The organism is Streptomyces sp. NPDC051662, from assembly GCF_040681655.1.
Classification (GTDB): Bacteria; Actinomycetota; Actinomycetes; order Streptomycetales; family Streptomycetaceae; genus Streptomyces.
This window is the reverse complement of sequence record NZ_JBFAZD010000027.1, coordinates 57,332-115,002: the sequence shown is the minus strand read 5'-3', so window position 1 is coordinate 115,002 and position 57,671 is coordinate 57,332. Positions and strand designations below refer to the sequence as shown.

46 protein-coding genes and 2 pseudogenes (1 of these 48 cut by a window edge) are annotated in these 57,671 nt (G+C 71.0%); 26 read left to right on the top strand and 22 right to left on the bottom strand.

Annotated elements, in window-relative coordinates:
- The 7 genes from AB0M67_RS33200 to AB0M67_RS33170 form a co-directional block, all read left to right on the top strand.
- Positions 1 to 4,526, top strand: the 3' portion of a protein-coding gene (locus AB0M67_RS33200; RefSeq protein ID WP_365751277.1) for an amino acid adenylation domain-containing protein. It extends 3,349 nt beyond the left edge of the window; the window shows 4,526 of its 7,875 coding nt (coding positions 3,350-7,875); its start codon lies off the left edge, out of view; it ends in the stop codon at positions 4,524 to 4,526.
- A 70-nt stretch (positions 4,527 to 4,596) separates the two neighbouring features.
- Positions 4,597 to 4,806: an MbtH family protein gene (locus AB0M67_RS33195; protein WP_365751276.1), complete on the top strand. Its 210-nt coding sequence runs from the start codon at positions 4,597 to 4,599 to the stop codon at positions 4,804 to 4,806.
- A 68-nt stretch (positions 4,807 to 4,874) separates the two neighbouring features.
- Positions 4,875 to 5,249, top strand: a complete 375-nt coding sequence (locus AB0M67_RS33190) for a nuclear transport factor 2 family protein (RefSeq protein WP_365751275.1) — start codon at positions 4,875 to 4,877, stop codon at positions 5,247 to 5,249.
- 129 nt (positions 5,250 to 5,378) lie between these two features.
- Positions 5,379 to 6,539 (top strand): branched-chain amino acid aminotransferase, encoded by a 1,161-nt coding sequence (locus tag AB0M67_RS33185; RefSeq protein WP_365751274.1) that lies wholly within the window; start codon positions 5,379 to 5,381, stop codon positions 6,537 to 6,539.
- Entirely contained in the window at positions 6,536 to 7,039 is a 504-nt protein-coding gene (locus AB0M67_RS33180) for a YbaK/EbsC family protein (protein ID WP_365751273.1), read from the top strand. Before AB0M67_RS33185 ends, AB0M67_RS33180 begins: the two co-directional genes overlap by 4 nt.
- Before the next feature lie 69 nt (positions 7,040 to 7,108).
- Complete coding sequence (gene trpC, locus AB0M67_RS33175) at positions 7,109 to 7,921, top strand: indole-3-glycerol phosphate synthase TrpC (RefSeq protein ID WP_365751272.1); 813 nt, start codon at positions 7,109 to 7,111, stop codon at positions 7,919 to 7,921.
- 1,038 nt (positions 7,922 to 8,959) lie between these two features.
- Positions 8,960 to 9,757, top strand: coding sequence for a winged helix-turn-helix domain-containing protein (locus tag AB0M67_RS33170; protein ID WP_365751271.1), 798 nt, complete (start codon positions 8,960 to 8,962; stop codon positions 9,755 to 9,757).
- 79 nt (positions 9,758 to 9,836) lie between these two features.
- On the opposite strand, the gene AB0M67_RS33165 is transcribed toward AB0M67_RS33170, so the two are convergent.
- The 3 genes from AB0M67_RS33165 to AB0M67_RS33155 are packed head-to-tail and all read right to left on the bottom strand — an operon-like array spanning position 9,837 to position 12,483.
- The gene (locus AB0M67_RS33165) at positions 9,837 to 10,553 is read right to left on the bottom strand and encodes an HAD family phosphatase (RefSeq protein ID WP_365751270.1); all 717 of its coding nucleotides are present in this window, start codon (positions 10,551 to 10,553) and stop codon (positions 9,837 to 9,839) included.
- 25 nt (positions 10,554 to 10,578) lie between these two features.
- Positions 10,579 to 11,061 (bottom strand): Lrp/AsnC family transcriptional regulator, encoded by a 483-nt coding sequence (locus AB0M67_RS33160; RefSeq protein WP_365751269.1) that lies wholly within the window; start codon positions 11,059 to 11,061, stop codon positions 10,579 to 10,581.
- Between the two features lie 57 nt (positions 11,062 to 11,118).
- On the bottom strand, positions 11,119 to 12,483 hold the full coding sequence (locus tag AB0M67_RS33155; RefSeq protein ID WP_365751268.1) for a collagen-like protein: 1,365 nt from the start codon (positions 12,481 to 12,483) through the stop codon (positions 11,119 to 11,121).
- A gap of 303 nt (positions 12,484 to 12,786) precedes the next feature.
- On the opposite strand from AB0M67_RS33155, the gene AB0M67_RS33150 reads away from it, so the two are divergent.
- Entirely contained in the window at positions 12,787 to 16,530 is a 3,744-nt protein-coding gene (locus tag AB0M67_RS33150; protein ID WP_365751267.1) for a S8 family serine peptidase, read from the top strand.
- 176 nt (positions 16,531 to 16,706) lie between these two features.
- On the opposite strand, the gene AB0M67_RS33145 is transcribed toward AB0M67_RS33150, so the two are convergent.
- A complete protein-coding gene (locus tag AB0M67_RS33145; RefSeq protein WP_365751266.1) occupies positions 16,707 to 17,585 on the bottom strand; it encodes an alpha/beta hydrolase in 879 nt (292 codons plus the stop codon).
- Positions 17,586 to 17,820: 235 nt separating this feature from the next.
- On the opposite strand from AB0M67_RS33145, the gene AB0M67_RS33140 reads away from it, so the two are divergent.
- The 3 genes from AB0M67_RS33140 to AB0M67_RS33130 all read left to right on the top strand — a co-directional run bounded on the left by AB0M67_RS33140 (position 17,821) and on the right by AB0M67_RS33130 (position 22,818).
- Positions 17,821 to 19,875, top strand: coding sequence for a BTAD domain-containing putative transcriptional regulator (locus AB0M67_RS33140; RefSeq protein WP_365751265.1), 2,055 nt, complete (start codon positions 17,821 to 17,823; stop codon positions 19,873 to 19,875).
- 213 nt (positions 19,876 to 20,088) lie between these two features.
- Positions 20,089 to 21,603: an FUSC family protein gene (locus AB0M67_RS33135; protein ID WP_365751281.1), complete on the top strand. Its 1,515-nt coding sequence runs from the start codon at positions 20,089 to 20,091 to the stop codon at positions 21,601 to 21,603.
- A 156-nt stretch (positions 21,604 to 21,759) separates the two neighbouring features.
- On the top strand, positions 21,760 to 22,818 hold the full coding sequence (locus AB0M67_RS33130; protein ID WP_365751264.1) for a lactonase family protein: 1,059 nt from the start codon (positions 21,760 to 21,762) through the stop codon (positions 22,816 to 22,818).
- A 180-nt stretch (positions 22,819 to 22,998) separates the two neighbouring features.
- On the opposite strand, the gene AB0M67_RS33125 is transcribed toward AB0M67_RS33130, so the two are convergent.
- From AB0M67_RS33125 to AB0M67_RS33105, 5 genes are all read right to left on the bottom strand, one after another.
- On the bottom strand, positions 22,999 to 23,919 hold the full coding sequence (locus AB0M67_RS33125) for a hypothetical protein (protein WP_365751263.1): 921 nt from the start codon (positions 23,917 to 23,919) through the stop codon (positions 22,999 to 23,001).
- A 95-nt stretch (positions 23,920 to 24,014) separates the two neighbouring features.
- Positions 24,015 to 25,049, bottom strand: coding sequence for a BadF/BadG/BcrA/BcrD ATPase family protein (locus AB0M67_RS33120; protein WP_365751262.1), 1,035 nt, complete (start codon positions 25,047 to 25,049; stop codon positions 24,015 to 24,017).
- A 63-nt stretch (positions 25,050 to 25,112) separates the two neighbouring features.
- Positions 25,113 to 25,790: a uracil-DNA glycosylase gene (locus AB0M67_RS33115; protein ID WP_365751261.1), complete on the bottom strand. Its 678-nt coding sequence runs from the start codon at positions 25,788 to 25,790 to the stop codon at positions 25,113 to 25,115.
- Positions 25,791 to 25,871: 81 nt separating this feature from the next.
- On the bottom strand, positions 25,872 to 26,960 hold the full coding sequence (locus tag AB0M67_RS33110) for an exo-alpha-sialidase (RefSeq protein ID WP_365751260.1): 1,089 nt from the start codon (positions 26,958 to 26,960) through the stop codon (positions 25,872 to 25,874).
- A 167-nt stretch (positions 26,961 to 27,127) separates the two neighbouring features.
- The gene (locus tag AB0M67_RS33105) at positions 27,128 to 28,207 is read right to left on the bottom strand and encodes an NADH:flavin oxidoreductase/NADH oxidase (RefSeq protein WP_365751259.1); all 1,080 of its coding nucleotides are present in this window, start codon (positions 28,205 to 28,207) and stop codon (positions 27,128 to 27,130) included.
- Between the two features lie 168 nt (positions 28,208 to 28,375).
- Between AB0M67_RS33105 and AB0M67_RS33100 the strand changes: the two genes are divergently transcribed.
- The 3 genes and pseudogenes from AB0M67_RS33100 to AB0M67_RS33090 all read left to right on the top strand — a co-directional run.
- Positions 28,376 to 28,750 (top strand): helix-turn-helix domain-containing protein, encoded by a 375-nt coding sequence (locus AB0M67_RS33100; protein WP_365751280.1) that lies wholly within the window; start codon positions 28,376 to 28,378, stop codon positions 28,748 to 28,750.
- A gap of 190 nt (positions 28,751 to 28,940) precedes the next feature.
- Positions 28,941 to 29,219: pseudogene (locus tag AB0M67_RS33095) on the top strand (DUF6214 family protein); the annotation flags it as partial.
- 327 nt (positions 29,220 to 29,546) lie between these two features.
- A pseudogene (locus AB0M67_RS33090) lies at positions 29,547 to 29,777 on the top strand (DUF6214 family protein); the annotation flags it as partial.
- A gap of 117 nt (positions 29,778 to 29,894) precedes the next feature.
- Here the strand turns inward: AB0M67_RS33090 and AB0M67_RS33085 are convergent.
- Positions 29,895 to 30,563: a DUF305 domain-containing protein gene (locus AB0M67_RS33085; RefSeq protein ID WP_365751258.1), complete on the bottom strand. Its 669-nt coding sequence runs from the start codon at positions 30,561 to 30,563 to the stop codon at positions 29,895 to 29,897.
- Positions 30,564 to 30,740: 177 nt separating this feature from the next.
- On the opposite strand from AB0M67_RS33085, the gene AB0M67_RS33080 reads away from it, so the two are divergent.
- Positions 30,741 to 32,237 (top strand): hypothetical protein, encoded by a 1,497-nt coding sequence (locus AB0M67_RS33080; RefSeq protein ID WP_365751257.1) that lies wholly within the window; start codon positions 30,741 to 30,743, stop codon positions 32,235 to 32,237.
- Here AB0M67_RS33080 and AB0M67_RS33075 read toward each other — a convergent pair.
- From AB0M67_RS33075 to AB0M67_RS33055, 5 genes are all read right to left on the bottom strand, one after another.
- Positions 32,213 to 32,866, bottom strand: a complete 654-nt coding sequence (locus tag AB0M67_RS33075) for a helix-turn-helix domain-containing protein (protein ID WP_365751256.1) — start codon at positions 32,864 to 32,866, stop codon at positions 32,213 to 32,215. The two genes, AB0M67_RS33080 and AB0M67_RS33075, sit on opposite strands and share 25 nt — an antisense overlap.
- Positions 32,867 to 33,071: 205 nt before the next feature.
- Complete coding sequence (locus tag AB0M67_RS33070; protein ID WP_365751255.1) at positions 33,072 to 33,782, bottom strand: HAD-IA family hydrolase; 711 nt, start codon at positions 33,780 to 33,782, stop codon at positions 33,072 to 33,074.
- A gap of 19 nt (positions 33,783 to 33,801) precedes the next feature.
- Positions 33,802 to 34,503 (bottom strand): phosphatase PAP2 family protein, encoded by a 702-nt coding sequence (locus tag AB0M67_RS33065; protein WP_365751254.1) that lies wholly within the window; start codon positions 34,501 to 34,503, stop codon positions 33,802 to 33,804.
- A gap of 33 nt (positions 34,504 to 34,536) precedes the next feature.
- Positions 34,537 to 35,472, bottom strand: coding sequence for a M56 family metallopeptidase (locus AB0M67_RS33060; protein ID WP_365751253.1), 936 nt, complete (start codon positions 35,470 to 35,472; stop codon positions 34,537 to 34,539).
- Between the two features lie 109 nt (positions 35,473 to 35,581).
- Entirely contained in the window at positions 35,582 to 36,166 is a 585-nt protein-coding gene (locus tag AB0M67_RS33055; RefSeq protein WP_365751252.1) for a DUF5134 domain-containing protein, read from the bottom strand.
- 350 nt (positions 36,167 to 36,516) lie between these two features.
- Between AB0M67_RS33055 and AB0M67_RS33050 the strand changes: the two genes are divergently transcribed.
- Positions 36,517 to 37,791, top strand: coding sequence for a glycoside hydrolase family 71/99-like protein (locus tag AB0M67_RS33050; RefSeq protein ID WP_365751251.1), 1,275 nt, complete (start codon positions 36,517 to 36,519; stop codon positions 37,789 to 37,791).
- 72 nt (positions 37,792 to 37,863) lie between these two features.
- Here AB0M67_RS33050 and AB0M67_RS33045 read toward each other — a convergent pair whose 3' ends face one another.
- The 5 genes from AB0M67_RS33045 to AB0M67_RS33025 form a co-directional block, all read right to left on the bottom strand.
- Positions 37,864 to 40,137: an ROK family protein gene (locus AB0M67_RS33045; RefSeq protein WP_365751250.1), complete on the bottom strand. Its 2,274-nt coding sequence runs from the start codon at positions 40,135 to 40,137 to the stop codon at positions 37,864 to 37,866.
- A complete protein-coding gene (locus tag AB0M67_RS33040; RefSeq protein ID WP_365751249.1) occupies positions 40,130 to 43,342 on the bottom strand; it encodes a glycoside hydrolase family 38 C-terminal domain-containing protein in 3,213 nt (1,070 codons plus the stop codon). The genes AB0M67_RS33045 and AB0M67_RS33040 overlap by 8 nt, the downstream gene beginning before the upstream one ends.
- 195 nt (positions 43,343 to 43,537) lie before the next feature.
- Positions 43,538 to 44,617, bottom strand: a complete 1,080-nt coding sequence (locus AB0M67_RS33035) for a Gfo/Idh/MocA family oxidoreductase (protein ID WP_365751248.1) — start codon at positions 44,615 to 44,617, stop codon at positions 43,538 to 43,540.
- Positions 44,602 to 45,270 carry a ThuA domain-containing protein gene (locus AB0M67_RS33030; RefSeq protein WP_365751247.1) on the bottom strand — a complete coding sequence of 223 codons (669 nt, stop codon included), beginning with the start codon at positions 45,268 to 45,270 and terminating at the stop codon, positions 44,602 to 44,604. Before AB0M67_RS33030 ends, AB0M67_RS33035 begins: the two co-directional genes overlap by 16 nt.
- Before the next feature lie 144 nt (positions 45,271 to 45,414).
- Positions 45,415 to 46,200 carry an IclR family transcriptional regulator gene (locus AB0M67_RS33025; protein WP_365751246.1) on the bottom strand — a complete coding sequence of 262 codons (786 nt, stop codon included), beginning with the start codon at positions 46,198 to 46,200 and terminating at the stop codon, positions 45,415 to 45,417.
- Between the two features lie 169 nt (positions 46,201 to 46,369).
- Here AB0M67_RS33025 and AB0M67_RS33020 point away from each other — a divergent pair, with 169 nt between their 5' ends.
- From AB0M67_RS33020 to AB0M67_RS33005, 4 genes are all read left to right on the top strand, one after another.
- The gene (locus AB0M67_RS33020; RefSeq protein ID WP_365751245.1) at positions 46,370 to 47,746 is read left to right on the top strand and encodes an extracellular solute-binding protein; all 1,377 of its coding nucleotides are present in this window, start codon (positions 46,370 to 46,372) and stop codon (positions 47,744 to 47,746) included.
- Positions 47,743 to 48,663, top strand: coding sequence for a sugar ABC transporter permease (locus AB0M67_RS33015; protein ID WP_365751244.1), 921 nt, complete (start codon positions 47,743 to 47,745; stop codon positions 48,661 to 48,663). The genes AB0M67_RS33020 and AB0M67_RS33015 overlap by 4 nt, the downstream gene beginning before the upstream one ends.
- Positions 48,660 to 49,556: a carbohydrate ABC transporter permease gene (locus AB0M67_RS33010; protein ID WP_365751242.1), complete on the top strand. Its 897-nt coding sequence runs from the start codon at positions 48,660 to 48,662 to the stop codon at positions 49,554 to 49,556. Before AB0M67_RS33015 ends, AB0M67_RS33010 begins: the two co-directional genes overlap by 4 nt.
- A gap of 153 nt (positions 49,557 to 49,709) precedes the next feature.
- Positions 49,710 to 50,273 (top strand): GNAT family N-acetyltransferase, encoded by a 564-nt coding sequence (locus tag AB0M67_RS33005; RefSeq protein WP_365751241.1) that lies wholly within the window; start codon positions 49,710 to 49,712, stop codon positions 50,271 to 50,273.
- Positions 50,274 to 50,340: 67 nt separating this feature from the next.
- Here the strand turns inward: AB0M67_RS33005 and AB0M67_RS33000 are convergent, their stop codons facing one another.
- A complete protein-coding gene (locus tag AB0M67_RS33000; protein WP_365751240.1) occupies positions 50,341 to 50,991 on the bottom strand; it encodes a glycerophosphodiester phosphodiesterase family protein in 651 nt (216 codons plus the stop codon).
- Between the two features lie 302 nt (positions 50,992 to 51,293).
- Between AB0M67_RS33000 and AB0M67_RS32995 the strand changes: the two genes are divergently transcribed.
- The 5 genes from AB0M67_RS32995 to AB0M67_RS32975 all read left to right on the top strand — a co-directional run bounded on the left by AB0M67_RS32995 (position 51,294) and on the right by AB0M67_RS32975 (position 55,957).
- Complete coding sequence (locus AB0M67_RS32995) at positions 51,294 to 52,700, top strand: DUF6421 family protein (RefSeq protein ID WP_365751239.1); 1,407 nt, start codon at positions 51,294 to 51,296, stop codon at positions 52,698 to 52,700.
- A gap of 26 nt (positions 52,701 to 52,726) precedes the next feature.
- Positions 52,727 to 53,488: an SDR family NAD(P)-dependent oxidoreductase gene (locus tag AB0M67_RS32990; RefSeq protein WP_365751238.1), complete on the top strand. Its 762-nt coding sequence runs from the start codon at positions 52,727 to 52,729 to the stop codon at positions 53,486 to 53,488.
- On the top strand, positions 53,467 to 54,555 hold the full coding sequence (locus AB0M67_RS32985) for a low specificity L-threonine aldolase (protein WP_365751237.1): 1,089 nt from the start codon (positions 53,467 to 53,469) through the stop codon (positions 54,553 to 54,555). Before AB0M67_RS32990 ends, AB0M67_RS32985 begins: the two co-directional genes overlap by 22 nt.
- A gap of 75 nt (positions 54,556 to 54,630) precedes the next feature.
- Complete coding sequence (locus tag AB0M67_RS32980) at positions 54,631 to 55,230, top strand: transglutaminase domain-containing protein (RefSeq protein WP_365751236.1); 600 nt, start codon at positions 54,631 to 54,633, stop codon at positions 55,228 to 55,230.
- Positions 55,231 to 55,264: 34 nt separating this feature from the next.
- Positions 55,265 to 55,957 (top strand): phenylalanine--tRNA ligase beta subunit-related protein, encoded by a 693-nt coding sequence (locus AB0M67_RS32975; protein ID WP_365751235.1) that lies wholly within the window; start codon positions 55,265 to 55,267, stop codon positions 55,955 to 55,957.
- Between the two features lie 130 nt (positions 55,958 to 56,087).
- Here AB0M67_RS32975 and AB0M67_RS32970 read toward each other — a convergent pair whose 3' ends face one another.
- Positions 56,088 to 56,816 carry a lysophospholipid acyltransferase family protein gene (locus AB0M67_RS32970; protein WP_365751234.1) on the bottom strand — a complete coding sequence of 243 codons (729 nt, stop codon included), beginning with the start codon at positions 56,814 to 56,816 and terminating at the stop codon, positions 56,088 to 56,090.
- A 410-nt stretch (positions 56,817 to 57,226) separates the two neighbouring features.
- Between AB0M67_RS32970 and AB0M67_RS32965 the strand changes: the two genes are divergently transcribed.
- Positions 57,227 to 57,553 (top strand): thioredoxin family protein, encoded by a 327-nt coding sequence (locus tag AB0M67_RS32965; protein ID WP_365751233.1) that lies wholly within the window; start codon positions 57,227 to 57,229, stop codon positions 57,551 to 57,553.
- Positions 57,554 to 57,671 lie beyond the last annotated feature (118 nt).

The window sequence follows — 57,671 nt, the reverse complement described above, 5'->3', positions numbered from 1 at the left end:
ACACCGCGCGGATCACCCCGGCGGGCCGCGATCGCGGCCTGCCGCTGTCATTCGCGCAACAACGCCTGTGGTTCCTGGACGAGTTCGAGTCGGGCAACCCGGCCTACAACGCGGGCGGGGTACTGCGGCTCACCGGACCGCTGGACATCTCCGCGCTCTCCGCCGCGCTGTCGGCCCTGGTCGTACGGCACGAATCGCTCCGTACCACCTTCGACGCGGTCGACGGCCGCGCCGTACAGCTGATCGGTGATCCCTACGAGGTCCCCGTCCCGGTCACCGAGCCCACCGCGACCGGTCCGGGCGAGCGTGAGCGGGAGCTACAAGCCACCCTGGCCGCCCAGTTCGCCCTGCCGATGGACCTGCGGAACGGTCCGCTGCTGCGCGCCCTGCTGGTCCGCGCGGCGCCGGACGACCACGCGCTCGCCGTGACGATCCATCACATCGTCACGGACGGCTGGTCGATGGGCGTGGTCTCGCGCGAGCTCGGCGCTCTCTACAACGCCGCCCTCGAAACCGGCTCGCGCGACGCCGCCCAGCTGCTGCGGCACAGCACCCTGCCCCCGCTCCCCGTGCAGTACGCGGACTACGCCGTATGGCAGCGCGAACATCTCACCGAGCGGGAACTCGACACCCGACTCGACTTCTGGCGACGGAAGCTGGCCGGGGTCCAGCCCCTGGAACTGCCCGCCGACCGGCCCCGTCCCCCCATTCTCGGCTACTCCGGGGCGCTGCACACCTTCCGGCTCTCCGCCCGTGCCACCGACGCACTGACCCGCGCGGCCCAGGAACACGGCGCGTCCCTCTTCATGGCCACCACGGCGCTCACCTCCCTGCTGCTCGCCCGCTGGTCCGGTCGTCGGGACATCGCGCTCGGCACGCTCAGCTCCGGACGCGACCGAGCCGAGGTCGAGGGGCTGATCGGCTTCTTCGTCAACACCCTGGTGCTGCGGTCGGACGTGGACGAGCTGCGTACGTTCGGGGAGTTCCTCGACTCCGTACGGGAAACGGTGCTGGAGGCGTTCGCGCATGGCGACGCGCCGTTCTCCCGGGTGGTCGACGCGGTCGTCACCGAACGCGATCTGAGCCGTCCGCCACTGGTGCAGGCGCTGATCGCCTTCCAGAACACACCCGCCGCCCCGATGCGGCTGCATGGCGTGGAACTCTCCGAGCAGCCGCTCTCCCGTGATTTCTCGCTCTTCGATCTGACCTTCACCTACGGGGAGGAGGGCGGGGAGCTACGGGGTTCGGTCGAATACAGCACGGATCTGTTCGACGCGTCCACGATCGAGCGGCTGACCGGTCATCTGGTGACGCTCGCCGAGGCGCTGGCCGCCCCGGGTGGTTCGGAGCGTCCGATGGCCGGGCTGGTGATGCTGACCGAGGGCGAGCGGGCGCGTATCGATGCCGACCGGTCAGGTGCGGAGCGGGCGCTGCCGGACACCACCGTGGTCGAGCTGTTCCAGCGGCAAGTGGCCCGTACCCCCGACGCGCCCGCCGTCGTCAGCCATGGCACCACCCTGAGCTACACGGAGTTGAACGAGCGCGCCAACCGGCTCGCGCACCATCTGATCGCCCAGGGCGTCGGCCCGGAGGATGTGGTCGCGCTCGCGCTGCCCCGCTCCCTCTCCCTCGTCGTCGCGCTGCTCGCCGTCCTCAAGACGGGCGGCGCGTATCTGCCGCTCGACCCCGGTCACCCCGCCGACCGGCTCGCGTACACACTGCGGGACGCGGAGCCCGTCCACGTACTGACCGACACCGCCACCCGCGACCTCGTCGCGGACAGCAAGAGCCCCGTACTGCTCCTCGACAGCCCGGCGGGCAGCGGCGGTTACGACCCCGCGGCCTACGCGGCGGAGGATCCGGTACGGCGGCACGCCGCCCAGCACCCGGCGTATGTGATCTACACGTCGGGCTCCACCGGACGGCCCAAGGGTGTGGTGATCCCGCACGCGGCGCTGGCCACCTTCCTCGTCTGCATGGCCGACCGGTTCCCGCTCACCGCCGCCGACCAGCTGCTGTCCGTCACCACCATCAGCTTCGACATCGCGGCACTGGAGATCTATCTCCCGCTGCTCGCCGGAGCGAGCGTGATCGTCGCGGAGCAGGAGGCCGCCGGCGATCCCGACCGGCTCGCCCGGATCCTGGAGGACTCCGGGGCGGGCATCATGCAGGCCACCCCGTCGCTGTGGCGGATGCTGCTGGCCGTACGGCCCGATGTGGTCAAGGGGCTGCGGGTACTCGTCGGCGGCGAGGCGCTGCCGCCGGATCTCGCGGAGCGGCTCGCCGGTTCCGCCACGAGCGTCACCAACCTCTACGGTCCGACCGAGGTCACCATCTGGGCGACCACCGAGGACGTACGGCGCGGTGTACGGCACGGGATCGGCGGGCCGGTGTGGAACACCCGACTGCACATACTGGACGGGCTGCTGCGGCCCGTGCCCGTCGGTGTGCCCGGTGAGCTGTATCTCGCGGGCGAGCAGCTCGCCCGGGGGTATCTGGGGCGGCCGGGGCTGACCGCGGAACGTTTCGTGGCGGACCCGTTCGGCGCGCCGGGCGCGCGGCTGTACCGTACCGGCGACCTGGTGCGATGGACCGACCGCGGCACCGTCGAGTACCTCGGCCGCACCGACCACCAGGTCAAGATCCGCGGGCTGCGGATCGAACTGGGCGAGGTGGAGGCCGTGTTGGCCGCCGCGCCCGGCGTCGGACAGACGTGTGTGATCGCCGCAGAGGGCCCGAGCGGGCCCCGGCTGGTCGGCTATGTCACGCCGCACCCGGACGGCCCCGCGCTCGACACCGACGCGCTGCGCCGGCACGCGGGGCTGACGCTGCCCGACTACATGATCCCCACCGCCCTCGTCGTCCTGGGCGAACTGCCCCTGACGGCCAATGGGAAGGTCGACCGCAAGGCGCTCCCGGCGCCGGAGCCGACCGGCACGGCCGGGAACCCCGACGCGCGGCCGGTCTCCGACACCGAAGTGCTGCTCGCCGGGATCTTCGCCGAACTGCTCGGCCTCGACGAGGTGGGCCTGGACGACAACTTCTTCCATCTCGGCGGTGACTCGATCCTCAGCATCCAGCTGGTGGCGCGCGCCCGCGCGGCGGGGGTGGCCCTCACCTCGAAGGACATCTTCCGCGCCGCGACGGTCCGCGCGCTGGCGGAACTGGTCGACAGCGCGGCGCACGGCCCGGGCGACGGACCGGCGTCAGCGACCGCGACGACGGCGGGGCCGCTGCCGCTCACCCCCGTACAACACCGCTTCTTCGAGACGTACCGCACCGACCCGCACCACTACAACATGTCCGTCCAGCTGGAGCTGGCGCCGGACACCGACCACAACGCGCTGATCCGGGCTGTCACCGCCGTCCTGGCGCGCCACGAGGCCCTGCGGACCCGTTTCACCGGCGGCGCCACCGGACGCACCCAGCGCATCGCCCCGGAGTCGGAGGCCGTCCCCGTCGCCCGACGGGACATCTTCGGTGTCACCGCGCGCGAGCTGGCGGCGGTCATGGACCGGGCGGCGGCCGAGGTCCAGGCATCGCTGGACCTCGCCGAAGGGCCCCTGGCGCGCGCCGTCCTCTTCGACGGCGGCGCCGGCAGCGTGCCCCGACTGCTCCTGGTCGCCCACCACTTGGTGACCGACGCGGTCTCGCTGCGCGTCCTGCTCGCGGACCTCGACGCCGCCTACCGGCAGGCACGAGAGGGCGAGCCGGTACGGGTCGAGCCGGTCCGCACCTCGTTCGCGCAGTGGGCCGCGCGGTTGTACGCGCACGCCCGGGACGGAGCCTTCGCATCCGAACTCCCCTATTGGAAAGAGGTGCTGGGGCGCGAATCCGCTCCTCTTCCGGTGGACGGACCGGGACCGAATACAGTCGCTTCGGAAGCGGAATTCACCGTCGAACTGGACGAGGCGGAGACCGAGGCGCTTCTGCGTACGGCGCCCGCCGCGTTCCGTGTCCGTACGGAGGACATTCTGCTGACCGCGCTCGGCGCGAGCCTTTCCGGCTGGGCGGGTGGCGCCGGTGTCACCATCGACCTCGAAGGCCATGGCCGCGAAGAGCTGTTCGACGACCTCGATCTGTCGCGTACGGTCGGGTGGTTCACCGCCATCCATCCCGTCCATCTGAACGTCCCCGGTGATCAGTCGCCGAGGGCGCGCGTGAAGCTCGTGGGCCGGCAGCTGCGTGCCGTCCCCGGGCAGGGACTGGGGTACGGCGCCCTGCGCCATGTCGAGCGGGAGCCCGCGCTGGTCGACGCGCCCGCGCCCCAGGTGGTCTTCAACTACCTCGGCCGGTTCGACGACGCCCCGGGAGCCACCGAGGGCGGTCCGGTACGCGCCGTGCTTCCGGCCGTCGCCCAGCGGAGCGACCGCGCCGAGCGGCCCCAGCTGCTCGATATCACCGGGGTCGTCATCGGCGGACGTTTCAGGCTCGCCATCCGCTACTCCAGCGCGACGCATCACGAAAAGACCATCGCCGGGGTCTCCGAGGAATTCATGCGCGAATTGCGCGCGCTCCTCGGCTGACGGCCCTCGTCTCCGAATTCACATCCGCATCCGAATCCGCGTCCGAATCCGCATGAGAGGGAAAAGGGAAATGTCGGTACCGTTCGAGAATGATGAAGCCTTCTATCTCGTACTCGTCAATACGGAGGGTCAGCACTCGGTGTGGCCCACCTTCGCCGATGTGCCCAAGGGCTGGGAGGTCGTCTTCGGCCCGCGGCTGCGGCAGGAGTGCCTCACCTTCGTGGAGACCCACTGGACCGATATGCGGCCCAAGTCCCTGATCGAGGCCATGGGCGGGTGACGTGCCCCGTACGGGCCGTACACCCGTACAGCCCGCACAGACCGTACACACCGGATGGAGGACAGCAGATGACCGAGAGCTCTCCCACCGAGGTCAATGTGGACCGGGTGCGTGAGTACTACCGGCTGGTGGACGCGGACGATGTCCTCGGACTCGTCTCCCTCTTCGCGGAGGACGCCGTCTACCGGCGGCCGGGATACGAACCCATGCGCGGTCACACCGGTCTGACCGCCTTCTACACCGGCGAGCGCGTGATCGAGAGTGGTCGGCACACCGTCGCCACGATCGTCGCGCGGGGCGACCAGGTCGCGGTCAACGGAGTCTTCGAGGGCGTCCTCAAGGACGGCCGCCAAGTCCAGCTGGAGTTCGCCGACTTCTTCCTGCTCAACGGCGAGCGGCGATTCAGCCGGCGGGACACCTACTTCTTCGCCCCACTGGTGTGACCTACGGCCGCTCCGGCCGCACACCGTGTCTCATCGCCCGGCCCCGCCTCGCACCCCTCCTCACCCCGCACCCCTCACCCCGCCACACCCCGATCGCACGAACCGCCACAGGAGGCCGGAGTGCATATCGTGACCACACCCGTTGCCCGACCACTGACGGCGCGGGAGCGCGCCGAGCGCTGCGCCGCCCCCGCCTTCGGCACCGCGTTCACCGAGCACATGGTCTCCGCCCGATGGAACCCCGAACAGGGCTGGCACGACGCCGAGTTGGTGCCGTACGGTCCGCTGCTCCTGGACCCCGCCACGGTCGGTCTGCACTACGGCCAGGTCGTCTTCGAGGGGCTCAAGGCGTTCCGTTCGCACACCGGCGAGGTCGCGGTCTTCCGGCCGGACGCGCACGCCGCACGGATGCGCGCCTCGGCCCGCCGCCTCATGATGCCCGAGCCGCCCGAGGAACTGTTCCTCTCGGCGGTGGACGCCCTGGTCGCCCAGGACCAGGAGTGGATACCCGACGACCCCGGCATGAGTCTCTATCTGCGCCCCATCCTCTTCGCGAGCGAGCGCACTCTCGCTCTGCGTCCCGCCCGTGAATACCGCTTCCTGCTGGTCGCGTTCATCACCGAGGGCTACTTCGGCCCTGCCCAGCGCCCGGTACGGGTGTGGGTCACCGACGAGTACTCCCGGGCCGCCGCCGGCGGCACCGGAGCCGCCAAATGCGCGGGCAATTACGCCGGAAGCCTGCTCGCCCAGGAGGAGGCCCAGCGCAAGGGGTGCGACCAAGTCGTCTGGCTCGACCCGGTGGAGCGCCACTGGGTCGAGGAGATGGGAGGCATGAATCTCTTCTTCGTGTACGGATCCGGTGGCTCGGCCCGGTTGGTCACCCCGCCGCTGACGGGCAGTCTGCTGCCCGGCGTCACCCGTGACGCGCTGCTGCGACTGGCCCCCACCCTCGGTGTGCCCGTGAGAGAGGCACCGCTGAGCCTGGAGCGGTGGCGGGCCGACTGTGCCTCCGGTGCGATCACCGAGGTCTTCGCGTGCGGTACCGCGGCCCGGATCAGCCCCGTCAACGAGGTCAGCACCAAGGACGGCTCCTGGACCATCGGCGCGGGCGCTCCTGGCGATGGCGCCGTCGGCGAGGACGGCCTCGGCAAGCGCGCCGGCGCGGTCGCGGCCGGCGAGGTCACCGGCAGACTCTCCGCCGCGTTGTTCGGTATCCAGCGCGGCGAACTGCCCGACTCCCACTCCTGGATGCGGCCGGTGTCCCCGGCCAGACAGTCGGCGACCACATGAACGAGACCGCCGGTCGCGACGAACACGTCGCGTCGCAGCGTCTGTTGAACGTGCTGGAGGAGTCGGGCGCACGCTACGAACTCCTCACGCACGCGCCCGAGGGCCGGACCGCGCTCGCCAGCGCGCTGCGCGGCCATGCCCTGACGGCGGCGGCCAAATGCATGATCGTCACCGTTCTCGGCGGCACCCCGGCCGAGCGGCACATCCTCGCGGTGATCCCCGGCGACCGCCGGGTGGACCTGGAGCGGGTCGCGAAGGAGTGCGGCGGAACGCGTGCCCAACTCGCCCGGCGTGACCTCGCGGAGAGCCTGACCGGCTGTGTGAGCGGCAGCATCATCCCGTTCTCGTTCCATGACGAGCTGTCCGTGCTCGCCGACCCCGCGCTCTGCGCGGAGCCGACGCTCTACTTCAACGCGGCCAGGCTGGACCTGTCGGTGGCGCTCGCCACCGAGGACTATCTGGCCCTCGCCAACCCCAAGATCGTCCCGATCGCCTCCTGACGCGGGCGGTGAGCGAGCGCCGTCCGGGCCGGCCGGAAATGTGAGGCACTGTGAGAGGACCGACACCCCATGACCGTGCTCGACGAGATCATCGGCGGAGTGCGCGAAGACGTCGCCGAGCGTCAACGACGCGTTCCCGAAGCCGAGTTGCGTGACCGGGCGCTGAACCGGGCGCCCGCCCTCGACGCCGCGGCCGTGCTGCGCGGCGGCACGGGCGTACGCGTCATCGCCGAGGTGAAGCGAGCCGGCCCGGCCACGGGCGCGCTGGCCGCCATCACCGACCCGGCGGCGCTGGCAGGGGAGTACGAAAGGGGCGGCGCGGCGGCGGTGAGCGTCCTGACGGAGGAGCGTCGCTTCCACGGCTCGCTCGCCGATCTGGACGCGGTCCGCGCCCGGGTACGGATCCCCGTACTGCGCAAGGACTTCGTCGTCACTCCGTATCAGCTGTGGGAGACCAGGGCGCATGGAGCGGACCTGGCGCTGCTGATCGTGGCGGCGCTCGCGCAGGATGAGCTGGCCGCGCTGCTGAAGCTCGCGGGTGAACTGGGGCTCACCGCACTGCTGGAGGTGCACGACGAGGAGGAGACCGATCGCGCGCTCGCACTCGGCGCGTCGGTGATCGGTGTCAACGCCCGCGATCTGAGGACCCTCCGTATTGACCGCGGAACCTTCGCGCGGCTCGCCCCGCGTATCCCGGAGGGGGTGGTACGTATCGCGGAATCCGGTATCCGGGGGCCCGAGGACATGGCCCACGTCGCCGCGCACGGCGCGGACGCGGTGCTGGTGGGACAGGCCCTCGTTACCGCCGCGGGTCCGGGCCCCGCGCTGGCGGCACTGCGCGCGGCGGGCCGGGACGGGGCCGGGCACCGCGGTCGCCGGTAAACCCCGGCCGGGGTCGGCGGGGCACGTCGCGGTCCCGGTGGTCTCGGCCGTAAGGATCCTCTCCGTGTCATTCGTCGCCCGCATTCCGGTACGCCCCTGCCCGGCCGGAATCCCATTTCCACCGCCGAATCCGCGTGTGTCACCGCATGCCCTTCCGCCCCGCTTCGCGTGTGGCGGTTTCCCGCACGTTTTTCCGTACCGACCAACCGGTCTGTCCCTGTTCCAGGTTCCCCGCGCCCCATGCCTCTACCACGACAGGCCACTCGAACTCGCCTTTCTGGTGGCGGAAATGCTCGCCGGTCCCTCGCCTCGGGATCCCTCTGACGACGTCTCGCGGATGCGGCCGATCGGCGTGGCCGGGCATCGCCGGTTGTGGAACCGGTGGGGATGGGATAGGCACCGCGCCGGAACCACGTATGACCTGCCGCATTACCGGCGGAAGCGGAGGGAGGACAGCCGGACCGAAGGGGAGAGTTTTAGCCCCCGCCAAAGCCTTCTCGCGTGCTACTACGGCATTCCGGCCACATTTCCGGGAGATTTTCCGACCCAGGTCCATTCCGGCATAGGGAGAACGCCGCCGATGGCTCGGCCCCTTTGTTGGGCGCGGCTCGGGACTACGGCTAAACTCCTGGAAAACGGCGGGGTTGACGCGCCTTCAACTACAGCTGACCCCTCTTGGGCAGGTGCAGCCAGCTGTACCTCCATAGGCGTGCGGCCTCCCCTGTCGGATGTGATGAGGCGGACGCACTATGGAAGTCATCGAGGCCGGCGGTACTTTCGAATGTTTCCGATGTTTCCGATTGGCCTTGGCGACTCGTGGTAACGTCGAATGCACTCGCGAGTTGAAACGGTGGGAGCGGCTCGTCGCCGGTGAATCCGAGTCCGGGTCGACAGTGCGCACGGATCCTGCGGGGGAGTATGCGTCGCATATATTTTACGCCTGAGAGCCTGTCGCAAACCAGAGTTCTTCCGCAGGTCGATCACATACGAGAGTCCCTCTTCGCCCTCGAAGAGCTGAGCCTGGGCGGCGGAGGACCGGTGTTCAAGCCATGGCGCAAGAAGCTGGGCAACTCCGGCAATATCCGCGCGCTGGTGAGGCTCGCCCAAGTGGTCCGCCCCGTCCCGGACATCGACCAAGTGGTGCGAAGGCTGGGACTTGACGCGCGTAGCGCCACGGAGGACGGCGACCTCCCGGATATGTCCAGGTCCCGGGAGAGACCCCAAGTCGTCCAGGATCTTGAGGAGTTCCACCGCATCGCGATAGCGCCGTACTGGAAAGCCATCTCCAAGCGACTGCACGCGGACCGCACCGCGCGCGGTCAGATCATGCTCAGCGACGGAGTCGGCAAACTGCTCTCCACCCTCCACCCGGCCATCCGCTGGGACGCGCCGATTCTCGAAGTCCCCGGAAACGGGGATGACTTGAAACTGGAATCGGGCGGACTGGCACTGGCGCCCTCACTCTTCCTGGCGGGCCGCCCACCGGTGCTCTCCGGCGGCGGATCCGACGGGCGTCCGGTGACCCTGATCTACCCCACACGTGCCAACCCCGAGTGGGCGGACTCGCTGTGGGAGTCCAAGGGCGGCGCCGAGCACGCGCTGCACGCGCTGGTGGGACGTACCCGCGCATCGGTCCTGGAGGCGCTCACCAGCAGCTGCACCACCACCGAGGTCGGCGAGAGCGTGGGGATCTCCTCGGCGGCGGCCAGTCAGCACACCTCGGTGCTGCGCACGGCGGGGCTGATCACCACCCTGCGTACCTTCAACAAGGTGCAGCACACCATCACCCCGCTGGGTGTCGCGCTGCTCAACGGAGATATGGCGGACCGAAGCTGAGACCCCTGGCCGGATCCCTGCACCGGACCCCGGCACCGGCACCGGGCCGGCCCCGGCACCGGCCCCGGCCATCGGGTGATCAGCGGGACGACGGGACCGGTGGGCCCTGCTCCCCGACGATCCACGCGTACGCGGCCTGCGCCGTGAACTCGCTCTGTCCGCCGGGGAAGACCAGCCCCGCCGTATCGAACGCCGGATCGAGAGGCGCGCCGGGCGCCGGAGCATAGGGGACCGCGACACATCGCATCCCGGCGGCCCGTGAGGCGATCACACCGGGCACGGCGTCCTCCAGCACCACGCAGCGGGCGGGTTCGGCTCCCAGCCGGCGCGCCGCCTCCACGAAGACATCCGGCTCCGGCTTGCCACGATCGACCTCCTCGGCCGAGACGGTCGTGGCGAAATACGCGTCAAGTCCGGTGACGGCGAGCGCCAGATCGATGGCCGCCCCGGACGAACCGGATGCCACGGCCATGGGCACGCCCTCCGTCGCCAGCCGCTCCACCAGCTTCCGCATCTGCGGGAACGCCTCGGTCGAGGCGCGCACCCGCTCCAGATAGAGCCGGTTCTTCTCGGCGAGCAGGGTGTCCACCGGCGCGTCGAGCGCGTACTCCTCGCGCAGCGCCTCCAGCGTCTCGCGGGTGCCGATTCCGATGAACCGGCTGTGCTGCTCCCAGCTGAAGTCGGACACACCGTACTGGGCCAGAAGCAGCCGTCCGGCTTCGAAATAGTTCGGTTCACTGTCGACGAGTGTTCCGTCGAGATCGAAGATGACCGCAAGCGTAGGGGAAGTGCTCATACGTCCCAGCATGCCAAGCGCTCCGTCAGCGTCGCTCGCCGACGGACCGGCCCACCGACTCGACCAGCGGCAGCAGCCGGTGCGGCACCCGCTCGCGCAGGGCCATCTCCGTACGGGTACGGACCACACCCGGCAGCTGGATCAGACGCTGGACCACATCCTCCAAATGGCCGTTGTCGCGGGCCACGACCCGGGTGAGCAGATCCCCGGCGCCCGTGATCGAGAACGCCTCGACGATCTCGGGGACCTCGGCGAGCGCTTCACCGACCTCGTCCAGATGCCCCTGTGTGACCTCGATATGGACAAAAGCGAGCACCGGATGGCCAAGGGCGGCGGGGGAGAGGAACGGCCCCGTGCCGGTGATCACTCCCTCCCGCTCCAGCCGGTCGAGGCGGGCCTGGAGCGTTCCCCGGGCGATCCCGAGGATGCGCGCGTACTCCCGCACGCTCGTACGCGGCTGCTCGATGAGGAGCCGCAGGATGCGGGTGTCGAGCGTGTCCACCGCCATCGTCCGCCGACCTCCTGCTGTCCATGGGTACGGCCCGCGCCTGTGCCAATGGCTCCATTATGTGGGACCGGCCTGAGCCATCCGCCCCGGGCCGTCCGGCGATGCCGGCGACGGCAGACTGATCCCCTCGGCCGCCTCGCGGCCGGTGTCGCCCCTGCCGTCGTCAGCGCCGGGGGAGCGGTCGTCCAGTGTGATGGTGACGGTGGTGCCCGCGGGGGTGAGTACGTCGAGGCCGGCGCCGACGCGCTCGTACAGGGCGGTGGCCAGTGCCCAGTCGCCGTCACCCGCGTCCGCGGTGTGCCGGGTGGTGAACAGGGAGATCAGGACGGCGATCAGCGAGCGTCCTGACAGCGCGGCGGCGACCCGGTCGTCGCCCCGGTCGGTGATCCGAGGAGGCATCCGGAAGTGGGAGTGGCGGCCCGCCAGACCGGTGATGAACTCCCAGGTGTCACGGTGGCAGACCAGGGACGCCGAAGACACCCGGGCGGCGCGCTTCAGCAGCTCACCGTGCTCATCGGTCACAGGCGGCGCGGGCGGCACAGGCGGCACAGGCGGCGCGGGGGGCTCGGTGGACCCGGTGAGCCCGGGGGTCACCGAGGGTGCGGGCGGCAGCGGTGGGGAGGGCTCCCGGGGCGCGCGCCGGGTCTCCTCCGCGTCGTCCATACGGGAGGTCAGCGCGGTGATGTCCGCACGGACCGCGGCCAGCTCGCCACGGGCCTCTTCGAGGTGCGCCAGCAACGGCCCGAACTCCCGGCGCAACGCGTCCAGGAGCGAAGGCGCCACCCGCTCGCTCAACCCCGGCGAGGACCCCTCGGTCGTGATGCCCTGGGGGAGCGCCGATCGCTGGTACGACGCCGGTGACTCGGGCGGCGCCGAGGGGTCGGGCGAGGGTTCGGGCGGTGCCGATGGCTCGGGCGAGGGCGACCCCGAGAGCACGGTCCTGGCGTCGTCCTCCTCACGCTGGCTGGGAACGCTGGGAACGCCGGGAACACCGGGCAGAGCGGGGGCACCAGACATACCGGGAACGCCCGCCACCCCTGGCACGCCGGGCGGCAGAAGCGGTCCGCCGAGTGTCTCGAAGGGCAGGCCCGGCTGACCGGCGGCCCCGGGACGGAGGACTTCGACCGCCTCCTTCAGCTGCTGCACCTCGTCCTGGAGGATCTCCACGGCGGACTCGACGGCCTGCCCCAGCTCGTCCCTGCCGCGCGCCAGGCCCTCCCTCGTCTCCCGCAGCTCCGTACGCAGCTCAGTCAGCCCGGAGGCAAGGGCCTCATGGGTGGCCCGGTGCGCCTCGTCGCCCGCCATCCGGAGCCGGTCGAACCCCTCGGCGAGGGACGCCCGCAGCTCCCTGCGTGTATCGGTCAGCGAGTTGTGCAGCATGCTGAGCAGGGTGTGGGAGCCGTCGTCCTTGTTCCGGGCCAACACTGTTCCTCGTCTCTACGGTGAGTAGTCACCTGATCTCTGGCAGTACTCGCCCCGGGCGAAACCTCGGGGATGGCGATAACTGACGCGCGGCCACTCTTCGGAGTGGTTGTGGCCGATGAGGTTTCGTGCGCGGATTTCGGTCCGTCCGCGTCAGAAGCCTGGTCGGAGGCGTGCGTGGCAGATTGCCGCCATGGCGACTTACCGCCAGCATCCGGCGCTGTGTTCGAAGAAAGGAGCGCCGAGACTCTTCGCAGCACTCGAACACACCTCCTTCACCGGGTGCTTGAGGAGAGGCAACTCATGACCAGAGCACCGGCGAGACGCGGAGCCCGGCTGTTGGCGGCCGGGCTCTCGCTCGTACTGCTCCCGGCCGGACAGGCCGTCGCGGCCGGAGCCGGCCACGCCCCCACCCCCGCGGATGCCGTACCGCCCTCGCACGCGACGGCCGGCGCCGCGCACACCGTCACCCTCGTGACGGGCGACAAGGTGACCGTCACCGACGTGGGCGGTGGCCGGCGGACCGTCGCCGTCCAGCGTCCCGAGGGCGCGACCGGAGCCGTGCGCAGCGAGATGTCCGGCGACAGGATCACCGTCGTACCGGACGAGGCCGCGCCCTACCTCCTGTCCGGAGCCCTCGACAAGCGGCTCTTCGATGTCACAGCGCTGATCGAGCTGGGATACGACGACCGCGGCGCCGACGCGCTGCCCCTGATCGTCACGTACGACAAGGGCGGCAGGGCCGCGACTCCGCTCGGCGCCGACCGGGTCCGCACGCTGCCGAGCGTCAACGGCGCCGCCGTCGAGGCGTCGAAGAACGGAACGGATTTCTGGCGTACGGTCGCCCCCGCGGCCGGAGCTGTCGCCAACTCGGGTGCGCGTCAGGGCATCTCTGGCAAGGCGCGGTTCGCGGCCGGCATCGACAAGATCTGGCTGGACGGACGTGTCACGGCCGACATGGCCGAGAGCAACGCCCAGATCGGCACCCCGGAGGCGTGGGAGGCCGGCCTGACCGGCAAGGGCGTCAAGGTCGCCGTCCTGGACACCGGCGTGGACGCGGGACATCCCGATCTCACCGGCCGGGTGGGCGAGACCAAGAGCTTCATCGAGGGCGAGGAGGTGTCCGACCTCAGGGGACACGGCACCCATGTCACCTCCACCGTGGGCGGCAGCGGCGCGGCCTCGGACGGCAAGGAGAAGGGCGTCGCCCCCGGCGCCGGTCTCGCGGTCGGCAAAGTGCTCAGCGACGCGGGCTTCGGCAGCGAATCGCAGATCATCGCCGGTATGGAGTGGGCCGCGAAGGACATCGACGCCAAGATCGTGTCGATGAGCCTCGGTTCGACCGAACCCAGCGACGGAACCGACCCGATGGCCCAGGCGGTCAACACCCTCTCCGAGCAGACCGGCGCGCTCTTCGTGATCGCGGCGGGCAACTCCGGCGGCGCGGCCACCATCGGCTCGCCGGGCGCCGCGGACTCCGCGCTGACCGTCGGCGCCGTCGACTCCGCCGACCGGCCCGCGTACTTCACCAGCCAGGGACCGCGCTACGGCGACAACGCGCTGAAGCCCGATCTGTCCGCGCCGGGCGTCGACATCCTCGCCGCCCGCTCCCGGCTCGCCGAGGGCAGCGGCCCCTACACGACGATGAGCGGCACCTCCATGGCGACCCCGCATGTCGCCGGAGTCGCAGCCCTGCTCGCCGAGAAGCACCCCGACTGGTCGGGGCAGCGGCTCAAGGACGCGCTCATGTCCACATCCGAGCGGCTCACCGACTCCGTATACGCGCTCGGCGCGGGCCGGGTCGACGTACCGGCCGCCATGGACGCGGCCATCACCGCCACCGGCAGTGCCGACCTCGGCTTCCACAGCTGGCCGTACGAGGACAACAAGCCCGTCACCCGGACCATCGGCTATGCCAACTCCTCCGACCGTCCCGTCACTCTGAGCCTCACCGCCGAGGGCGCCGCCGACGGAGTCGTCACTCTCGCCGACTCCACCCTGACCGTCCCGGCGCACTCCACGGCCACCACCACCGTCACCGGCGACGGCACGAAGGCCCGCGTCGGCAACACCTCCGGCCGTGTTGTCGCGAAGAGCGGCGACACCGTCGTCGCCCACACCGCCTTCGGCCTGGTCAAGGAGGAGGAGCGGTACACCCTCACCGTCCACGCCAAGGACCGGGACGGCGCGCCGACCGCGGCCCCGCTCACGGTGCGCAAGCTCGCGGCCGGGCATGATCCCTTCCCCGCCGCGGTCGGAGACTCCGGAACGCTCCAACTGCGTCTGGCTCCCGGCAGCTACGCCCTCTCCTCGTTCCTCGACGTACGCGGCAGCAAGGGCAAGGACTCGCTCGGCCTCGGTTTCCTCTCCGAGCCCGAGGTCGTGATGGACCGCGACCGCGACATCACCCTCGACGGGCGGCAGTTGAGGGAGATCCGGGCCGAGGTGGACCGGCGGACGGAGACCCGTCAGCTGCTGATGGAGTTCACCAGGGAGGCGAACGGGGCGACATACGGCGGAGCCGTGCAGGTGCCGCTCGCCTACGACAGCGTCTTCGCGGCCCCCACGCGTGAGCCCGCCACCGGAACCTTCGAGTACCGCACGGTCTGGCGCCTCGGCAAGCCGCTGCTGGAGCTGACGGCGGGCGGCAAGCGCATCGGGGAAACCGTCGTCCAGTACGGCTCCGCACTGCCCGACGGACGGCAGCGGCTGCGCCTGGTCGACGCCGGTACCGGAAGCCCCGGGGAGTACGAGGGCCTCTCCGCGCGCGGCAAGGCCGTCGTCGTCCGCGCGAGCGACACCGTCAGCCCGCGACAGCTCGCCCAGAGCGCTCAGGACGCGGGCGCCGAGGCGCTGTTCGTCACCGACGACGCCCCCGGCAGGCTGCTCGCCGACTTCACCACGGAGTCGGGCGAGGAGCGACCGCTGACCATCGCCACCGTCAACTCGGCCGACGGCGCACAGCTGTTGGAGTCGGCCCGGCGGCAGCGGAGCGCGGAGCTCACCGGCACGCGCTACACCCCGTATGTCTACGACCTCTCCGAGGGACACCCCCGAGCCATTCCCAAGGATCTGATCTACCGGCCGGGCAAGCGCGAACTGGCCGTGCTCGACACGAAGTTCCACGCGGCCGAGCCTGTCGACGGCGGCGAGTTCCGCTACTCGATCACCGACACCTTCCCCATCGGCTTCGGCTTCCCGGAGAAGACCGCCTACCCGGCGGAGCGCACCGACTACGTCAGCACGGGCGCCGGCCAGCACTGGCACGAGTCCGTCACCGCGGGCCCGACGTCGCTGGAACAGCGCGGCGGCGTGGTGACCTACCGCGGTGGTACGCGCTCAGGACTTGACTGGTTCAAGCCGGTGCTGCACCCGTGGCTGGGCACCGGGCTCGGCTGGGGACAGCAGCGCCGGGGCAATGACCTCCGGTTCAACACACCGGGCTGGGGCGACTCCGGCCCCGACCACACGGGCTTCGGCGATGTGTGGAGCGACGAGTCGATGACGCAGACCACCGAGGTGTACGCGAACGGGCAGCTCGTCGACCGCAAGACCAGCTCGGGCGCGTACGCCTGGGACGCCGACCCGGCCGAACAGACCTACAAGGTCGTCACGGACACCACTCTCGACCCGGAGCGCTGGCGGCTGTCCACCAGGGGCCACTCGGAGTGGACCTTCCGCTCCGCGGAGACCCCCACGGACCGCGAGACCTTCCTGCCGCTGCTCAATCTCGGCTTCGACGTCGACACGGATCTGGCGGGCGACGTACGCGCGGGCAAGCGGCTGTCACTCGGGATCTTCTCCGAGTACGTCAAGGGAGCACCGGACACCGGCAGGATCGATGGCGGCAGGCTGGAGGTCTCGTACGACGACGGCAAGAGCTGGACGGCCGTCTCCCTGCACCGGGCCGGCGGCAAGCCGGCGGCCTGGGAGGGCACCGTACGGATACCGAAGGACGCGACGTATCTCTCGCTGCGCGCCTCCGCCACCGATGACCGCGGCGGATCGGTGAAGCAGGAGATCATCCGGGCGGTGGGCGTGAAGTAGCGCTGCTTCAGGGCCCGGTGGCCCGGTACGGCCGGCTCCCGGCCGTACCGGGCCCCACGCTGTCCTGCCGGGACTGCCGGGGCTGCCGGGACTGTCGGGACTGCCGGGACTGCGCGCCGGCGGCCCCAGCCCCCGCCGCCGGCCTCTCCCGCCCCGCCCCGGCCGCCCCGGCCTCCTCAGCGCGTGAGCAGCTCGCGCAGTGCCCCGGCGATATCGGCGGGGGCTTCCTCCGCCATGAAATGGCCGTGCGTGACGGAGACATGGCGCAGATCGGCGGCCCACGCCTGCCACAGGGACCGCGCGTCGTAGCCGAGCATCGCGCCCCAGTCCTGCTGGAGGACGGTGACCGGCATCCGCAGCCGGCTGCCCGCGTCCCGGTCCTCACGGTCGTGGTCGACGTCGACGCCGGCGGAGGCGCGGTAGTCGGCGACGATCGAGGGCACCGCGTCGCGACACGCGTCCAGATACGCGGCGCGCACATCGGCGGGGATCGCCCGCGGGTCCTTGGTCCAGCCGTCCAGGAAGTGACCGAAGAAGGCGTCCGCGCAGCCGGTGATCATCTGTTCCGGCAGACCGGGCGGCTGGGCCATCAGATAGAGGTGGAAGCCGACGGCGGCGGTGGTGCCGTGCATCACCTCCCACATGTCCAGGGTCGGCAGCACATCGAGGCAGGCCAGGTGAGTGATCGCCGCGGGGTGGTCGAGTGCGGCGCGGAAGGCGACCAGGGCGCCCCGATCGTGCCCGGCCAGCGCGAACCGCTCATGCCCCAGCGCACGGGCCAGGGCGACGATGTCGGCCGCCATGGTGCGCTTGGAGTAGGTGGTGGCGCCGGCCTCGGCGGGCTTGTCGCTGGCGCCGTAGCCGCGCAGGTCGGGGCAGATCACGGTGTGATCGGCCGCGAGGTCGGCGGCGACGTGCCGCCACATCAGATGGGTCTGCGGGAAGCCGTGCAGCAGTACGACCGGACTGCCCGTGCCCGCGACGGCCACGTTCAGTGACACGCCGTCGCCGACGGGAACGCGCCGGTAGTCGAAGCCGGTGATGGCAGGCGTCATGGTTCCGCCTCTTTCCGTGGTGATCCGGATGACCGGGTTGATCCGGTCGGCCGGCCTGAACAGGTGTCCTCAGCCTGCCGGGCGCGAATGAGCATCGGATCAGCGCGCTATAGCGTGGCCTGGACGAGGAAGTCCGACGTGACGTCGTCCCCCCGGGCGACGACGTGACGTCGTCTCCCCGGGCGGACATTTACTCGTCCAGGGCGAGCCACGCCCGAGGAAGAGGTGGTCACGGATGCGGGTCGGGTTCGGGGTGCTGGGGCCGGTCACGGCCTGGGACGGCGGCGGGGGCGCCATCGCCCTGAAGGGACCCCGGCACCGCGCGGTGCTGGCCCGGCTGATCGTCGCCCGCCGCCGCGTCGTCCCCGTCCCTCGCCTGGTCGAGGACCTGTGGGCGGACCCGCCCCCGGGCGCGGTCGGGGCCGTACGTACCTTCGTGGCCGCGCTGCGCCGCGCGCTGGAGCCGGAGCGCCCGCCCCGCGCCCCGGCCGGGCTGCTGGTCACGGAAGGCCCCGGGTACGCGCTGCGCGCGGAACCGGACGCGGTGGACGCCTGGCGCTTCGAGCGAGCTCTGGCCGCCGCCGCGGCCCTGCCTCCCGAGGGCGCGCTCGCGCGGCTGGAAGAGGCGCTGGAGTGGTGGCGAGGGCCCGCGTACGCGGAATTCGCCGACACGGCCTGGGCCCGCGCCGAGCGCTCCCGCCTGACGGAGCTGCGGTTGCGCGCCGTCGAGCAACGGGCGGAAGCCCGGCTGTCCCTGGGACTGGCGGCCGAGGCCGTGCCGGATCTGGACGCGCATGTCGCCGAGCACCCCTGGCGCGAGGACGCCTGGCGGCTGCTGGCACTCGCGCTCTACCGGGCCGGCCGCCAGGGCGACGCGCTCGCTGTGCTGCGCCGGGCACGCACGCTTCTGGTGGAGCAGTTGGGGGTGGACCCCGGCCCGGGACTGCGCCGTCTGGAAGCGGACATCCTCGCCCACGCCGACCATCTCGACCTTCCGACCGGGACGGGCGGCGCCGGTGGGGAGGGCGGCACGGGCGGCGCGGCGGGACAGGTGTGGGCGCGGGCCACCGCCGCGTACGACCGTACCGTCGCCGCGGGCGCCCGCGCCCGGCTGGAGTCGACGGTGGGTCTGTTGCGCGGCCTCGCGGTGACCGGGGGCGGCGGCCTGGAGGCGGCCCGGGTGCACCGCGTGGCGGCCGTCGCGGCGGCGGAGGAGCTGGGCGACGCGGCGCTGACCGCCCGGGTGATCGGCGCGTACGACGTCCCCGCGATCTGGACCCGCTCCGACGACCCGGAGCGGGCGGCGGCTGTGGTGACCGCGGCCGAGCGCACCCTGACCGCGCTCCCTCCCGAGGGCCACGAGGCGGCGCGGGCCCGGCTGCTGGCCACGATCGCGCTGGAGTCGCGCGGCACCCCGCCCCGCGCCCTTCGAGCGGGGAGCACCCCCTCGGCGCGCGGCCCCCAGGCCGCCCGGCAGGCGGAGCGGATCGCCCGCGGCCTGGACGATCCCGCACTGCTGGCGTTCGCCCTCAACGGCGTGTTCATGCAGACCTTCCACCGCGCGGGTCTGGCGACCCGCCGGGACGCGATCGGCGCCGAACTGATCACCCTGTCCGCCCGCCACGACCTGGTCACCTATGAGGTCCTCGGACATCTCATCCGTATCCAGGCGCGCGGCGCGCTCGCCGACTTCCCCGGGGCCGACGGGCACGCGACCGCCGCCGACCGCCTGGCCGAGCGCCATGAGCTGGCGCTCGTGGGCGTGTTCACCCAGTGGTACCGCGCGCTGCGGCTCGCCGAGACCTGCCGGGCGCCGGTGGCCGAGGTGGAGACGGCCTACCGGGAGGCCGCCGCGCGCCTCGACGGAGCGGGCATGCCCGGCATGGAACGCGGTCTGCTGCCGCTCGCGCTGCTGTCCCTGCGGGTACGGCACGGCCGGCCGGCTCCGACCGACGAGCGCATCGACTGGGGGCCGTACGCACCATGGGTCCGCCCCCTGGTGCTGCTGGCCCAGGACCGCCGTGACGCGGCCGGCGCGGCGCTCCGCGAGGTCCCGGACCCGCCCCCCGACCTGCTGTTCGAGGCCCTGTGGTGTCTCACCGCGCGGGCGGCGATCACCCTCGGCGACCGGGAAACGATACGGCGTGCGTACAGCGAACTGACCCCGGCGGCGGCGGAGTTGGCGGGAGCGGGCAGCGGCCTGCTCAGCCTCGGCCCGGTGGCGCGCTTCCTCGAAGAACTCGCCGCCGAACTCGCCGCCACGGACCCAGCCGGACAGCAGGGACGGTGAGGGCGCCCGGTGGTGGGCGCGGGGGCACGATCACCCCGGCGGCCGTTGGCCCTCCGCCCGTGCGCGGCGATCATCGTCCACTATGCCAATGGCCCAGTGGACCAAGGTTCACTTGAGCCACTGGGGTAAGAGGTGCTGTGATGGAGCCCTCAATGGCGCTGCGGATCCCCGCGGCGCCTTTCTCATGCCGGAATGAGAACGGGCGGGCTGGCAGTGCTGAAGAGGATGTTCGTATGTCCCGATCCGGGACGGCTGCGGCTGTACAGCGCCCTGCGTGCCGTTCTCGGCATCGGTCTGGCGGTCCTCGTGTGCGGGGCTGTCGGTCAGCCGCTCGCCGGAGTCATCACCGGTGGGCTCGCCGCGCTCCTCGCCCTCTTCACGGTCACCGACACGACGGTACGCGGCCAGGCCGTCACCACCGCTCTGCTGCCCGCGGTCGGCCTTCCCGTGCTCGCCCTCGCGTCGGTACTGCACGATCACCCGGCGGCGCGTGACACGGCGTTTCTCGTCGTGGCCGGTGCCGCGGTGTATGTCCGCCGCTGGGGCCCGCGAGGGCATGCCCTGGGGGTCTTCGGATTCATGACCTTCTTCGTGGCGCAGTTCCTGCACACCGTGCCCGCGCGACTGCCCGGTCTGTACTCCGCGGTTCTGCTCGCCGTACTCGCCTCGTCGGTGGTCCGCTTCGGAGTCTGGTGCTACGAGCGGCGGCTGCCGCCGCCCGCCCTCCCCGTACTGCCCGGCGCCTCGGGAACGGCCCGTACGACCACCCGGCAGGCGGTTCAGGTGGCCGCCGCCGGCGCGCTGGCGCTCTGCGTGGGCCAGTCGCTCTCGCAGGACCGGTGGTACTGGGCCGTCGGCGCGGCCTGGTGGATCTTTGTGAACACCACCTCACGTGGCGAGACCCTTGTCCGCGGCTTCCGGCGGGTGCTCGGCACGGCCGCGGGCAGCGCCGCCGGACTGATCATCGCCGTACCCCTGCACGGCGCGCCGGCCCCCACCGCCGCGCTCGTCGCCCTGTGCGTGTTCGGGATCTTCTACACGGCCGCGGTCTCCTACAGCTGGATGATCTTCTTCGTGACGGTCATGGTCGGCCTGCTGTACGGACTGCTCGGCGTGCTCGATCCGGCGCTGCTCGCCCTGCGACTGGCGGAAACCGGTGTGGGGGCCCTGGGGGCGGCGCTGGCCGTCCTGCTCCTGCTGCCGGTGACCACCCATGCCGTCACCGACGCGTGGATCCAGCAGGCGCTGCGCTGCGTTCACGGCTGCACCACCACGGCCGCGCGCCGGCTCGCCGGGGACGAACGGGCCGATCCGGGGCCGCTCGCCGCGGAGCTGGAAGTGCTGCTCGGCCGGGTACGGATGTCCCTCGCGCCGCTCGTCCATCCGCTGAACCCGTTGCGGGCGCGCGGGGCCCGGGCCCGCCGGGTGCTTGTCCTGCTCGACGACTGCGCCCGTGAGGTACGGGGGTTCGCCGCCGTGGCCGCCGACCCCACCGCCTCGCACGACGCCCGGCTGGCCGCCGCCTGCCGCCGGGTCGAGGCCGCCGTAAGCGAGTTGGCGCCGCCGGGGGCGGAGCCCGCCCGGCCGGCGGCCGGTGCGCCGGACGCACCGCACCACCACCCCGGAGCCGAGGCGGCGCTCGCCCATCTGCACAATCTGGAGCGGGCGCTCGGGGACCTCTCCGCACCCCTGCGTACCGCGCCGCGCGGCCCTCTCGTCCCCGCCTGAGCCGTCGGACGTCCCCTCCTGAGCTGCCGGAAAGGGGCCGGAAACGGCCTACCGGGCCGAGTGATTGGTCCAGACCCCCTGCTACCGTCTGCCCGGACGCCGGGGGAGCGGCGGCCGAGAGGCAGCCGACGAGAACAGCCGAAGAGGGGACACAGAGTGAGCGGCAGGAACGACGGGCGGGCCTTCATCGGATCGTTCACCTCCGCGGGAGGCCGCGGGATCATCGCCGTCACCGTGGACGCGGAGACCGGAGCCCTGACGGAGCGCGGAGTCACCGACGCGGTCGCCGATCCGTCCTATCTCGCGCTCGCCCCGGACGGATCCGTGCTCTACACGGTCTCCGAGACCGAGGAAGGCGCGGCGGCCGCGTTCAGGACACCGGCGGCGGACGCGGGGAACGGGACGCCGCGGCTGCTGGGGGAGCCCGTACCGGTATGCGGCGCGAGCCCCACCCATCTCACTCTCACCGCCGGGCATCTGCTGACCGCCAACTACGGTTCCGGCAGCGTCACCGTCCTGCCCGTCGGCGCCGACGGCGCTCTCCGGCCGACGAGCGGAGTGACCAGGCACGAAGGCTCCGGGCCGCATCCCGACCGCCAGCGCGCGCCGCACGCGCACCATGTGGTGTCCGACCCGGGCGGGCGATGGATCCTCACCACCGACCTCGGCACCGACTCCGTCCGGATCAGCTCGCTCGACGCCACCGCCGGCGAGCTCACACCGCACGCCGAGACCGCGCTGCGCCCCGGCACCGGACCGCGTCATCTCGCCTTCCACCCGGCGGGCGGCCACGCGTATGTGCTCAACGAGCTGGCGCCGACACTCACCCTCTGCCGCTGGGACACGGAGAAGGGCCTGCTCGAACCGGTCGGCGAAGCCCCCGTCCTGCCCGCGGGCGTAGACGTCGAGGGCTTCGGCTCCGAGGTGGTCGTGTCGCACGACGGACGGTTCGTCTGGGCGGCGGTCCGCGGACACGACAGCATCGCCGTCCTCGCGCTCGACGCGACCTACGAGAAGGCCGAGCTGGTCACCACGGTGGACTGCGGCGGGCGCTGGCCCCGCGATCTGGCGCTGGACCCGACGGGCAGCCGCCTCTACGCGGCGAATGAGCACTCCGGCGATGTGACCTGGTTCGACATCGATCAGGCGACGGGCATTCCGGTACGCGCCGGCGCCCTCGCGGCCCCCGCCGCCTCCTGTGTGGTCTTCGGCTGACCGGACGGCCCCACACCCTCTCCGTACGAGCGAATCCACCCGTACGAGCGGATACGGCGGCGGTGGTACCCACGCGGAAGGGCCCGCGCCGGGGCGATCCGGGGCGGGCCCTTTCCATGGGTACGGGCGGGCTGTGCTCCCGTACTCAGGGGCGTGCGGCGGGTGGCCGGCGCGGGCGGGTCAGTGCGTCGCCGTCCCCTGCGGCTGCGCGGGGATGCCCAGCGCGGCCGTGTACTTCGACAGCACCAGTTTCCCGATCGCCGGGTACGCGCCCAGCGGCTCGGCGGCGGCGCAGTCCGCCTCCTTGAGCGCCGCTTCGAGCAGCCCCTCGGGCAGCTCGGGGCCGACCAGATACGGGGCGAGCGCGAGCTGGGTCGAGCCGGCCTCGCGCAGCTCCTGGGCGACGGCCGCGATCGAGCCCTCCTCGTCCAACGCGGCGGCCATGACCGGTACGGCGAGGCGCGCGGCCAGCAGCATTCCGGTGATCCCCGCGGTCTGCACCGCTTCCTTGCCCCCCACTGTGGCCAGGATGATCCCGTCGGCCGCCGTGGCGACCGTGAAGAGCCTGGCGCGGTCGGCACGGGCCAGCCCGGCCTCCGACAGGCGTACGTGCAGACCTTCGGCGAGCAGCGGATGCGGACCGAGGACATCGGTCAGCTCCGCGGTGGCGCCGCTGTCCGCGACGGCCTGACGTATCCGCGTGACCAGCCCACTGTCGGGTCCCGCGAGCAGCGGAACGACGACGGCGGCCGGCCCCTCGGGCTCGGCCACCTCGCGGCCCACCGACTTCGCCAGCTCATAGCGTTCGGTACGCAGCGCGGCGGTCCCGGTCAGGACGCTCTGCAGCGTGGGGTACTCGGAGTCGTCACCGTCCAGGAAGCCGATGACGGCGTCGAGGCCGGGCAGCTCGGAACGGGCGATACTGACGACCTCTTCGGCCAGACCGCGGACAGCGGCCGAGGGGGTGCCGGGCACGGCGACGACAAGCGCGGGCGCACCTTCGGGAGCCGCGACCGGTTCGGGGCGGCGGTGGCGCCCCGACTGACGGGGTCGCGGCATTCGTACAGGCAGGCCGGATGCGGGCCCAGTGGGGGTGCTCATGGCGTCGAATGCTACTGGTTTTGTGGGCGCGACTGTTCGGGGAGGGGGCGGTCGCGAACCATCTGTCCTTATTTATCCGTTAGGTGTTTTTCTGCTCATCCATCCTGTTCTGTCGGGACGTTCAGCAGGCGCGCGTCGTACGGCAGCCGGAGCGCGTTCGTGGCGAGCGCCCCCGCGATGAGCAGCGCCCCGCCGAGCGGATCGGCCGCGGCGGACACGGTCGTGGCATGCGGCAGTTGACCGGCCAGCTCGGCGCGCAGAGGGACGAGCAGCGGGTCGCCGAGCCCGAACAGCCCTCCTGTGAGGGCGACTTCGCAGGCACTCGACGGAGGACAGACCGCCGCGGCGGCCTCCGCGATATGCCGCGCGGCCGTCGAGACGATGCCCTCCGCGACCGGATCACCGACCGCGCAACGGGCCACCTCCGGCGCGAAAGAGGCGAGTACCGCGGGCCGGTCGGTACGCGGATAGAGCAGTCCAGGCAGCTCGGGAGCGGGCCCGAAAACCGCTTCCATCCTGGACAGCAGTGCGGGCGATCCGCCGCGCCGTCCGTCGTATGCCCGCATGGCGGCTTCGAGTCCCGCCCGGCCGATCCAGGCACCACCGCCGCAGTCGCCCAGCAAATGACCCCAGCCGTCCGCGCGCTGCCAGCCGGTCAGGTCCGTGCCCAGCGCGATCATGCCCGTACCGGCCGCGACGACCACGCCGGGACGCTGACCGAGCGCTCCCGCGTACGCGGTGACCGCGTCCGCCGCGAGCGCGAGCCGCCGTACGCCGAGGGAACGCTCAAGCGCCGAGGGCAGTTCGGCGCGCAGTCCGTCACCGAGCGTCGCCATCCCGGCCGCGCCGATCGCGACCGCGGACAGGGTGCTCCGACCCCCTCCCGCGCCCGGATCCCCGCCCCGGTCCCCGCCCGGATCCGCGCCCGCCTCCGCGAGCAGCGTGTCGACCGCGGGCAGCAGCCGGGCGAGCAACTGTCCGGCGTCGATACCCGAGGGGCCCGTGCGCACCGGCTCGGTGGAGACGGTGGTCGCGACCGTCGTCACGGCCGAGGTCCCGTCGGAAGCCGTCGAGCCGAGCGCGAAGCGCAGCCCGGAACCCCCCGAGTCCACACCCAGCACCCAGCTCATCGACCCGCCCGGCTCATCGACGCACCTGGCTCAGCGACCGCCCGGTTCACGCGGGTGTCCGTCTCATGGCAGCCGCCAGTCCACCGGCTGCGCCCCCTGGCCGATCAGCAGGTCATTGGCCCGGCTGAACGGACGCGAGCCGAAGAAGCCGCGGTCCGCCGACATCGGGGAGGGATGGGCCGATTCGACGGCCGGGTAGTCCCCGAGCATCGGGCGGCAGTTACGGGCGTCACGCCCCCACAAGATGGAGACCATGGGCTTGCCGCGCGCGACCAGAGCGCGAATGGCCTGCTCGGTCACCTCCTCCCAGCCCTTGCCGCGGTGCGCCGCGGGCTTGCGGGGCGCTGTCGTGAGCGCCCTGTTGAGCAGCAGCACCCCCTGCCGCGTCCAGGGCGTCAGATCGCCGTTGGAAGGGCGGGCCAGCCCCAGATCCGTATGGGCCTCCCGGAAGATGTTCTCCAGACTGCCGGGCAGGGGCCGTACCTCGGGCGCCACCGAGAAGCTCAGCCCCACCGCGTGTCCCGGGGTCGGATAGGGATCCTGGCCCACGATCAGGACCCGCACCTCGTCGAACGGCTGCTGGAAAGCACGCAGCACATTCGGTCCGGCCGGCAAGTAGGTGCGCCCGGCGGCGATCTCCGCGCGCAGGAAGTCGCCCATCTCGGCGATGCGCCCGGCCACGGGGCCCAGTGCGTCCGCCCATCCGGGCTCGACGATTTCGTTCAACGGTCGTGCTGCCACGGGGTGCCACTCTACTGGTGCGCACGGCGCGCTTCCGCACACACCCGTCAAACCACCGCCGGTGGACGGCATTTGCCCGGCTCACCCGGACAGGGTGACCGCGCGGACACAGAGCACATCCGGCAGATGCGAGGCCAGCGGCTCCCAGCTGTCCCCGTCGTCCGCGCTCGCGTACACCTCGCCGTTGCGGTTGCCGAAGTACACCCCGGCCGGATCGGAGCCGTCCGTACACATCGCGTCACGCAGCACCGTGCCGAAGTGGTCCCCCTCCGGCAGCCCGGCCGTCAGCGGCTGCCAGTCGCCGCCCGCGTTCTCCGTACGGAAGACCCGGCAGCGGCGCTCGGCGGGGACGCGGTCCGCGTCGGCGTTGATCGGGAACACATAGGCCACATCCGCGTGGTGCGGATGCGCGGCGACCGTGAAGCCGAAGTCGGACGGCAGACCCGCGCCGATGTCGCTCCACCGGGCGCCCGCGTCGTCACTGCGGAACACTCCCCAGTGGTTCTGCAGATAGAGCCGGTCGGGATCGGCCGCGTCCTGCGCGATCTTGTGGACACACTGGCCGAACTCGGGGTGCGGATCGGGCAGGAAGACCGCCGACACCCCCTGGTTGGACGGCGCCCAGCTCCCACCGCCGTCCCGGGAGCGGAACACCCCGGCCGTGGACACCGCGACCGTCACCGCGTCGGGATCCCGGGGATCGGTCACCACCGTATGCACGGCCTCACCGCCGCCGCCCGGCACCCATCGCGACCGGGTGGGGTGCTCCCACAGCGGCCGGACCAGCTCGAAGGTCTCGCCGCCGTCGTCGGAGCGGAACAGGGCGGCGGGCTCCGTCCCCGCGTACACCACATCCGGCGCCGCCGGGCCGGCCGGATGCAACTGCCAGACCCGCTCCAGGGAGGCGCCCGTGTCCTGGGGAAAGCGGACCGCCGGTCTCGTCGGCTCCGTCCAGCTCACTCCGAGATCGTCCGAGTGGAACACGGACGGCCCCCAGTGCGCGCTGTCGCCGCCGACCAGCAGCCGTGGCACCGCCCGGCGCGTATCGATGCCGATCGAGTAGACCGCCTGCGCGTTGAATCGGGGGCCGTCGAAATCCCATCGGCCGCCGCGCCTGCGGCCGATGAAGAGCCCTTTGCGGGTGCCTACGGTGAGCAGCACGTCGGACATGGCCGGTACCTCCAGGACGCCGTTGTCTCGGATACGGGCCAGTCTGCACCCGACCACTGACAACGGCTCCCGGAGGCGTGGATCCGCCCCGGCCGAGGACCCGGATCGAGCGGCGGATGGCGCCGCTGACCCTCCCCACCAGGAGAAACCGGCTCGGAGGGCCGAGGTCAGACGGCCCGGTGGTACTGCTGCGGGGTGTGTACGCGCCCGCCCAGCTCGCCGGCGGCGCGGCGGGCCCAGGACGGGTCACGCAGCAGTTCCCTGCCGAGCAGTACGGCATCGGCCTCACCGTTGGCGATGATCTTCTCGGCCTGCTCGGGCTGGGTGATCAGACCGACCGCCGCCACCGGCAGCCGGGTCTCCGCCCTGACGCGGGCCGCGAACGGCACCTGATAGCCGGGGCCGACCGGAATGCGCACGTCCGAGGCGTTGCCACCGCTGGAGACATCGAGCAGATCCACCCCGTGTGCCAGCAGTTCGCCGGCGAGCCGCACCGTGTCGTCGGCGGTCCAGCCGCCCTTGTCGAGCCAGTCGGTGGCGGAGATCCGGAAGAAGAGCGGCAGCTCGTCCGGCCACTCGGCGCGTACGGCGTCCACGACCTCCAGCGCGAACCTCGCGCGGTTCTCGAAGGAGCCGCCATAGGCGTCCGTGCGCCGGTTGCTGTGCGGGGAGAGGAACTCCCCGATCAGATAGCCGTGCGCGCCATGCACCTCGACGATCTGGAAACCGGCCTCCCTGGCCCGCCGCGCCGCCGCCCCGAACTGTCCGACGATCTCCTTGATCTGCTCCACGGTCAGTTCGGCGGGGAGCAGATGCCCCTCCGCGAAGGGCACCGCGCTGGGCGCCAGCGGCTCCCACCCATGGGCCTCGGTACCGACGGGGCCGCCGCCGTTCCACGGCCGGTCGGTCGATGCCTTCCGCCCGGCGTGGGCGAGCTGGGTACCCGAGACGGTGCCCTGCGAGGCGAGGAAACGGGTGATCCGGCGGAACGCCTCGACCTGCGTGTCGTTCCAGATCCCGAGGTCGGCGGGGCTGATACGGCCCTCCGGGCTGACCGCCGTGGCCTCGACGAGGATCAGTCCGGTGCCGCCGGTGGCGCGCGCGGCGAGATGGGAGAAGTGCCAGTCGTTCGCCACGCCCGCGTCCGGACCCGTCTCGTCCGCGGAGTACTGGCACATGGGTGCCATCCAGACCCGGTTGGGGATGGTCAGGGACCGCAGGGTGTACGGCTCGAACAGTGCGCTCACGGCGGACTCCATTCGGAACGTGAGGGATCGCGGGGATCGCGGGGATCGCGGGGATCGAGGGCCACTCGTACGATACCCATCGTAGTAAGGCGAATGTCAAACTACGAGAAGTCTCGTACAATGAGATCTCGCCGATGGAGTGCGATGAACACGATGCAGACGAACGCGATGCAGACGAAGTGGAGCCCCGCCGTGACCGCCGCGACCAGCACCCGTGAACTCGCGCACCCCTCGTGCGCGGAGATCCGTCTGGAGGGCGTGCTCCACGCGCTCTCCGACCCCCTGCGGCTGCGGATCGTCCGCGAGCTGGCCGTGGCGGACGACGAGCTCTCCTGTTCGCATTTCGAGCTGCCCGTCAGTAAATCCACCGCCACCCACCATTTCCGGGTCCTGCGTGAGAGTGGCGTGATCGAGCAGAACTACCGGGGGACGGCCAAGATGAGCGGACTGCGCGGGGAGGACCTGGGGCGGCTCTTCCCTGGTCTGCTCGACAGCGTCCTGGGCGCGGCCACCGCGCAGGCGGCCCGGCTCGGTGAGAGCTGATCCGGAGATCGGCCACGGTCGATCCGGAGATCGGCCACGGTAGATCCGATGAGCCGACAGGGTGCCGTACTCGTGGGCACGTGCGCGCCATGACAATAAGGGTGGATTGCCTGATTAAGTTGTGAATGTGTCGGAACATAAATTGATTTCCGCCCAGGAACCTCATGAGCACGACGCGTACCCATGGCCCATGTGGGAAGTGCAGGGGCACGGCACCGTCACCGGGGCCGGGGACCCCAGGGACGGCGCCGCGCGGCGCGAGATCCTGCCGCCCTGGGTCGATATCAGACTGACCTTCGCGGACGGCGCGCGGATCGATGTGCTCGCGGTCGTACGTGACGGCAGGATCGCCATCGAGGACGCGCAGGCCGATCCGCCGCTCGCCCTGGACGGCTTCGCCGCGCTCGCCGAGGCGATCGAGGCGCCGCTTCACAACGCCTGTCAGGTGGTCGCCGGCCGGCACCGGCCCCCCGCCCCCCAGCCCGTCGACGGTGGAGTTCCCCTCGACGCCCCGATCGCCCAGCTCCCCCCGGGTCCCGAGGAGGGAGCACGGCCGCTGCCTGAGGAGCCGGTGTCAGCGGAGGAGGCGAAGCTCCAGGTCGAGTCCGGGCCCGCCCATGTGTCCGGCCCCGCGCCGCTCGTGGCGGAGAGGCCGTCCGAACAGCCTGCCGAGTGGTCCGTGGAGGAGCCGGCGCCGGAGCGAGCCCCGGACCCCGCCCCGGTCGCGCCGCCGGAGCCCGCGGACGCGGACGCGCAGACCGCCGCGCAGGCCGCCGCCCCGGAAGCCCCGCAGACCGCCGCACAGGAACAGGATCGGTCCGGCCGACACCGCGCCCGTCCGTCCCTCCCGCGCGGCAGCGCCGCCCGGGAGGGCGTCGCCGAGATCTACCGTGCCGCCCAGCAGGCCGGCCAGGACCCGGTGCTCGCCGTGATGTCCGCCACCGGGTTCAGTCGCCGCAAGGCGTTGAAGCTGATCGCGGGCGCCCGGGACGAGGGCCATCTGACGCCCCGTCACCACCGGCGCTGACGACCGGCGCCGGCCCTCACCGCTGAACACCGGCACTGACCCTCGGCGCTGAACAGCGCCACTGAACACCGGCGCTGAACAAGGGCGCTGACCACGGGCGTTCGGCCATCCGCCGTGTCACATGGCGCGCATACGGTTCATCTCGGACGTCTGCTGCGAGATGACATCGTTCGCCATCTCCCCGACCTGGATGTTGTTGCCGTCCGAGAGCGCCTCGGTGGCCATGGTGATCGCCCCCTGGTGGTGAGTGATCATCAGCTTGAGGAACAGCTCGTCGAAGGCCTTTCCCTTCGCCGCCCGCAACTGCGTCAGTTGGGCCTCGGTGGCCATTCCGGGCATCGAGCCATGGTCATGGCCCTGGTGCTTCTTCGCCCCGCCGTTGTTCTTCAGCCAGGCTTCCATCATGCCGATCTCGGGCTTCTGCGCATCGGCGATCCGCGACGCGAGCCGCTTCACCTGCTCCGAGTCCGCCCGTTCCGGGACGAGTCCGGCCATGTCCAGCGCCTGCCCATGATGCACGATCATCATCTGCGCATAGGTGAAATCGGCGGAGTTGGGGGTGTTGTCGGGCGCCGCCTTCAGCGCCTCCTCGGCGGAGAGAGTCTTCGCTGGCTCGCCCGGCTTCCCGGGCGCCACCACTCCAGCGCCCTTGTCCGCGTTGGACTTTGCCGCGCCCGCGCTGTCGTCGCCTCCCGATTCGCAGGCTCCCAGGGCGAGTACGGCGGCGGCGACCGCCGCCGCGACGACGGACCGGCGAACACGCGGACTCCGGTGGCGGATCAACACGGCGACCTCCTGCGGCACATGGTGTGGTGGAACATTTCCTAGCACGCTTCAGGCAACGAGTGATCAAAAACTTTCATTACGTCTCTGTTGCCATCTGTTGAGATGTACATGAGAGGGACGATACTGCCGAGGTCCGAGACCCGTTCGCACCCGAGCGGGGATACAAGGGAGGACGCAGTGAGTTCGTTGCACACCACTCGCGTGCGGCGCAGACGTCTGGGCGTGGCGGCAGCCGCGGCCGGGCTCTTCGCCACTCTGCTGGCCGCCGGTCCGGCGGTCGCCACACCGGACCCCGGTGATGGTCAGGCCAAGGAGAAGATCTCCAGCAGCCAGGCAGCCGAGGTCAAGTCAGCCATCCAGAACGGCGAGATACCCGGCGTGGACGAGGTCGTCCACAGCTCCAATATCAGTCATCTCGCCAATGTGCCCAAGGACCTGATCAAGGGGACCAACTCGGACCTCGCGTTCCAGGGCAAGTACGCCTTCTCGGGCAACTACGACGGCTTCCGGATCTTCGACATCAGCAACCCGAAGTCCCCGAAGACCGTCGCGCAGGTGCTCTGTCCCGGATCGCAGAACGACATCTCGGTCTCGGGCGATCTGCTCTTCCTCTCCACCGACTCCTCGCGCAGCGACAATTCGTGCAACAGCACGTCGCAGTCCGCCACGGAGAAGTCGTCCTGGGAGGGCATGAAGATCTTCGACATCAGCGACAAGCGGAACCCCAAGTACGTCGCCGCTGTCGAGACCGCGTGCGGTTCACACACCCATACGCTGGTGCCGGAGCGCAAGGACGTCTACGTCTACGTCTCCTCGTACTCGCCCAGCGCCTCCTTCCCGGACTGCCAGCCGCCGCACGACGGTATCTCCATCATCAAGGTGCCGCGCAAGTCCCCGGAGAAGGCCGCGGTCGTGAACTTCCCGGTGCTCTTCCCGGAGGGCGGAAACCCGGGAGCGCCCACCAACCCGGGTGTCTCGGCGACCACCGGCTGCCACGACATCACGGTGCTGCCCTCCAAGGACCTGGCCGCCGGTGCCTGCATGGGTGACGGCATCCTGTTCGACATCAAGGACCCGGAGCGCCCCAGGGTGATCGACCAGGTCCAGGACAATGTCAACTTCGCCTTCTGGCACTCGGCCACCTTCAACCAGCAGGCCAACAAGGTCGTCTTCACCGACGAGCTGGGCGGCGGTGGCGCCGCCACCTGCAACGCCGAGATCGGTCCGAACAGGGGCGCCGACGGCATCTACGACATCGTCGGCAAGGGCGACAAGCGCAAGCTGGTCTTCCGTAGCTACTACAAGATCCCCCGCTACCAGGCGGACACCGAGAACTGCGTCGCCCACAACGGCTCGCTGATCCCGGTCAAGGGCCGCGACATCATGGTCCAGTCCTGGTACCAGGGTGGCGTCTCCGTCTGGGACTTCACCAACTCCTCGAAGCCGAAGGAGATCGCGTACTTCGAGCGCGGTCCGATCTCGGCCGAGACCATGGTCGGCGGCGGCACATGGTCCTCGTACTACTACAACGGCTACATCTACTCGAACGACATGGTCAAGGGCTTCGATGTGCTCAAGATCGATGACCGTCTGACCGACCCCGCGAAGCGGGTGCGGATGTCCGAGCTGAACGTGCAGACGCAGCCGGACTACTTCGACCGCTCAGGCCACTGAAGGATCAGGTCCTGACTCGTTCCGCCGGGCGGGCAGCCGCCCGGCGGAACGCCGAGTTCCCAGTCCAGCCCGTAGCGCTGGAACAACTCGGCGCGCAGCCGTGGCAGCGGCATCGGCGCACCCGGCATCAGCACGGCGAAGACCGCGCCCATCAACAGGGCGCGCAGCAGCGGATAGTCGCTGTCCGGGTCCTGTGAGCCGTACCGCACCACCGTGTCCCGCAGCAGCCCCGCGAGCCGCTGTTGCTCCGGGCACTGGACGAACCCCTCGGCCTGAAGGATGCCGGCCATATGCGTCCGCATCAGGACCGGGCTGTCCTCGGTGAGTCCGAGAATGGCGTCGATCGCCCGTGCCAGCAGCTCCCGGCCGTCCTCCGTGGCCGGTTCGCGCTCCAGGGCCGCCTGGAGCGTGCGGTGCATCAGCCGGTGGACGGCGGACTGCAGCAGCTGCCGCTTCCCCGGGAAGTAGTACGAGACGAGACCGCGTGCGGAACCCGCCCTGTCGGCGATGTCGGCGAGCGTCGTGGCCTCGTAACCGCGTTCGGCGACCAACTCGACCGTCGCCTGAAGCAACCGCTCACGTGAACGTCGACGGAGCTCTTCATTGACCGATGCGCTCCGCGGGGACATGCTTGACTCCTGCGTTGACTGGCTCTAAGCCAATATACTCAGTGCGTCCCGCCTCAGACCCTTCCGGGCCTGGTCAGCGGGGCTGCCGCCTGCCTTGGGCGACGCGGGGGATCGCCCAAGGCAGGTGGTTTCGGCATGCCAGGACGGCGCTCCGGTGCCCGTTTGGGGCCCCGGGGCCGCCCGTTTCACGGCTCTGTCAACGGGTCTATCGCAACGGTCCCCGGCTCGCCAGGGCGATAACGGGCCGTAGTCCCGCCGGGCGCTCCTCGACCGGCAGATGGTCCACGAAATGGACGGAGCAGCCCAGCTCCGCCGCTCCGCCGTCCGCCCCGCGGTCGTCGCCGACCATCAGCACATCGTGCGGATCCTGCCCCAACTCCTCGCAGGCCGCCCGGAACAGCCGCGGGTCCGGCTTCTGGATGCCGTGCTCGTACGAGAGCACATACGCGTCGACGAACGCGTCCAGGCCATGGGCACGGAAGACCGGCCGCAGATCCCAGCCGATATTGCTGACCACCGCGATGCCGATGCCCTCGCGGCGCAGCGTGCCGAGCACCTCGGCGGCGTCGGTGTACGGACGCCAGGCGTCCGGTGTCATATGACGGTCGTAGAGCGCGTCGTACAGGGCCGTGTCGGGCAGCTTCACCTGCCGGGCGAGCCCGGTGTACGCGGCGCGGTGGTTCCCGGCGCTCTCGTCGCGGGTGGCCCACAGCCCGGCCAGGTCCCGCGGCACACGCTCCGGTGAGGAGCCACCGGGCAGCGCGCCCGCCACGGCCAGCCGCATCGCGTACCGCCGCACCTCGTCGGGGGGTACGGCGACGCCCGCCTCGTCGAGCACGGCACGCAGCCAGGAGCCCGCGGATTCGATTCGGAAGAGGGTTCCGGAGAAGTCGAAGAGCACACCCTTGAAGGTCATACGTACGATCCTCGCCGGGTCACGGCTTCCTGGACAAGGTCACGCGCCCGTACACCGAGACCGAGAACGCGACCAGACAGCCACCGAACAGCCATCCTCCGATGACGTCCGCGCTCCAGTGCACCCCCAGCCACAGCCGGGTCAGGCCCGCGCCGGCCACCGATACGGCCGCGACGAGCACCGCCGTACGCCAGGGCCATCCGCCGGCCCCGTGGCGCCGCAGCAGCCACAGCAGCAGCCCACAGGTCACCGCGGCGGTCATGGCGTGTCCCGACGGGTACGCCGCGAAGTGCGCGGAGTCGACCGGGTCGGGCCACCGCGGGCGCTCACGCCCGACGGCGGCCTTCGCCCCCTGGGAGACGGCCGCGCCCAGCGCCGCCGTCCCCGCCGTCCACAGCGCGAGCAGCCGCTCACGCCGCAGCCACAGCGTGATCACGGCCACCGCGGTCAGCAGCCGCATCGTCCAAGGATCCCAGAACCAGTCCGTGAGCACCCGGTTCAGCCAGGTCGCGCCCGGCTCGGCCACCGCGCGGCGGTGCAGCTCATCCGCGACCCACCGGTCGAAGGTGAACAGCGGACCCCACTCGGCGACGACGAGCACGGTCAGTACCGCCGAGAGGACGGCCAGCAGCGCGGCTGTCGCGCCCGCCCCGGTGGGCCCGGTGCGTGGGGGACGGTCCTGGGGCGGCGGGGAGACCATGGGGGCTGAGGGCGAGAGCATGGGGTGATCCTCGCGCACCCGGCGAGCGGGGGGCTATCCCAGGGCGCGCAGCGCCGGTACGAAGGCGACCAGCAGTGGCACCACCGGTACCAGCGCCGCCGCCGCGGTCAGCCGCAGCCGGCGTCCCGCGGTGAGCCGGGGTACGGGCGACAGCAGCCGGTTCACCCGCTGGGGCAGCTGCGCGTCCGGGGCGGTGCCCGGCCCGAACACCCCGCGGTCCTCGTTCAGTTCGACCAGTGCGAGCGCGATCGTCAGCCGCCCGAAGCGCCGGGAGGCGACATCGTCGGCGGCCAGCTCGACCAGCCGGTGCATCTCGTCGCGGAACGCCGCGAATACCGGCACCTGCGGGAATCCGTTCGCCAGCGCCCCCGAGCAGTGCAGCAGCCAGTCGTGCCTGGCGCGCGCGTGGCCCTGCTCATGGGCGAGTACGGCATCGAGCTGGCGCCCCTTCAGACGGCGCAGCGCGGCCGTGGTGATGACCAGTTGGGGCGCGGCGCCCGGCAGCCACCACGCGCCGGGACGCTCGCCCTCCAGGACCACGAGCGGCTCGTCGCGCGGTTCCTCGCCGGGCAGCACGGGGGAGCGTACGAGCAGTTCCTTGCGGCGCTGCCGGCGCCGACGGCGGGCCCGGTGGATCTCACGGGTGAGCATCGCGGCCGTCCACAGGCCACCGCTGGCCAGCAGTACGGTCAGGACGGCGGTCCACGGCCCGTGCGAGCCGAAGGCATAGGCCTCCACGACCCCGCGCGGGGCGGGCGCGAAGACATGACCGCGTACGAGCAGCCAGGACGCGGCGGCGCTGAAGGTCATGGAGAGCGCGAAGCTCAGCAGCACGGCCGCCACGACGCACTGCCACACCCAGAGCGCCACCACGGGCTCGCGCTCCGGCCAGTCGGCGCGCGACAGGAGCCGCGGGGCGACGACGGCGGCCAGCGCACCGAGCAGCAGCAGTGCCAGGGAGACCATCATGGTCACCAGAGTATGAGGGGCGCGCTACCCAGGGGTACGTCCTTGCCCGGCAAGTGACCCACGACACGTTTCGGCTCGGTCGCCGCTGATCCTCCGGGACCGGCCGCGGTCAGAGCGTGAGCAGCATCGCCACCATCGCGATGCCCATGGAGAGACGGCAGACCAGCGCCAGTTCCGGGCGCTCGCCCCAGCCCGCCTGGGCCGTGCCGCCGCCGCTCTCGTGGCCCGCGGTGGCCGGGACCGGCAGCAGCCGGGCGCCCGACCACAGCACATAGCCGGCGTAGTAGACCAGCAGTACACCGGTGATCAGCGGCGCTCCGCTCCCCGTGCCCGCCGCCCCCGTCGTGTGCGCGCTGTGTGCCCCCGCCGGGGCGAGAGCCATGACCCCGGCCATATAGACCATCGCGAGCATCCCCAGCAGATGGTGCAGCCGGTGCCCCGTCCCGCCGGCCCTGAGGAGCGTATGGAGCGCCGCGCCGGCGAACACCACCACGTACGCCGCCCAGATCCACCGGGGCGGCGTCAGCACGGCGGCGGGCACCGCCATGGCCGCCATCCCGAACCCCATCAGCGCCTCGCCGCCCATCGAACCGCGCTGGTCACCCACGCCGGCGCGCAAGCGCAGCAGACAGTAACTCCCGGCCGCCGCGCAGAGCGCGACGAGCAGCCAGCCGGACATCGCAGGTCCGTGCATCGCACCTCCCCCGTCTACGGACTCGTCGAGGGAATGCCCGGCGCCGCCGATGCGCATACGAGCGCAGAGGGACACAGGGGGAGCGCACCGGGGGTCACGGGCCCGGTGGGGCACCGTCGTCCGGTAATTCACATTTCGCTGGAAACGGAAAGCGTAAAGAAAATCGACTGACACGCCCTCGCTTTTTCCGATCGAATTCCTGGTGCGCATGGCCTTGTGGCGGCGGTGGCGCCCGACTACTTTGCGAAGGCGCGCCCTTGGGGGCCGGGCGGACTGCCGCCGCCTGTAAATCCCCCCACCCCCGAGGACTTTACGCATTCTGGCAGATATCGAGTGGGAGGAATTCCCCCATGCATATGTCACGACGGTCGGCCCTCGCGTCCGCACTGGCGGCTTCGGCCGCCATCGCCGGCGTCGGCGCAGCCCAGCAGGGTGCCGCGGCGTCCGAACCGCGCCGCCGCGCACAGCAGGGCCCCACCGCCAGTCCTCCCGGTGACGTGGTCGGCAAAATCACGGTGGGTTACCAGGGCTGGTTCGCCTGCACCGGTGACGGCGCCCCCATCAATGGGTGGTGGCACTGGAGTCAGAACATGAGCCAGCCGCCGTCGCTCAGCAATACCACCATCAAGTCGTGGCCGGACATGCGGGAATACTCCCGCGGTTACCCCACCGCCTACCCGAACCTGAACAGCGGCCAGTCCGCCACGCTGTTCTCCTCCTGGGACCAGCAGACGGTCGACACGCACTTCCGCTGGATGCGGGAGAACAACTGCGACACGGCCGCGCTCCAGCGCTTCAACCCCTTCAGCCCGGAGGGCCCGACCCGGGACGCGATGGCGCAGAAGGTGCGCCAGGCGGCCGAGGCCAACGGCCGCAAGTTCTACATCATGTACGACGTCACCGGCTGGACGTCCATGCAGTCCCAGATCAAGGAGGACTGGACGTCGAAGATGAGGGCGCACACGGCGTCCGGCGCCTACGCGAAGCAGAACGGCAAGCCGGTGGTGTGCATCTGGGGCTTCGGCTTCAACGACCCGGGCCGCCCCTTCGCGCCCGCGCCGTGCAAGGAGGTCGTGGACTGGTTCAAGGCCCAGGGCTGCTATGTCATCGGCGGTGTGCCCACCCACTGGCGCAACAGCACCGATGACTCCCGGCCCGGCTTCCAGGACGTGTACCGCGCGTTCAACATGATCTCGCCCTGGATGGTCGGACGGATCGGCAACGTCGCCGACACCGACCGGTTCTTCCGCGACGTCAACACCCCCGACCAGGCGGAATGCAACGCCCGCGGCATCGACTACCAGCCGTGCGTGATGCCGGGCGATCTTCAGGAACGCCACCGCGCCCACGGTGACTTCATGTGGCGGCAGTTCTACAACATGGTGCGGGTCGGCGCGCAGGGCATCTACATCTCCATGTTCGACGAGTTCAACGAGGGCAACCAGATCGCGAAGACCGCCGAGACCGGTGCGCAGGTGCCGTCCGGGTCGGGTATCTGGGCGCTGGACGAGGACGGCACCTCCTGCTCGTCCGACTACTACCTGCGGCTGACCGGCGACGGTGGCCGGATGCTCAAGGGCCAGATCGGTCTGACGGCCACCAGGCCCACCGCGCCCAGGATCTGACGGGCGATCACTCGGCGGGGCGGTAGCGTGCGGGCCGCCGGGGCACCCCCGGCGGCCCCTCCGCGCTCCGTATCAGCCGGCCGGCAGATGCCGTGCCCGGCTCTCCCGCCCGCGCAGCCGGGGGGTGAATGTCGCGTGGAAGATGGTCGACGCCGCTCCCACCGCGGCGGCCTCCGCGCTCAGCACGGACGGTTCGACCGCGACCCGCCGCAGCCGTCTGGCCGTCGGGAACGCGTTGACGGTACGGGCGATCTCCTCCAGATAGAAGTCGGCGACGTCCTCGGTGAAGAAGGGGCCGCCGAGCACGATCAGATCGATGTCCAGCAGATCGACCATGCCCAGCGCCCCCCGCCCCACCGCCTGCGCGACCTCGCGTACGGCCGCCGCCGCCGCGGGATCGCCCGCGGCGGCTGCCTCGCCCACCGCCAGATACGCGGCGGTGCTCCCCGACGTACCTCCCGGCGCGGCCGGTACGGGACGCATCCCGCCCCGGGCCGCGAGCTCCGGTACGGACACCGGCGGATTGCACTCCGGAAGGATCTCCGGTCTGCCGTTCTTGGCCACCCGTCCCAGGGCGATGGCGCACAACTGCCCGAACTCCCCGGCGTTGGCGCTGATCCCGCGGTACAGATCGCCATTGAGATAGAGCCCGGTACCGACGCCGGTACCGAGATAGAGATACGCGAAGTCCCTGGCCCTGCGGTCGCGCCCGATCCACCGCTCACCGGCCGCCGCCGCGGTGGAGTCCTTCTCCATCAGGACGGGGCACGGGAAGTGGTCCTGGAGCAGATACAGCAGCGGCAGATCACCCCAGGCCGACATCAGCGGCGGTCCGAGCACCGTGCCCGACGCGGTGTCGACCGGCCCCGGGACGGCGACGCCAATACCGAGGAAGCCGTCCTCCCGTACCGATCCACGCGCCTCCGCCAGCGTCTCCCGGCCCAGCGCGGCCACCCGTTCGACGAACTCCGCCGGATCGATGTCGGCGCTCACGGGCCGCGTACGGGTACGGACGATCGCGCCGTCGAGGTCGATGACGACCGCGGTGAGCACCTCCGGGTCGATATGGATACCGAGCGCGTGGGCGGCCGTCCCGCAGAGCCGCACCGGGGTACGGGGTTTGCCCGAGGTGGCGCGCCGCTGGGCGTCCTCGATGAGGATGCCCCGGTCCAGCAGTGACCTGGCGATCCGGGAGACCGACTGCTGGGTGAGGCCCGTGCGGTGGGCAATCTCACCCCGGGTGATGGTGCCGGAGAGCCGTACCGTCTCGATGACCACACACTCGTTGAACGAACCCAGATCGATCTGGTTGACCCCGCTCCAGGACTGGCTTCCCGCCGTGCTGTCCGCGCGGTGGTCCGTGCCCGGAGGGCCCGCGACGTTCTCACGCAGCCAGCGCACCGCGGCGCACGGGGTGTCGGGCCGCGCCGCCGCGTACCGTTCCAGCTCGGCCGCCAGATCGAGATAGACCCGGCGCGAGGACTCCGGATGGCTGGTGCTGTCGAGCGCGATCATGGCCCGGAGGAAGGTGCGCCAAGTCGACCGTGCCGGGATCTGATGACGCGTCACTCCGAATTGGTACGGGGCCTGTTGGGGTAAGTCGTCGCCGTCCGCCGCCGTCTCCCAGAGCGTGATGGCGTGCAGCCCGAGGTCCGGATGGCTGCGGCCGGCCTCGGCCAGATACTCCGTCAGGCCGCCGGGCGCCGAGGGGGTGTTACCGTCCGCCCCGTGCGCCGTCGCCGCCGTCAGCGCGGCCTCCACCGCCCGGTCGAGTCCGGCCAGTACGTCCGTGCCGAGCACGGTCCCGGCGGCGGACTGCCGGGGCGCCCCCTGGCGGGTGCCCGCCAGGAGGACGGCGCGCCACGGGTCCACGTACAGGCCCATCACCCAGACCTCGGCGCTGGGCAGCGGTGGTCTGGTCGGTACGGACGGGACGGGTGTCTCGTCGGGGGAGAGCCGCCAGCGGCGCCGGATCCCGGCGACCGTGGCGTGCGAGAGGCCCAGCTCCCTGGCGACCGCGCGCGAGGCACCGCTGCCACCGGGCGCCAGCAGCGTACGGGTGACGACCTCCGCCTCGTCCACGGTGGCGGGCCGGCCGGTGCGCGGGCGCCTGCCGAGGCCGTCGATCCCCGCGCTCGTCCAGCGCTGGCGCCAGGTGCCGACCGTCTGCCGGGACACCCCGAGCCGACGGGAGATCTCGGCGTCGCGCAGCCCGTCCGCGGCGAGGAGGACGACACTCGCCCGGGTCGCGAGCGGGCCGCCCTCCTCGGCCCAGCGGCGCAAGACGGCCCGGTGCTCCGGGGGCAGAGAGCCGACCGGGCCGTCGTTCCGGGGGGCCTCAGGCACCGGTGTCCCCTCCGGCCCCGAGGTGTGCTGCGGTACATGACGTGGCCGAGACAGGGCGGTCCGCCACCGTACGGTCCGCCACCGTACGGTCCCCGGGCGTCAGCCGCAGCGTAAGGATCTGGAAGGGCCGCAGCGCGAGGGCGACCGCGCCGTCCTCGTACGGGCGCGCGGCGAGCGGTTCCTCCAGGAGGTCCGTCTCGCACACCGACGTCACCGGGAACGCGGCGGAGAGCGTCGTACGGGCCCGGCCGCCGCGCGACTCGTAGAGCCGTACGACCACGTCCCCCGAGCGGTCGTCGGCAAGCTTCACCGCCTCCACGATCACATCGGGATGGTCCACCGAGACCAGCGGCGGAGCGGCGGATCCCGCGGCACCCGAAGGTCCTGGGCGCAGCGGCAGATTGACGGCGTACCCCTCGGCGATCGCGTCACCGATCCCCGCCCCGGGGCGTACCACGTGTCTGAAGCGCTGCGGCCCCCGGTCGGCGTGCGGGTCGGGGCTGTGCGCCGCGCGCAGCAGGGTGAGCCGTACGGTGGTGGTCGTGCCGGCGTCCTCGCGGGTGTGGCGCGAGACGTCATAGCCGTAGGTGGAGTCGCCGGCCAGTGCCACGCCCCAGCCGTGCTCGCCCACCTGGATCCAGCGGTGCGCCCATAGCTCACAACGCGCCCCCTCCGCAGCCGAGTTCTCGTGCGTGGGGCGCGTGACATGTCCGAACTGGATCTCGGCGCTGCTGTGTTCGGCGTGGACGTCGAGCGGCCAGACCGCTTTGAGGAGAGTGTCGCGCTCGCGCCAGTCGACCTCGGTGTCGATCGTGAGGGACCGGCTCCCGGCGGTCAGCGAGAGCGTCTGCTCGATCGTGGTCCTGCCGGTGTTCCGCCCCACGCGGACGGCTGCCAACAACGGCCCCCGCGCGGTCACTTCGACCGAGTCGGCACGGTCGAGATCGCGGAACACCTCGCGGTGGCGGGCGTCCAGGTTCCGGGCACTCCAGCACGGCGGGTCGTCGCGGTGCAGGCGCAGCAGATTGCCCGCCGCTCCCGGCGCGACGGTCTCCCGTCCGGTGGTGAGGTCCAGTACGGAACGTACGAGCCCCTCGGCGTCGACGTGGATCCGCAGCAGCCCGTTGTCCAGCAGCCGCCCGCCGCCGTCCGCGGGCCGTACGGTCACCGGCGCGACCCCCGCGGTCCCGGCGACGACCGCGCCACGGCCGAGGGCCGGCGCCTCGGCCAGTACGGCGACGCGTCCGTCGGCCAGCGGCTGCCCGCCACCGGCCGGCCGGTCCTGGTCCAGAACCACCACCTCGCGGCGCGCGAGCGGCCCCGCGTTGAAGACGGACACGCCGGTGGCGGCGCCGCCGTCGAATGCTCCCACGGCCCGGCGGATCAGCCGCTCCAGACGGCGGTGGACCTCGCGGTAGAGCTGCTCGGCCTCTTGATGCGCCCAGGCGGTCGAGGTGCCGGACAGCAGATCGTGGCTCTGCTGGAGCAGGACCTTCTTCCACAGGGTGTCGAGTTCGTCGTACGGATAGGGGACGCCGTCCCGGACGGCGGCGCTCGCCGACCACAACTCGGCCTCGCGCAGCAGCGATTCGGCGCGGCGGTTGCCGCGCTTGGTACGCGCCTGGCTGGTGTACGTGCCGTGATGGGACTCCGGACGGAACTCACCGCGCCATACCGGCGCGTCCGGACGCGCGTCGAGGGCGTCCCGGAAGAAGTGCGCGGGAGGCCGGCTTCCGACGCGCGGCGAGCCTTCCAGATCGGCCAGCCGGCGGGCGCGCTCCAGTGTCTCGCGGGTGGGGCCGTGACCGTCGGCGCCGCCGAGGGGCAGCAGGGAGCGGGCCGCGCCGCCCTGACCGGCGAACTCCTCGGTGACGTAGGCCAGTTCCCCGCCCGACAGGTCGCCCGGAGTGAGGTCGGAGCCCGGCGGGAAGTGGCTGAGGATACGGGTGCCGTCGATGCCCTCCCACCAGAAGGTGTGATGGGGTACGTGGCCGGAGTTCTCCGCGAGGAACCAGCGGGCCCCGGCGAGCACCGCCAACTGCGGGAAGGCGGCGCTCAGTCCGGATCCACCGGGCAGCCAGGCACCGTCGGTGTCGGTGCCCAGCTCGACGCGGTAGAAGCGGCGGCCGTGGACGAACTGGCGGGCCAGCGCCTCGCCGCCGGGCAGATTCCCGTCGGGCTCGGCCCACATGCCGCCGACCGGGACCCATGTGCCGTCGGCGACGGACTTGCGCACCCTCTCGAAGACATGCGGTTGGCGGTCCTTCAGCCAGGCGTACCGCTGGGCGCCGGGCGCGGCGAGCGTCAGTTCCGGGTACTCCTCGGCCAGCGCGGTCATGGTGCTGAAGGCGCGGGCGGTCTCGCGTACGGACTCCCGCGCCGGTCCCAGCCGGGCCGCTCCCAGGGGCGCGCGGCCGACGACCGCGACGGTGTGGGCGGACTCGTGGGCGCGACGGGCCAGTACGGGGGCGAGGATCCGCCGGGCATGCGCGGCGGTGCCGGCGACATCGCGGGGATCGACGGCGTCCACGGCCTCTTCGAGGGCCCGCAGGATCGCGTACCGACGGGGCGGCTCCGCCGGGAGCGCCGGCATCAGGCCGTTCAGGACATCGATGTCATGGATCAGTTGCCAGACGGTCTCGTCGCGTACGGCGAGATCGGCGCGGAGCAGCCGGTACAGGGGCTCGTCCCCCGCGGTGACCGGATCCCCGTACCGCGCACCCGCGCCGGTGGCCGGGTCGATCGGCGGATTGGCGGCGGCTTCGACGAACAGCAGGACCGGCTCGCCGCCGCCCGCCGGGGCGGACACCGTCATGGACCGGTGCCGCCCGTGCAGCCCCTGGAGGGGGATGCCGTGCGCGTCATGGACGAGCCCCACGGCACGGCTCTCCGCGTCCGCGCCCCCGAAGCCGGGGCCGGGCTCGAAGCCGAGGTCGAAGACCGCCTCCACTCGCTCGCCCGCCCAGCGCCGCGGGACGGTGGCGTGCACCTGGAACCAACTGGTGGACCAGGGACGGCCCCAGGCATCGCCCACGAAGAACGGCGAGTAGTCGGCCCGGAGCGCCACATCGACGGGCACCGGCTCCCCGGGGATGTGCCAGGCAGCGATATCCATCGGAAGCCGCTCGGTGTACAGCGCGGGACGCAGACGGGCGGCGAGGAAATGACTGATCCGCGCCTCTCCGGACTTCCTGCGGTCATACATGGGCGGCCCTTCCTGTCCAGCCAGTAACCGCCATGTAAAACCAGGTGTGTTATCAAGTCAACGGCTTTGCCTCTTCGTTCTTCTTCCTGGTGGTGACGGCACGCCTCGGAATTGTCAGGCTGATTAATTGACGAATTCCGAAGCTGCCGGAAAGTAAGTGAATTGACAGGCCGGTGCGGGGACGCCGGACGGCCCTCAGTGCCGTACCGGCTCGGGCCTGACGCAGCAGCTCTCCACCGGGAGCGCCCTGCCTTCGCGCGCCGAGTCGAGCAGCGTCAGCATGATGTCCAGGACATGGCGCGCCAGTTCGGCGGATGCCCGGTGCGGGCGGCCCGCGGCGAGTGACTCGGCCAGATCCGCGAGCCCGGTGCCGCGCCCCGCTCCCACATATCCGGCGGTGACCGGCAGCGCCTCCCACTCGCCGGTGCCCCGGTGCAGTTCGACCGTTCCGTCGAACCCGTTGGGGTCGGGGAGGGACAGTGAGGCCCCGGTGCCGTGCACCTCGATACGCGGGAGCCGGGCGGCCTGGATGTCGAAGCTCATCACCAGGGTGGTGAGGGCGCCGTTGGCGTGCCGCAGTACCCCCGTGACATGGGTGTCGACCTCCACCGCGAACCGTTCACCGGCCCGCGGCCCGCTGCCGATCTCCCGTTCGGTCCTGGGCCGGGATCCCGCGCCGGTGACCGTGATGACAGGGCCCAGCAGATGCACGAGCGCCGAGAGGTAGTAGGGACCCATGTCGAGCAGCGGGCCGCCGCCCCGCCGGTAGTAGAACTCGGGGTCCGGGTGCCAGCGTTCGTGGCCGGCCGTGGTCATGAAGGCGGTCGCGGCGACCGGCGTGCCGATGAGTCCGTCGTCGACCGCCTTGCGCGCCGTCTGGACGCCCGTACCGAGCACGGTGTCGGGCGCGCAGCCGATCCGCAGCCCGCCCGCCTCGGCCGCGGCCAGCGTCCGGTCCGCCTCCGCGCGCGTGGCGGCCAGCGGCTTCTCCCCGTACACATGCTTGCCCGCGGCGAGCGCGGCCAGGGCGACCTCGGCGTGGACCGCCGGGATCGTCAGATTGAGTACGGCGTCCACGTCGGGGCGTACCACCAGCTTGTCCGCCGAGCCGACGACCGCCACCCCCGGCATCCGGGCGGCGACCGCCGCGGCGCGGTCCCGGTCGAGGTCCGTGACGGCCGTCAGTGTGACGTCGTCCAGCCGTTCCAGTGTGTCCAGATAGGCGCCGCTGATCCTGCCCGCGCCCACCATGCCGATCCTCAGCGGCTCGCCCACAGCAGTCCCCTCTCGGTGAGCACCCGTACCTCGGGCACATCGAAGTCGTCCGGTTTGTGGCCGATGGTGGAGACGAAGACCCGCCCCTCGCCCCATGTCCTGGTCCAGACGGCCGGCATGGTGACCGGCCGCGCCCGCTCCTCGTCGGCCGCGAACTCCGTGGTCGCCAGGACGTCGATCAGCGGGTCGGTGGCCAGCCAGTACTTCTCCGTATGGACACGGAAGTCGCTCAGTCCGGCGATCACGGGATGGTCGGCGTGCTCCTCGGCCAACGTGACCGTGTGGTCGGAGAAGCCGGGCGGATGCATCAGGAACTGGCCGCCGGTGAGCAGCTGGTAGCCGACATCGCCCCGGAAGGAGTCCACGATCCCGCCGTGCCAGCCTGCCAGTCCGGTACCGGCCAGGACCGCCGCGGTGAGTCCGGCGCTCTGCTCGGCGGTGATCTCGCCCATCGTCCAGCACTGGACCACCAGATCGGTGGCGGCGAGGAGTGCCGCGTCCGTGTAGACGTCCAGGGTGTCGGAGATCCGGATGTCGTAGCCGCGGTCGCGGAGGAAGGGCAGGAACAGTTCCGTGATCGCCACGGGCTGATGTCCCTCCCAGCCGCCACGGACCACCAGGGCCCTCCGGGCATCGGATGTCTCGGACGTCATGGTCGTTGCACGCTCCCATCGGCGTTGCACGGCAGGGCCAGCGAACTTCGCGATACAGATAGCGGAATGGCGTACTGTCACCCGAACGTATGAAGAGGGAGATCTATTTGTCAACGACTCTACCAAATAGTCGGCAGAACGGCCTCAGTGCTGCCCGAGCCGTTTGAGCAGAGTCCGCAGTGAGTGGGCCGCCTCGGTGACCGCGAGGGCGATCTCCTCGGCGCGGGCGTCGTCCATCCGGCTCTTGGGCGCCGAGCAGCTGATCGCGTCGCCGCCGCCGCGGCCGGTGCCGAGCGCCACGGCCACACACCGGATGTCCGGCGAGTTCTCCCCGTCATCCATCGCCCAGCCGCGCAGCCGCGCCTCGGACAGCTGGCCCAGCAGCTCGTCAGGGTCGGTCACCGTGTCCGGAGTGAGGCTTTCCAGCGGCCAGTTGAGCCGCATCCTGACCTCGGCCGCGTCATAGAGGGAGAGCATCGCCTTGCCCAGCGCCGTGGTGTGCGCGGGCAGTCGGCGGCCCACCGCCGAGTACATCCGCAGGGCATGCCGGGACTCACGTTTGGCCAGGTAGACGACGTCCGTACCATCGAGCCTGCCCAGGTGTACCGACTCGCCCGTCTCCTCGGCCAGCGTGTCGAGCACCGGGCCCGCGAGGCTCGCGACATCGTCGCCCTCCAGATAGGCCGTACCCGTCAGCAGGGCCTTGAGGCCGAGGCTGTAGCGGGTGCCCGACGGATCCAGATCCACCCAGCGGCGCGCCTCCATCGTGCGCAGGATCGCGTGCAGACTGCTCTTGGGCACGGCCATCGTGCCGGCGAGCTCGGCGAGCGAGAGCCGGGCGCCCTCCGCGCCCAGCAGTTCGAGCACTTCAAGCACCCGAGCCGCGGACTTGACCTCTTCGGGCTTACGACCCCGCGCTGCTGCTGCCACCGATTCCACGGAACCTCCGCTTCTCGCGCCGGCGCCCCTCGGCGAACCGGTCGGCACGAATCTCGACGTGCGTCTTGACGCTATATCACCCCAACCATAAGTTCAGTCACTCCAACGCCATTCGGCCTTCTGAACGGTTGATCCCTAGGTAGGGGCCATGCGTATACCTATGTCGAGGAATGTCCGGCTCGGGGCGGTCGCCATCGCCACGGCGCTCTCGCTCACCACTCTCTCCGCCTGCGGCGGCTCCTCCGACTCCGGAGGGAAGTCCACCTCGCTGGAGATGTGGACCTTCAAGCAGTCCCATGTCGGCGCGTTGCGCAACGCCGCCGCCGAGTTCAAGAAGCAGACGGGTATCTCGGTCACGGTCGAGGCCTACACACCCGACGACGCCTACACCACCAAGGTGCAGAGCGCGGCGAAGACCGGCGATCTGCCGGATGTGCTGGAAGTGCACTCCGACGGCGAGGACCGGGTCTTCGGCGCGGCCGGGATCGTCTCCGACCTCGCCGGTGACTTCACCGGCGACTGGGCCGGCCGTATCCAGGAGCCCGTGCGGGAGTCCGGGCTCGTCACCGACCAGCGGTTCAAGGACTCGCTGCCGGAGACCGCCAAGGACCACGGCATCGAGAAGGGCGCCCGCTACAGCGTGCCGCTCACCGTGGGCACCTTCGGGATCGTCTACGCCAACAAGAAGATGCTCGCCGAGGCGGGCATCACCGAGCCCCCGGCCGACTGGGCGGGCTTCCTGGACGCGCTGAGGACGACCACCGCCAAGAACCCGAAGACCGGCGGTCTATCGCTAGGCCTCAAGGTCCAGGCCACCGGTCTGACCTGGGTCCTCCAGCCGCTGGCCTTCAGCCAGCTCGGACAGCAGGGATACGAGAGCCTCTTCGGCAAGGACCCGGCAGCAGACTTCGGCTCGCCCAACGGCGTCAAGGTGCTGAGCATGTACGACCAGCTCACCCCGTACTGGATGCCGGGCACCCAGTCCCTCACCATCGACCAGGCCGACCAGGCCTTCGCACAGGGCAAGTCGGCCTTCAACGTCGGCGGCACCTTCACCCTCGCCTTCCTCAAGCAGAACGGGATGAACCCCGACGACGTGTTCGCGTTCGGACTGCCCTCGCCGAAGGACGGCGCCGTCCCCGACCGCGCGCTCGGCCCGCTCGCGCTGACCAGCCTCAGCGTCGCCGCCACCAGCGAGCAGCCCGACAACGCCAAGAAGTGGCTGGAGTTCCTGTCCGGCAAGGACGTCGCCGCGCGCTTCGCCAAGGACGCCTCCGACGTCCCGGCCACCGAACTCGGCGCCGACTCCGCCGCCGTACTCGGCCCGGCGCTCTCCGCCATGGTCGACAGCTTCAAGGGCACCGAGCAGAACACCTACGACCCCAGTCGCGGCAACGAGTTCCGCGCACCGGGCTACGAGCAGGACGACGCGGGCACCATCCTCGCCGACCTCACCCCGCTGGGGCAGCAGACCGTCGCGCAGACGGCGAAGAAGCTGCGCGAACTCAACGCCTCCTACTGGGCGGCGGCGCGGTGACGACGGCTCCCCGCCGGCGCATCCGTCCGTACGAGACGCTCACCGGATACCTCTTCGTCGGCCCGGCGGTGGTCCTGTTCTGTGTGATGGGTCTGTACACCGTCGGATACGGCTTCGCGTTGAGCTTCGCCACCTGGAACGGCTTCGCCCCGAACTGGACCTGGGTCGGACTCGACAACTACGCCGATCTGCTCTGGCGCAGCCCGGTCTACGCCCCGCGGGTACGGCACGCGGCGGTCAACACCCTCTGGGTGATGATCGCCGCACCCGCCCTCACCGTCGCGGTCTCCTTTCCGCTGGCCGTGCTGCTCAACCAGGTCAAGCGGTTCCGGTCGGTGCTGCGCTCGGTGTACTTCCTGCCCTATGTGACCAGCGGGATCGCGGTCTTCTTCGCCTGGCAGTACATCCTCCAGCCGGACGGCGCGATCAACTTCCTCCTCGACGGTCTGGGGCTCGGCTCCCTCCAGCAGCCGCAGGGCTGGCTCGGCAATCCGGCCACCGCCATGCCCACCATGATCGTGGTGACGGTCTGGGGCCATGTTCCGGTCGCGATGCTGATGTATCTGACCGGTCTGCAAGGGATCGACCGCAGTGTGCTGGAGGCCGCCGAGCTGGACGGCGCCGGCTGGTGGCGTACCAACGCCTCGGTGGTCTGGCCGCTGGTGCGGCCGATCACCGCCATCGTCCTGCTGCTCAATCTGCGTGAATCGCTCCAGGGCTTCCAGACCTTCCTGGTGATGACGAACGGCGGGCCCGGTGACCACACCAATGTGCTGGGCCTGGAGGCGTACCGCCTGGCGTTCCTCAAGAATCTCGCGCCCACCCTGGGGCTCGCCAGTGCGCTCGGCTGGATCCTGTTCGCCGTCGCGCTGGTCCTCGCCCTGATCAATCTGCGAGCGCTGCGGAGCAGAACATGACCTCGCTCACCATGAAGGCCCGTCCCGGCCGGCCCGACGAGACGAGCCGGCCCGACGAGAGCCGGGCGCGCACCCGCCGGCTCGTCGCCCGTACCGTCGTCGGCGTACTCCTCGGCCTCTACGGACTCGTCAGCGTCTATCCGTTCCTCTGGATGGTGTCCGCCGCTTTCAAGGACCAGGTCGAGGTCGTGCGCGGCGGACATCTGATCCCGGACAATCCGACGTTCGACACACTCGTCGACACCTGGAACAAGCTGCACTTCTTCGACTTCTTCCTGAACAGCCTGCTGGTCACGGCCTATACGGTGGTGCTGACGCTGGTGATCTACGCGGCTGCGGGCTATGCCTTCGCCGTACTGCGCTTCCCCGGCCGGGGAGCCCTGCAGAAGCTCTTCGTCTCGCTGCTGTTCGTGCCCGGCATCACGGTCATGCTGCCGATCGTGCTGCTGGAGAACAAACTGGGCATTCTCGGGACGCACTTCGGACTGGTGCTGCCCTTCGTCAACGGCGGCGCCCCGCTCTCGGTGCTGCTGATGACGGGCGCCTTCCTGGCCGTCCCCAGTGAGCTGCGCGACTCCGCGCGCGTCGACGGGGCGAGCGAGCTGCGGATCTTCACCAGTGTCTATCTGCCGCTGGCCAGACCCGCGTTGATCACTGTCGCGCTGCTGACGGCGATCCCGACCTGGAACGAGTTCCTGCTCACCCGGGTCTCCCTGAACGATCCGTCCACGTACACCCTGCCACTGGGACTCCAGTACCTCTCCGCGGAGAACGTGCCGCACTACAACAACCTGATGGCGGGCGCGCTCATCGTGGTCATCCCGGTGATCCTGCTCTTCCTCAGCCTCCAGCGGTACTTCGTCAACGGACTGGTCGGGGCGGTGAAGGGCTGATCGGAGAAGATCCGCAGGGCAGGCTCCGGTCTCCGCGGCCCCTCGGGTTAGGCTGCGGGGACCTCCGGCGGCCCAGGCCATGGCCAGGACGAGCCGTGCCAGGACAAGCTGTGCCAGGACAAGCTGTAGCCAGGACAGAGGAGATCGCGCACCATGGACGCCGCCAGCCACCCCAACGTCCCGCCCCTGACCGGCGAACTGGTCTACCGGGACGCCACGGCGGCCGATACCGACGCGATCGTCGCCCTCATAGAGTCGGCGTACCGGGGCGACAGCAGCCGTACGGGCTGGACCACCGAGGCGGACATCCTGGCGGGGCAGCGGACCGACCCGCGAGGGGTGCTCGATGTCATCGAGTCACCCGGCAGCCGACTGCTGGCCGTCGAGCGGGACGGCGAACTGGTCGCCTGCTGCCAGCTCGAACACCGCGGGGACGTCGCCTACTTCGGAATGTTCGCCGTATCGCCCGGTACGCAGGGCTCCGGCCTCGGCAAGCAGGTCATGGCGGTGGCGGAACGCGTCGCGGGGGAGACCTGGGGCGTAGGGGAGATGCAGATGACCGTGATCACGGTCCGGGAGGAACTGATCGCCTGGTACGAGCGGCGCGGCTACCGCCGTACGGGAAAGCTGTACCCCTTCCCGTACGGCGACGAGCGCTTCGGTATCCCGCAGCGGGACGACCTGGAGTTCGAACTGCTGGTGAAGCGGCTCGGCTGAGGCGCCGGTACGGGCCCGGAGACCGTGGGCCGGCGAGCGGTGCGGCCTCAGCGGAGCCCGGCGCGGGTCAGGCGATGAACCGGCCCGTGCGCCGGATCTCCGGGAAGTCGGTGGTCACCGCCCCCAGCTGGAGCGCCCGCGCCAGGCGCAGCTGATCCGGGGTGTTCACCACCCAGCCGATGATCCCCAGCCCCTCCGCGTGCGCGCGCTCCACGACCTCCAGGGTCACTCTCCGGATGTTCAGGGCCAGCCTGGCGGCGCCCACCGCCCTGGCCCGGTCCACCACGTCGGCGCCCCAGCGGCCGGCGATCAGTACGGTACGCACGCCGGGCACCAGTGAGGCGATCTCGGCGACCGCCTCGTCATGGAACGACGACACCTCGACGCGCCCCACGAGCCCCCGCCGGAGCATCACCTCCGCCAGCGCGCGGGCCGCGGCCCTGTCCTTGATCTCCGCCTGGAGCGGCGACCGTACGGCGTCCAGCACCTCCTCGAAGACCGGGACGCGCTCGCCCCGCCCCGCGTCCAGCTCCCGCAGCTCGGCGAGAGTCCGGTCGGCGATCGCACCCGTTCCGTCGGTCGTACGGTCCACGTCCGTGTCATGCATGACGGCGAGCGCGCCGTCCTTGGTCAGATGGAGATCCAGTTCGATGGCGTCCATGCCCGCGCGTTCGGCATGCAGAAAGGAGCGCAGGGTGTTCTCCGGTTCGACACCCATCACTCCACGATGACCGATGGTCTGGAAAGTCAAGATGAGACCTCGCTTCCGTCGACGGCGGCTCCCGCGCGCAGCCTAATGGCCAGGCCCCCGACTGGGACCCGGCCGCGCGTCAAGGAGTCCGGAGGCCGGCTGAAGCCCGCGGCGCTACGCTGGTTACGAGTGTCCTACCCCTGGATCACAGGAAAAATAGCGGTGACCATGGGGGGTGCGCAGGATAATTTATGCCAGTGCCGCTTGTAAGGGAGAACTGAAGGCCTATACGGTGTCTTGACGCCAAGTTCTCCCGTGGAGGAAGTGACATGACGGAAATTCTTGCGCAGGACGCCGCCGTACCCGGCATATCGAGCGCTGCCCAGGTGGTCGATCACCCGGCCTGGCGGGAGCTCAAGAAATCCGTCGAGGAGATCAGGCCCTGGCAGTCCAAGGACGGCTCGATCGACTTCGACGCCGAGGGCGCCCCGGCGCGCTCGCTCGTCGAGGTGACGGTCGACCGCGTGATCGCCGCGGTCGAGCAGCTCTCCCCGCTCCTCCCGCACGATGCCGCGTACCATCTGGCGCTCCTCGCCGACCTGCGCAAATGGGCCGACAGCGCCTTCGACGTCCCCGACTTCCTGGACTCCCTGCTGGCCTTCCAGCCCGCCGCGGACCGGGTGGACGGCCTCCAGCACCTCGCCGTCTTCCCCATGTACACGCAGAACGGCAACCCCGACCGCAATCTCGAAGCGGTCGTACTGCGCATGGTCTGGCCCGAGTGGCTCGCCGAACTGGAGCGCACGCGCTACGACAATCCGCTCTTCTGCGGCATCACCTTCGAGGACTTCACCTCCGGCTACGACACCAACTCCGCGGTGTTCTTCCCCGAGACCATCGCCGTGCGCGAGGCTCCGGAGCGGTTCAGCTGGGGCGGGATCTTCTGCGACCGCGAGGCCGCCCGCTTCCGCCGGGTCATCGACGCGGCCGTCCGTACGCTCGGTGTCGAACTGCCCGACGACATCAGCGCGATGGTCGCCGACCAGGACCGCTGCCAGCAGGCGTTCGTGCTCTGGGACATGATCCACGACCGCACGCACAGCCATGGCGACCTGCCGTTCGACCCCTTCATGATCAAGCAGCGCCAGCCGTTCTGGATGTACGGCCTGGAGGAACTGCGCTGCGACCTCACCGCGTTCCGGGAGGCCGTACGGCTGGAGGCGGACGGAGTCGCGCAGGGCCGTGACGTCCAGTACGCCGTCCTCTTCGACCGGATGTTCCGCTTCCCGGTCACCGGCGCACGGGTACGCAACTACGACGGACTCGGCGGCCAGCTCCTCTTCGCCTATCTCCACCAGCACGATGTGGTGCGCTGGACGGACAACACCCTGCGCATCGACTGGGAGCGGGCCCCACAGGTCACCAACCAGCTCTGTGCGGAGATCGAGGACCTGTACCGGGCCGGCATCGACCGCCCCAAGCTGGTCCACTGGTTCGCCGCGTACGAACTGGTCTCGACGTATCTCGCCCCGCACCCGGGCTCCCGCTGGGCCAAGGGTCCCGACGCCCTGGATCTCACCCAGCCGCCTCGTAAGCTGGTCGACGACGTGCTGCCGGACGAGTTTCCGCTCAGCATGTTCTACGAGGCGCTTTCCAAGAAGCTCAAGAACGTGATCGCCTCGACCAAGGGGATCCGGGCCAACGACGCCAACGACACCGGGCGAGCCGCCGCGTGAGCGCTCACGAACGAGAGGCGACGCCCATGAACGGAAGCGGTGCCATGAACGGCGCACTGGACGGAGCCGTGGTCGCGGTGGCCGGAGCGGCGGGCCCCGCGGGCCGGGCCGCCCTGCTGCGGCTCGCGGAGGCCGGCGCCACGGTCGTCGGCGCGGACGCGGACGCCACCCGGCTGGCCGAGGCGGTCGACGCCGCACGGTACGCACACGGCGGAGCCACGGTCACCGGCGACACCGTCGATCTGCTCGACCTCGCCGCCACCCGCGCGTGGGCGGACAAGACCGAGAAGGAGTTCGGCCGGATCGACGGACTGGTCCATCTCGTCGGCGGCTGGCGCGGCAGCGCCTCCTTCGCCGAGACCGATCTCGCCGACTGGGACGTGCTGGAGAAGCTGCTGATCCGTACCGTCCAGCACACGTCCCTCGCCTTCCACGACGGGCTGCTGCGCAGCGACCGCGGACGCTACGTGCTGGTCAGCGCGGCGGGCGCGGCCAAGCCCACGGCGGGCAACGCCGCCTACGTCGCCGCCAAGGCCGCCGCCGAGGCCTGGACGCTGGCCCTCGGCGATGCCTTCCGCAAGGCGGGGGGTGAGGAGGGCCCCCGGGCCGCGGCTGCCATTCTGGTCATCAAGGCACTGGTGCACGACGCGATGCGCGCCGAGCGCCCGAATGCGAAGTTCGCGGGCTTCACGGACGTCACGGACCTGGCCGAGGCCATCGTCGGAGTCTGGGACCGGCCCGCCCGGGAAGTGAATGGAAACCGCCTGTGGCTGACCCCCGAGCCGTGAGGTCCCGTACGACGGACGCGCGCCGGCACCACGACCCCGACGTACGCGGCTTCGCCAGCGACAACTACGCGGGCGCGCACCCCGAGGTCCTGGCGGCGCTCGCCGTCGCCAACGGCGGCCATCAGATCTCCTATGGAGAGGACGACTACACCGGTCATCTCCAGCGCGTCATGCACAGCCACTTCGGCCCGACGGCGGAGGCCTTCCCGGTCTTCAACGGCACCGGCGCCAATGTGGTCGCGCTCCAGGCGCTCACCGACCGGTGGGGCGCGGTCATCTGCGCCGAGACCGCGCATATCCACGTGGACGAGGGCGGCGCCCCCGAGCGGGTCGCCGGCCTCAAGCTGCTGACCGTACCGACCCCGGACGGCAAGCTCACGCCCGAGCTGATCGACCGGCAGGCGTACGGCTGGGACGACGAGCACCGGGCCATGCCGCAGGTCGTGTCGATCGCCCAGAACACCGAACTGGGCACGGTCTACACGCCCGACGAGATCCGCGCCATCTGCGCGCACGCCCACGAGCGGGGTATGAAGGTCCATCTCGACGGGGCCCGGATATCCAACGCCGCCGCGTCGCTGGACGTCCCGATGCGGACGTTCACCAACACCGTCGGTGTGGACATCCTCTCCTACGGCGGCACGAAGAACGGCATGCTCTTCGGCGAGGCCGTGGTCGTCCTCGATCCGGACGCCACGCGGGCCATGAAGCATCTGCGCAAGCTCTCCATGCAGCTCGCGTCCAAGATGCGGTTCGTATCGGTGCAGTTGGAGGCGCTCCTCGCGGGCGACCTGTGGCTGCGCAACGCCCGGCACAGCAACGCGATGGCCCAGCGGCTCGCGGAGGGCGTGCGCGCGGTGGACGGAGTGGAGATCCTCCACCCGGTCCAGGCCAACGCCGTCTTCGCGCGGCTGCCGCACGAGGTCAGCGTCCGCCTCCAGCGCCGGTTCCGGTTCTACTTCTGGGACGAGAAGGCCGGGGACGTCCGCTGGATGTGCTCCTTCGACACGACGGAGGACGACGTCGACGCCTTCGTGCAGGCGCTCAAGGAAGAGATGGCGCGGTAGCCGGTTTCCGCATAGATATGTGACCGGCCGGAAATCCATTGGATTCCGGCCGGTCCTGTCCTTAGGGTGGCCGCTATGCGGCTCATCCAGCAGAACCCCGATCTCTCCGCCTACCTGGCGGCCGATGAGGTCATCGACCATGGTCATCCGCTGATACAGGGGACGGCCGCCCGGCTCCGTGTCGACGGCGGGGACGCATACTCATACGCGAGGGCCGCGTACGAGTTCGTCCGTGACAGCGTTCCGCACTCGGCCGACGCGGAGGATCCGCGGGTCACCTGGCGCGCCTCGGACGTCCTCGCGCTGCGTACCGGCATCTGTTACGCGAAGGCCCATGCCCTGGCCGCGCTGTTGCGCGCGGAGTCCATCCCGACGGCCCTGTGCTACCAGCGGCTCGCCGATGACGACGGGTCCCACGCGGTCATTCACGGGCTGGTCGCGGTCCGGCTGCCCGGCCGCGAGTCCTGGGCCCGGCAGGATCCGCGCGGCAACAAGCCGGGGGTCGACGCCCAGTTCTCGCTGGAGGGCGAGCGGCTGGCCTGGACCGTCCGCCCTGAGTGCAGTGAGATAGACTACCCAGTGCTTTATGATGCACCGCATCCGGTCGTGCTGAGCGCGCTGAGAGCCGCCCCCGACCGGCGCCGCCTCTGGCGGACGCTTCCCACCGCCCTCTGACCGCCACTCCGAAAGTACCGAGGCACAGCAGACCATGACCCTGACGCTCACCGTGTCGGACGAGGTGCGTACCCTCGCGCCCGGCTTCACCCATCTCGCCGTCGAGGCCCACGGGCTGGTCAACGGCCCCAGCAACGCGGACAGTTCCGCCCTGCTGGACGACGCGGCCCGTAGGCTCGCCGGCCGGCTGGACGGCCGCGCCCCGCACGAGGACGCCCATCTGGCCGCCTGGCGCGCGGCGTACACCGCCTTCGGGGCCAAGCCCTCCCGTACCCGCAACTCCGCCGAGGCGCTTGCCAAGCGCGCCCTGTCCGACGCCGGGCTGCCGCGGATCAATCTGCTGGTCGACCTCTACAACGCCATCAGCGTCGCCCATCTGATCCCCGTGGGCGGCGAGGACACCGACCGGATCGTCGGCGGCATGCGGCTCGTGCGCGCCACGGGGGAGGAGCCGTTCGCGACGGTCGCCGGCGGTGAGACGACGGTGGAGTGTCCCGAGCCGGGCGAGGTCGTCTGGTGCGACGACGAAGGTGTCACCTGCCGGCGGTGGAACTGGCGTCAGGGCGTGCGTACCCGGCTCACCGAGGAGTCCGTGAACGCGGTCTTCCTGCTGGAGAGCCTGGCCCCCATGACCCGCGACGCGCTCGACGCGGCGGGCGCCGAACTCGCCGAGTCGCTGGAGAAGCTGAGCCCCGGGGCGCGGATCACGGTCCACGCGGCGCGCTGACCCGTCCGGCCGCGCTCCGGGCCTGACCCTGACCGGAACGCGGACCCCGGCCGGGGCCGGGCCGTTCCGGTCAGGAGAGACGTTCCGGTGAGGAGAGACGTTTCAGCGTACGGTTCGGCGTGCCCCCGGCTCAGCCGGCCTCCGCCGTACGGGCCTCCGCCGGGGTGGGCGCGGTCCCGCCGAGGTGCGCGGGCACCCACCAGGTGTCGGCCGCGTCCCTGGGGCGCACCGGATAGGCGCGCTGCGCGGCCTCCAGCATCTCCTGCACCCGCTCGCGCAGTCGCCGGGTGATCGCTCCCGCGTACTGGTCCGCCGCCGCCTCGATCTGCTCTCCGACCCGGATCGTCACCGGGATATGGCTGCGCTTGAAGTTGCGCGGCCGGCCCTTGGTCCACATCCGCTGGGTGCCCCACAGCGCCATCGGGATCAGCGGAACCCCGGCCTCCTGCGCCAGCCGGGCCGCGCCCGACTTGAAGCTCTTGAGCGTGAAGGACTGCGAGATGGTCGCCTCGGGGAAGACCCCGACGATCTCGCCGGAGCGCAGCGAGTCCAGCGCGTGCGCGTATGCCTGCTCGCCCTGCTTGCGGTCCACCGGGATGTGCTTCATGCCACGCATGAGGGGGCCGGAGACCTTGTGCCGGAAGACCGACTCCTTCGCCATGAAACGCACCAGACGCTTCTGCGGGAGCGCCGCGAGCCCCGTGAAGATGAAGTCCAGATAGCTGATGTGGTTACTGACGAGCACGGCGCCACCGGTGCGCGGGATGTGCTCGGAACCCTGAGTGTCGATCTTCAGGTCCAGCGCCTTGAACATCGTGCGGGCGGCGCCGATGACCGGTCGATAGACGAGCTCTGCCATCAGGTGAGGACCCTTCTGTTCCGGGGAGGGTTCTCCCGGCGGAAGTTACGCAGCCGTAGGTTTTCGGCATTGCGCCGATGGTGCCCCATACGCGGCCCCGTGGCCAGTCCTGGTCTGTGCGTCCGGCGAGATTCTCGTCACGTCGGCGTCATATCGCCGCAGCACAGCCGTGGTGTGCCGGACCGACAGGCGCCTCGCGCGCCCCGGTGCCCGGGCCTCCGGCGTCGATGTCGATCACCGGCGATCTCCCGTACCGGCCGTGCGGGGGCACGGAATATTTCGCGGTCGCGTGAACGCTGCACCCGGCGATGAGGGCGGGATACGGGCGACAGAGCTCGTGGCGCGGGTGGCGGTGTCCGTGAAGGCGGGCGCCCCGGAGTGCCGCGCGGACGCGGCGAAGGGAAGCTGAGATGCCGGGGAACGACGGCGGGAAGCGGCTCGGCGCCGCCGAGTTGGGCGCCGAACTGGGGGAGCGGGCCACGCTCGTCCAGTTCTCCACCGCGTTCTGCCAGCCGTGCCGGGCCACCCGGCGCACCCTCGCCGAAGTGGCGGGGATGGTCGAGGGGGTCTCCCATGTGGAGCTGGACGCCGAGCAACGGCTGGAGCTGGTGCGCGAGCTGGGCATCCTCAGGACCCCCACGGTGCTGGTGCTCGACGCCGGGGGCCGCATCGTACGGAGAGCGGCCGGCCAACCCCGCACCGTGGATGTGATCGCCGCGCTGGGCGAGGCGGTGTGACGGCGGGAGGTGGCGCGGGTGCGGGGGATACGTACTTGACTGCGCCCGCCACCTATCGTCACGCTGACGAGGTGCCCCAAGAACTCCTTCTCTACGGGCGGGCCGATGTGGACCTGGC

Coding starts and splice junctions, on each gene's coding strand:
- AB0M67_RS33195 (WP_365751276.1), top strand. CDS start 4,597: ATGTCGGTACCGTTCGAGAATGATGAAGCCTTCTATCTCGTACTCGTC.
- AB0M67_RS33190 (WP_365751275.1), top strand. CDS start 4,875: ATGACCGAGAGCTCTCCCACCGAGGTCAATGTGGACCGGGTGCGTGAG.
- AB0M67_RS33180 (WP_365751273.1), top strand. CDS start 6,536: ATGAACGAGACCGCCGGTCGCGACGAACACGTCGCGTCGCAGCGTCTG.
- trpC (WP_365751272.1), top strand. CDS start 7,109: ATGACCGTGCTCGACGAGATCATCGGCGGAGTGCGCGAAGACGTCGCC.
- AB0M67_RS33165 (WP_365751270.1), bottom strand. CDS start 10,553: ATGAGCACTTCCCCTACGCTTGCGGTCATCTTCGATCTCGACGGAACA.
- AB0M67_RS33160 (WP_365751269.1), bottom strand. CDS start 11,061: ATGGCGGTGGACACGCTCGACACCCGCATCCTGCGGCTCCTCATCGAG.
- AB0M67_RS33150 (WP_365751267.1), top strand. CDS start 12,787: ATGACCAGAGCACCGGCGAGACGCGGAGCCCGGCTGTTGGCGGCCGGG.
- AB0M67_RS33145 (WP_365751266.1), bottom strand. CDS start 17,585: ATGACGCCTGCCATCACCGGCTTCGACTACCGGCGCGTTCCCGTCGGC.
- AB0M67_RS33140 (WP_365751265.1), top strand. CDS start 17,821: ATGCGGGTCGGGTTCGGGGTGCTGGGGCCGGTCACGGCCTGGGACGGC.
- AB0M67_RS33125 (WP_365751263.1), bottom strand. CDS start 23,919: ATGAGCACCCCCACTGGGCCCGCATCCGGCCTGCCTGTACGAATGCCG.
- AB0M67_RS33120 (WP_365751262.1), bottom strand. CDS start 25,049: ATGAGCTGGGTGCTGGGTGTGGACTCGGGGGGTTCCGGGCTGCGCTTC.
- AB0M67_RS33110 (WP_365751260.1), bottom strand. CDS start 26,960: ATGTCCGACGTGCTGCTCACCGTAGGCACCCGCAAAGGGCTCTTCATC.
- AB0M67_RS33100 (WP_365751280.1), top strand. CDS start 28,376: ATGCAGACGAAGTGGAGCCCCGCCGTGACCGCCGCGACCAGCACCCGT.
- AB0M67_RS33075 (WP_365751256.1), bottom strand. CDS start 32,866: ATGTCCCCGCGGAGCGCATCGGTCAATGAAGAGCTCCGTCGACGTTCA.
- AB0M67_RS33070 (WP_365751255.1), bottom strand. CDS start 33,782: ATGACCTTCAAGGGTGTGCTCTTCGACTTCTCCGGAACCCTCTTCCGA.
- AB0M67_RS33065 (WP_365751254.1), bottom strand. CDS start 34,503: ATGCTCTCGCCCTCAGCCCCCATGGTCTCCCCGCCGCCCCAGGACCGT.
- AB0M67_RS33060 (WP_365751253.1), bottom strand. CDS start 35,472: ATGATGGTCTCCCTGGCACTGCTGCTGCTCGGTGCGCTGGCCGCCGTC.
- AB0M67_RS33055 (WP_365751252.1), bottom strand. CDS start 36,166: ATGCACGGACCTGCGATGTCCGGCTGGCTGCTCGTCGCGCTCTGCGCG.
- AB0M67_RS33050 (WP_365751251.1), top strand. CDS start 36,517: ATGCATATGTCACGACGGTCGGCCCTCGCGTCCGCACTGGCGGCTTCG.
- AB0M67_RS33040 (WP_365751249.1), bottom strand. CDS start 43,342: ATGTATGACCGCAGGAAGTCCGGAGAGGCGCGGATCAGTCATTTCCTC.
- AB0M67_RS33030 (WP_365751247.1), bottom strand. CDS start 45,270: ATGACGTCCGAGACATCCGATGCCCGGAGGGCCCTGGTGGTCCGTGGC.
- AB0M67_RS33020 (WP_365751245.1), top strand. CDS start 46,370: ATGTCGAGGAATGTCCGGCTCGGGGCGGTCGCCATCGCCACGGCGCTC.
- AB0M67_RS33010 (WP_365751242.1), top strand. CDS start 48,660: ATGACCTCGCTCACCATGAAGGCCCGTCCCGGCCGGCCCGACGAGACG.
- AB0M67_RS33005 (WP_365751241.1), top strand. CDS start 49,710: ATGGACGCCGCCAGCCACCCCAACGTCCCGCCCCTGACCGGCGAACTG.
- AB0M67_RS33000 (WP_365751240.1), bottom strand. CDS start 50,991: ATGGGTGTCGAACCGGAGAACACCCTGCGCTCCTTTCTGCATGCCGAA.
- AB0M67_RS32995 (WP_365751239.1), top strand. CDS start 51,294: ATGACGGAAATTCTTGCGCAGGACGCCGCCGTACCCGGCATATCGAGC.
- AB0M67_RS32990 (WP_365751238.1), top strand. CDS start 52,727: ATGAACGGAAGCGGTGCCATGAACGGCGCACTGGACGGAGCCGTGGTC.
- AB0M67_RS32980 (WP_365751236.1), top strand. CDS start 54,631: ATGCGGCTCATCCAGCAGAACCCCGATCTCTCCGCCTACCTGGCGGCC.
- AB0M67_RS32975 (WP_365751235.1), top strand. CDS start 55,265: ATGACCCTGACGCTCACCGTGTCGGACGAGGTGCGTACCCTCGCGCCC.
- AB0M67_RS32970 (WP_365751234.1), bottom strand. CDS start 56,816: ATGGCAGAGCTCGTCTATCGACCGGTCATCGGCGCCGCCCGCACGATG.
- AB0M67_RS32965 (WP_365751233.1), top strand. CDS start 57,227: ATGCCGGGGAACGACGGCGGGAAGCGGCTCGGCGCCGCCGAGTTGGGC.